Origin of the sequence: Nocardia iowensis (assembly GCF_019222765.1) — a bacterium.
Taxonomy (GTDB): domain Bacteria; phylum Actinomycetota; class Actinomycetes; order Mycobacteriales; family Mycobacteriaceae; genus Nocardia; species Nocardia iowensis.
Genome location: NZ_CP078145.1, coordinates 2,462,115 through 2,519,206, shown reverse-complemented (window position 1 = coordinate 2,519,206; position 57,092 = coordinate 2,462,115). Strand labels below are relative to the sequence as shown.

Annotated in this window: 54 protein-coding genes (2 of these 54 cut by a window edge); 32 read left to right on the top strand and 22 right to left on the bottom strand. The window is 67.8% G+C overall.

Annotated elements, in window-relative coordinates:
* Nucleotides 1-753: the 5' portion of a methylenetetrahydrofolate reductase gene (locus KV110_RS11585; RefSeq protein WP_218475816.1), read on the bottom strand. Its footprint begins 249 nt before the window's first position; the window shows 753 of its 1,002 coding nt (coding positions 1-753); it begins with the start codon at nucleotides 751-753; the stop codon falls past the left edge of the window.
* Nucleotides 754-882: 129 nt separating this feature from the next.
* On the opposite strand from KV110_RS11585, the gene KV110_RS11580 reads away from it, so the two are divergent.
* The 4 genes from KV110_RS11580 to KV110_RS11565 all read left to right on the top strand — a co-directional run bounded on the left by KV110_RS11580 (nucleotide 883) and on the right by KV110_RS11565 (nucleotide 6,543).
* Complete coding sequence (locus tag KV110_RS11580; protein WP_218478370.1) at nucleotides 883-2,034, top strand: polyprenyl synthetase family protein; 1,152 nt, start codon at nucleotides 883-885, stop codon at nucleotides 2,032-2,034.
* A 142-nt stretch (nucleotides 2,035-2,176) separates the two neighbouring features.
* Nucleotides 2,177-3,790: a phytoene desaturase family protein gene (crtI, locus tag KV110_RS11575; RefSeq protein ID WP_218478369.1), complete on the top strand. Its 1,614-nt coding sequence runs from the start codon at nucleotides 2,177-2,179 to the stop codon at nucleotides 3,788-3,790.
* A 63-nt stretch (nucleotides 3,791-3,853) separates the two neighbouring features.
* The gene (locus KV110_RS11570; protein ID WP_218475814.1) at nucleotides 3,854-5,557 is read left to right on the top strand and encodes an alpha-(1->6)-mannopyranosyltransferase A; all 1,704 of its coding nucleotides are present in this window, start codon (nucleotides 3,854-3,856) and stop codon (nucleotides 5,555-5,557) included.
* Nucleotides 5,554-6,543, top strand: coding sequence for a phytoene/squalene synthase family protein (locus tag KV110_RS11565; protein WP_218475812.1), 990 nt, complete (start codon nucleotides 5,554-5,556; stop codon nucleotides 6,541-6,543). Before KV110_RS11570 ends, KV110_RS11565 begins: the two co-directional genes overlap by 4 nt.
* 202 nt (nucleotides 6,544-6,745) lie before the next feature.
* Here KV110_RS11565 and KV110_RS11560 read toward each other — a convergent pair whose 3' ends face one another.
* On the bottom strand, nucleotides 6,746-7,114 hold the full coding sequence (locus tag KV110_RS11560; protein WP_218475811.1) for an Rv2175c family DNA-binding protein: 369 nt from the start codon (nucleotides 7,112-7,114) through the stop codon (nucleotides 6,746-6,748).
* A 149-nt stretch (nucleotides 7,115-7,263) separates the two neighbouring features.
* On the opposite strand from KV110_RS11560, the gene pknB reads away from it, so the two are divergent.
* The gene (gene pknB, locus KV110_RS11555) at nucleotides 7,264-9,222 is read left to right on the top strand and encodes a Stk1 family PASTA domain-containing Ser/Thr kinase (RefSeq protein ID WP_393538905.1); all 1,959 of its coding nucleotides are present in this window, start codon (nucleotides 7,264-7,266) and stop codon (nucleotides 9,220-9,222) included.
* A gap of 158 nt (nucleotides 9,223-9,380) precedes the next feature.
* Here pknB and KV110_RS11550 read toward each other — a convergent pair whose 3' ends face one another.
* Nucleotides 9,381-10,766 (bottom strand): class II 3-deoxy-7-phosphoheptulonate synthase, encoded by a 1,386-nt coding sequence (locus KV110_RS11550; protein ID WP_218475808.1) that lies wholly within the window; start codon nucleotides 10,764-10,766, stop codon nucleotides 9,381-9,383.
* 143 nt (nucleotides 10,767-10,909) lie between these two features.
* Between KV110_RS11550 and KV110_RS11545 the strand changes: the two genes are divergently transcribed.
* Nucleotides 10,910-11,458 carry a polyadenylate-specific 3'-exoribonuclease AS gene (locus KV110_RS11545; protein WP_218475806.1) on the top strand — a complete coding sequence of 183 codons (549 nt, stop codon included), beginning with the start codon at nucleotides 10,910-10,912 and terminating at the stop codon, nucleotides 11,456-11,458.
* 58 nt (nucleotides 11,459-11,516) lie between these two features.
* Here the strand turns inward: KV110_RS11545 and qcrB are convergent, their stop codons facing one another.
* The 4 genes from qcrB to ctaE are packed head-to-tail and all read right to left on the bottom strand — an operon-like array spanning nucleotide 11,517 to nucleotide 15,944.
* Complete coding sequence (gene qcrB / locus KV110_RS11540; protein WP_218475805.1) at nucleotides 11,517-13,136, bottom strand: cytochrome bc1 complex cytochrome b subunit; 1,620 nt, start codon at nucleotides 13,134-13,136, stop codon at nucleotides 11,517-11,519.
* Entirely contained in the window at nucleotides 13,133-14,389 is a 1,257-nt protein-coding gene (gene qcrA / locus KV110_RS11535; protein WP_393539144.1) for a cytochrome bc1 complex Rieske iron-sulfur subunit, read from the bottom strand. Before qcrA ends, qcrB begins: the two co-directional genes overlap by 4 nt.
* Nucleotides 14,390-14,409: 20 nt before the next feature.
* Entirely contained in the window at nucleotides 14,410-15,273 is an 864-nt protein-coding gene (gene qcrC / locus KV110_RS11530; RefSeq protein WP_218475803.1) for a cytochrome bc1 complex diheme cytochrome c subunit, read from the bottom strand.
* 59 nt (nucleotides 15,274-15,332) lie between these two features.
* Nucleotides 15,333-15,944, bottom strand: coding sequence for an aa3-type cytochrome oxidase subunit III (gene ctaE / locus KV110_RS11525; protein ID WP_218475801.1), 612 nt, complete (start codon nucleotides 15,942-15,944; stop codon nucleotides 15,333-15,335).
* 314 nt (nucleotides 15,945-16,258) lie between these two features.
* Between ctaE and KV110_RS11520 the strand changes: the two genes are divergently transcribed.
* The 3 genes from KV110_RS11520 (at nucleotide 16,259) to KV110_RS11510 (ending at nucleotide 18,236) form a co-directional block, all read left to right on the top strand.
* Entirely contained in the window at nucleotides 16,259-16,630 is a 372-nt protein-coding gene (locus KV110_RS11520) for a hypothetical protein (protein ID WP_246634714.1), read from the top strand.
* A gap of 128 nt (nucleotides 16,631-16,758) precedes the next feature.
* The gene (trpD, locus tag KV110_RS11515; protein WP_218475799.1) at nucleotides 16,759-17,820 is read left to right on the top strand and encodes an anthranilate phosphoribosyltransferase; all 1,062 of its coding nucleotides are present in this window, start codon (nucleotides 16,759-16,761) and stop codon (nucleotides 17,818-17,820) included.
* Nucleotides 17,821-17,948: 128 nt separating this feature from the next.
* Nucleotides 17,949-18,236 carry a hypothetical protein gene (locus KV110_RS11510; protein WP_218475797.1) on the top strand — a complete coding sequence of 96 codons (288 nt, stop codon included), beginning with the start codon at nucleotides 17,949-17,951 and terminating at the stop codon, nucleotides 18,234-18,236.
* A gap of 9 nt (nucleotides 18,237-18,245) precedes the next feature.
* Here KV110_RS11510 and KV110_RS11505 read toward each other — a convergent pair whose 3' ends face one another.
* A complete protein-coding gene (locus KV110_RS11505; protein WP_218475795.1) occupies nucleotides 18,246-18,521 on the bottom strand; it encodes an Lrp/AsnC family transcriptional regulator in 276 nt (91 codons plus the stop codon).
* A 135-nt stretch (nucleotides 18,522-18,656) separates the two neighbouring features.
* Nucleotides 18,657-20,471 (bottom strand): DEDD exonuclease domain-containing protein, encoded by a 1,815-nt coding sequence (locus KV110_RS11500; RefSeq protein ID WP_218475794.1) that lies wholly within the window; start codon nucleotides 20,469-20,471, stop codon nucleotides 18,657-18,659.
* A gap of 618 nt (nucleotides 20,472-21,089) precedes the next feature.
* Between KV110_RS11500 and KV110_RS11495 the strand changes: the two genes are divergently transcribed.
* From KV110_RS11495 to KV110_RS11450, 10 genes are all read left to right on the top strand, one after another.
* Complete coding sequence (locus KV110_RS11495; protein WP_218475792.1) at nucleotides 21,090-21,662, top strand: C40 family peptidase; 573 nt, start codon at nucleotides 21,090-21,092, stop codon at nucleotides 21,660-21,662.
* A gap of 264 nt (nucleotides 21,663-21,926) precedes the next feature.
* Nucleotides 21,927-22,955: an NlpC/P60 family protein gene (locus tag KV110_RS11490; RefSeq protein WP_246634476.1), complete on the top strand. Its 1,029-nt coding sequence runs from the start codon at nucleotides 21,927-21,929 to the stop codon at nucleotides 22,953-22,955.
* Between the two features lie 92 nt (nucleotides 22,956-23,047).
* A complete protein-coding gene (locus tag KV110_RS11485; protein WP_218475789.1) occupies nucleotides 23,048-24,043 on the top strand; it encodes a hypothetical protein in 996 nt (331 codons plus the stop codon).
* Between the two features lie 400 nt (nucleotides 24,044-24,443).
* The gene (locus KV110_RS11480; protein ID WP_218475787.1) at nucleotides 24,444-25,571 is read left to right on the top strand and encodes a glycosyltransferase family 4 protein; all 1,128 of its coding nucleotides are present in this window, start codon (nucleotides 24,444-24,446) and stop codon (nucleotides 25,569-25,571) included.
* A gap of 263 nt (nucleotides 25,572-25,834) precedes the next feature.
* Entirely contained in the window at nucleotides 25,835-26,218 is a 384-nt protein-coding gene (locus tag KV110_RS11475; protein ID WP_218475785.1) for a polyketide cyclase / dehydrase and lipid transport, read from the top strand.
* 41 nt (nucleotides 26,219-26,259) lie between these two features.
* Nucleotides 26,260-26,697, top strand: coding sequence for an SRPBCC family protein (locus KV110_RS11470; RefSeq protein WP_218475783.1), 438 nt, complete (start codon nucleotides 26,260-26,262; stop codon nucleotides 26,695-26,697).
* The gene (locus KV110_RS11465; RefSeq protein ID WP_281427820.1) at nucleotides 26,694-27,989 is read left to right on the top strand and encodes an ArsA family ATPase; all 1,296 of its coding nucleotides are present in this window, start codon (nucleotides 26,694-26,696) and stop codon (nucleotides 27,987-27,989) included. The genes KV110_RS11470 and KV110_RS11465 overlap by 4 nt, the downstream gene beginning before the upstream one ends.
* The gene (locus tag KV110_RS11460) at nucleotides 27,979-28,479 is read left to right on the top strand and encodes a hypothetical protein (protein WP_246634475.1); all 501 of its coding nucleotides are present in this window, start codon (nucleotides 27,979-27,981) and stop codon (nucleotides 28,477-28,479) included. Before KV110_RS11465 ends, KV110_RS11460 begins: the two co-directional genes overlap by 11 nt.
* The gene (locus tag KV110_RS11455; protein ID WP_218475781.1) at nucleotides 28,476-29,483 is read left to right on the top strand and encodes an ROK family protein; all 1,008 of its coding nucleotides are present in this window, start codon (nucleotides 28,476-28,478) and stop codon (nucleotides 29,481-29,483) included. Before KV110_RS11460 ends, KV110_RS11455 begins: the two co-directional genes overlap by 4 nt.
* Before the next feature lie 260 nt (nucleotides 29,484-29,743).
* Nucleotides 29,744-30,475 (top strand): lysophospholipid acyltransferase family protein, encoded by a 732-nt coding sequence (locus KV110_RS11450; protein ID WP_218475779.1) that lies wholly within the window; start codon nucleotides 29,744-29,746, stop codon nucleotides 30,473-30,475.
* A gap of 415 nt (nucleotides 30,476-30,890) precedes the next feature.
* On the opposite strand, the gene KV110_RS11445 is transcribed toward KV110_RS11450, so the two are convergent.
* The 4 genes from KV110_RS11445 to KV110_RS11430 all read right to left on the bottom strand — a co-directional run bounded on the left by KV110_RS11445 (nucleotide 30,891) and on the right by KV110_RS11430 (nucleotide 34,607).
* Nucleotides 30,891-31,511, bottom strand: a complete 621-nt coding sequence (locus KV110_RS11445) for a TetR/AcrR family transcriptional regulator (RefSeq protein WP_218475778.1) — start codon at nucleotides 31,509-31,511, stop codon at nucleotides 30,891-30,893.
* Between the two features lie 13 nt (nucleotides 31,512-31,524).
* A complete protein-coding gene (locus KV110_RS11440; RefSeq protein ID WP_218475777.1) occupies nucleotides 31,525-32,409 on the bottom strand; it encodes an SDR family oxidoreductase in 885 nt (294 codons plus the stop codon).
* The gene (locus KV110_RS11435) at nucleotides 32,406-33,917 is read right to left on the bottom strand and encodes a flavin-containing monooxygenase (protein ID WP_218475775.1); all 1,512 of its coding nucleotides are present in this window, start codon (nucleotides 33,915-33,917) and stop codon (nucleotides 32,406-32,408) included. Before KV110_RS11435 ends, KV110_RS11440 begins: the two co-directional genes overlap by 4 nt.
* A 234-nt stretch (nucleotides 33,918-34,151) precedes the next feature.
* Nucleotides 34,152-34,607, bottom strand: coding sequence for a MarR family winged helix-turn-helix transcriptional regulator (locus tag KV110_RS11430; RefSeq protein ID WP_218475773.1), 456 nt, complete (start codon nucleotides 34,605-34,607; stop codon nucleotides 34,152-34,154).
* A 98-nt stretch (nucleotides 34,608-34,705) separates the two neighbouring features.
* On the opposite strand from KV110_RS11430, the gene KV110_RS11425 reads away from it, so the two are divergent.
* From KV110_RS11425 to KV110_RS11415, 3 genes are all read left to right on the top strand, one after another.
* A complete protein-coding gene (locus KV110_RS11425) occupies nucleotides 34,706-35,101 on the top strand; it encodes a hypothetical protein (protein WP_218475771.1) in 396 nt (131 codons plus the stop codon).
* Between the two features lie 106 nt (nucleotides 35,102-35,207).
* A complete protein-coding gene (locus tag KV110_RS11420) occupies nucleotides 35,208-36,773 on the top strand; it encodes an alkaline phosphatase D family protein (RefSeq protein ID WP_218475769.1) in 1,566 nt (521 codons plus the stop codon).
* Nucleotides 36,774-36,824: 51 nt separating this feature from the next.
* Nucleotides 36,825-38,102: an FAD-binding oxidoreductase gene (locus KV110_RS11415; RefSeq protein WP_218475767.1), complete on the top strand. Its 1,278-nt coding sequence runs from the start codon at nucleotides 36,825-36,827 to the stop codon at nucleotides 38,100-38,102.
* Nucleotides 38,103-38,505: 403 nt separating this feature from the next.
* Here the strand turns inward: KV110_RS11415 and KV110_RS11410 are convergent, their stop codons facing one another.
* Nucleotides 38,506-38,697: a hypothetical protein gene (locus tag KV110_RS11410; RefSeq protein ID WP_218475765.1), complete on the bottom strand. Its 192-nt coding sequence runs from the start codon at nucleotides 38,695-38,697 to the stop codon at nucleotides 38,506-38,508.
* A gap of 115 nt (nucleotides 38,698-38,812) precedes the next feature.
* Between KV110_RS11410 and KV110_RS11405 the strand changes: the two genes are divergently transcribed.
* The 3 genes from KV110_RS11405 to KV110_RS11395 all read left to right on the top strand — a co-directional run bounded on the left by KV110_RS11405 (nucleotide 38,813) and on the right by KV110_RS11395 (nucleotide 41,588).
* Nucleotides 38,813-39,778 carry an ATP-binding cassette domain-containing protein gene (locus KV110_RS11405; protein WP_218475763.1) on the top strand — a complete coding sequence of 322 codons (966 nt, stop codon included), beginning with the start codon at nucleotides 38,813-38,815 and terminating at the stop codon, nucleotides 39,776-39,778.
* Nucleotides 39,775-40,611 (top strand): ABC transporter permease, encoded by an 837-nt coding sequence (locus KV110_RS11400; protein WP_246634474.1) that lies wholly within the window; start codon nucleotides 39,775-39,777, stop codon nucleotides 40,609-40,611. Before KV110_RS11405 ends, KV110_RS11400 begins: the two co-directional genes overlap by 4 nt.
* 170 nt (nucleotides 40,612-40,781) lie before the next feature.
* Complete coding sequence (locus KV110_RS11395; RefSeq protein WP_218475761.1) at nucleotides 40,782-41,588, top strand: SDR family NAD(P)-dependent oxidoreductase; 807 nt, start codon at nucleotides 40,782-40,784, stop codon at nucleotides 41,586-41,588.
* Nucleotides 41,589-41,673: 85 nt separating this feature from the next.
* Here KV110_RS11395 and KV110_RS11390 read toward each other — a convergent pair whose 3' ends face one another.
* Both KV110_RS11390 and ctaC read right to left on the bottom strand, forming a co-directional pair.
* A complete protein-coding gene (locus KV110_RS11390; RefSeq protein ID WP_218475759.1) occupies nucleotides 41,674-42,090 on the bottom strand; it encodes a cytochrome c oxidase subunit 4 in 417 nt (138 codons plus the stop codon).
* A gap of 14 nt (nucleotides 42,091-42,104) precedes the next feature.
* The gene (gene ctaC, locus KV110_RS11385; protein WP_218475757.1) at nucleotides 42,105-43,193 is read right to left on the bottom strand and encodes an aa3-type cytochrome oxidase subunit II; all 1,089 of its coding nucleotides are present in this window, start codon (nucleotides 43,191-43,193) and stop codon (nucleotides 42,105-42,107) included.
* Nucleotides 43,194-43,665: 472 nt separating this feature from the next.
* Here ctaC and asnB point away from each other — a divergent pair, with 472 nt between their 5' ends.
* A complete protein-coding gene (gene asnB / locus KV110_RS11380) occupies nucleotides 43,666-45,609 on the top strand; it encodes an asparagine synthase (glutamine-hydrolyzing) (protein WP_218475755.1) in 1,944 nt (647 codons plus the stop codon).
* Between the two features lie 68 nt (nucleotides 45,610-45,677).
* Here the strand turns inward: asnB and KV110_RS11375 are convergent, their stop codons facing one another.
* On the bottom strand, nucleotides 45,678-46,646 hold the full coding sequence (locus tag KV110_RS11375) for a carbohydrate kinase family protein (RefSeq protein WP_218475753.1): 969 nt from the start codon (nucleotides 46,644-46,646) through the stop codon (nucleotides 45,678-45,680).
* Nucleotides 46,647-46,869: 223 nt separating this feature from the next.
* A complete protein-coding gene (locus KV110_RS11370; protein WP_218475751.1) occupies nucleotides 46,870-47,226 on the bottom strand; it encodes a HesB/IscA family protein in 357 nt (118 codons plus the stop codon).
* A gap of 273 nt (nucleotides 47,227-47,499) precedes the next feature.
* On the opposite strand from KV110_RS11370, the gene KV110_RS11365 reads away from it, so the two are divergent.
* Entirely contained in the window at nucleotides 47,500-48,171 is a 672-nt protein-coding gene (locus tag KV110_RS11365) for a DUF3043 domain-containing protein (RefSeq protein ID WP_218475749.1), read from the top strand.
* A gap of 71 nt (nucleotides 48,172-48,242) precedes the next feature.
* Here KV110_RS11365 and KV110_RS11360 read toward each other — a convergent pair whose 3' ends face one another.
* Entirely contained in the window at nucleotides 48,243-48,401 is a 159-nt protein-coding gene (locus tag KV110_RS11360) for a hypothetical protein (RefSeq protein ID WP_218475747.1), read from the bottom strand.
* 84 nt (nucleotides 48,402-48,485) lie between these two features.
* On the opposite strand from KV110_RS11360, the gene KV110_RS11355 reads away from it, so the two are divergent.
* From KV110_RS11355 to KV110_RS11335, 5 genes are all read left to right on the top strand, one after another.
* The gene (locus tag KV110_RS11355) at nucleotides 48,486-49,463 is read left to right on the top strand and encodes a helix-turn-helix domain-containing protein (RefSeq protein WP_218475745.1); all 978 of its coding nucleotides are present in this window, start codon (nucleotides 48,486-48,488) and stop codon (nucleotides 49,461-49,463) included.
* 197 nt (nucleotides 49,464-49,660) lie between these two features.
* Complete coding sequence (gene cobU, locus KV110_RS11350) at nucleotides 49,661-50,206, top strand: bifunctional adenosylcobinamide kinase/adenosylcobinamide-phosphate guanylyltransferase (protein ID WP_218475743.1); 546 nt, start codon at nucleotides 49,661-49,663, stop codon at nucleotides 50,204-50,206.
* A gap of 355 nt (nucleotides 50,207-50,561) precedes the next feature.
* Complete coding sequence (cobT, locus tag KV110_RS11345; RefSeq protein WP_218475741.1) at nucleotides 50,562-51,707, top strand: nicotinate-nucleotide--dimethylbenzimidazole phosphoribosyltransferase; 1,146 nt, start codon at nucleotides 50,562-50,564, stop codon at nucleotides 51,705-51,707.
* Nucleotides 51,708-51,744: 37 nt separating this feature from the next.
* Nucleotides 51,745-52,494 (top strand): adenosylcobinamide-GDP ribazoletransferase, encoded by a 750-nt coding sequence (locus KV110_RS11340; protein ID WP_218475739.1) that lies wholly within the window; start codon nucleotides 51,745-51,747, stop codon nucleotides 52,492-52,494.
* Nucleotides 52,495-52,675: 181 nt separating this feature from the next.
* A complete protein-coding gene (locus tag KV110_RS11335; protein WP_218475738.1) occupies nucleotides 52,676-53,389 on the top strand; it encodes an MBL fold metallo-hydrolase in 714 nt (237 codons plus the stop codon).
* Nucleotides 53,390-53,435: 46 nt separating this feature from the next.
* Here the strand turns inward: KV110_RS11335 and KV110_RS11330 are convergent, their stop codons facing one another.
* The 3 genes from KV110_RS11330 to KV110_RS11320 form a co-directional block, all read right to left on the bottom strand.
* On the bottom strand, nucleotides 53,436-54,533 hold the full coding sequence (locus KV110_RS11330; RefSeq protein WP_218475736.1) for a branched-chain amino acid aminotransferase: 1,098 nt from the start codon (nucleotides 54,531-54,533) through the stop codon (nucleotides 53,436-53,438).
* 912 nt (nucleotides 54,534-55,445) lie between these two features.
* Complete coding sequence (gene gcvT / locus KV110_RS11325; protein WP_218475734.1) at nucleotides 55,446-56,546, bottom strand: glycine cleavage system aminomethyltransferase GcvT; 1,101 nt, start codon at nucleotides 56,544-56,546, stop codon at nucleotides 55,446-55,448.
* A gap of 84 nt (nucleotides 56,547-56,630) precedes the next feature.
* A protein-coding gene (locus KV110_RS11320; protein WP_218475732.1) for a GNAT family N-acetyltransferase crosses the window boundary here: on the bottom strand, nucleotides 56,631-57,092 show its 3' portion. Its footprint extends 144 nt past the window's final position; the window shows 462 of its 606 coding nt (coding positions 145-606); the start codon falls outside the window, past its right edge — the gene reads right to left on this strand; it ends in the stop codon at nucleotides 56,631-56,633.

The following is a 57,092-nucleotide window of genomic DNA, read 5'->3' as shown; positions in this document are numbered from 1 at the left end:
CTCGGCCCTGGCCACGGTGCGCAGCGAGGTGATCGGCATCAGCTCGGGGATGATCGGCTTGGCGCCCTCGATCGGGTCGAACTTCGCGATCCGATCACGCAGCCGCAGGTAGTGCTCGACGTCGAAGAACATCTGGGTGATCGAATACTCCGCGCCCGCACGCAGTTTCGCGGCCAGGAAGGCGGTGTCGGAGTCCAGGTCGGGTGAGCGGTGGTGACCCTGCGGGAACGAGGCGACGCCGACGTGGAAGTCGCCGAGGTCGCGCACGATGCGCACCAGTTCCTCGGCGTAGGCGACGCCCTCGGGATGCTGGTGCCACTCGCCGAGCGGATCACCGGGCGGATCACCGCGCAGCACCAGGATGTTGCGGATGCCCGAATCGGCGTAGGCGCCGACCAGCGAGCGCAACTCGGCCAGGCTGTGCTCGACGGCGGTCAGATGCGCCACCGGCAGCAGCGTGGTCTCCTGCGCCAGCGCGCCGGTGACCCGCACGGTGCGGTCGCGGGTCGAGCCGCCCGCGCCGTAGGTCATCGAGACGAACGCGGGATGCATCCGCTCGAATTGGCGGACGGCACGCCAGAGGCGCGCCTCGGCGGCGGCGTCACGCGGCGGATTGAACTCCACGGAGAACGGCACGGCGGCACCCGAATGGGCCCGCAGACTCTGCACAACCGAGGGTGTTCCAGAGACGTCCGGGTGCGTCCGGGGCGGACGGCCTGGGGTCGATCGTCCCCGCGCATTGTCGAAAGTCACCGATTCAGTGTAGTGGTGACCGGCGGCAGCCCTGACGGGTCGTTCCCACCGCCCGCGTATTCTTCGGACCAGACCACACCGGGCCACATCCGATAGACCGTGCCCGGGCACCACGCGTCCACCACGATTTTGGAGGCTCCCCTGTCCGCCGGACCCGGTACCCAGACGCCTCACCGCACCTCGGCGGCCGAGCTGATCGCACCGCAGCCGGGCACCCCGGCCTTTGTCGCCGCCGTTGAAGGCGCGCTGACCAGCTTCTTCGCTTCCCGCCGCCGGACCGTCGAGGAGCTGGGACCGGTCTTCGTCGAGGCCGCCGACGCATTGCAGCTGTTCGTGCTGCGCGGCGGCAAGCGCACCAGGCCCGCGTTCGCCTGGACCGGCTGGCTCGGTGCGGGCGGCGATGCCGACAGCGCGGAAGCCGACGCGGTGCTCACCGCGTGCTCGGCGCTGGAGCTCGTCCAAGCGTGCGCACTGATCCACGACGACATCATCGATTCCTCGCGCACCCGCCGCCGCTTCCCCACCGTGCACGTCGACTTCGAACAGCGCCACCGCGACCGCGGCTGGGCGGGTGACGCCGCGCACTTCGGCGCCAGCGTCGCGATCCTGGTCGGCGACCTGGCGCTGGCCTGGGCCGACGACATGGTGCACGCCTCCGGGCTCGACCCGGCGGCCATCGCGCGGTTCGCGCCGGTGTGGGCGGGCATGCGCACCGAGGTGCTCGGCGGCCAGCTGCTCGACATCAACGGCGAGGCGGGCGGCGACGAATCGGTCGAGGCCGCGCTGCGGATCAACCGGTACAAGACCGCCGCCTACACCGTCGAACGCCCGCTGCACCTCGGCGCGGCCATCGCCGACGCCGACGCGGACCTGGTCGACGCCTACCGCACGTTCGGCACCGATATCGGCATCGCCTTCCAACTGCGCGACGACCTGCTCGGCGTGTTCGGCGATCCCGCCGTCACCGGCAAACCGTCCGGCGACGACCTGCGCGAAGGCAAGCGCACCGTGCTGCTCGCCGAGGCGCTGCGGCGCGCCGACCAGACCGATCCGGCCGCGGCGAAGCTGCTGCGCACCAGCATCGGCACCGACCTCGGTCCGGACGAGGTGGCGCGGTTGCGCGCGGTGCTCACCGAACTGGGCGCGGTGGACGAGGTGGAGCGCCGGATCACCGAGCTCACCGACGCGGGACTGGCCGCCATCGAAACCAGCGCCGCGACCCCGGGCGCGAAGGAGCAGTTACGCGCCATGGCCTTGGCGGCGACCAAACGCGCCGCGTGAAAGTGGTTGCGGCACCGGCCGGTCGGGTACCCCTGGTCGACGTCGGCGCCGGTCCGATGCGTGCCGCGAAGAGGAGAACCGTATGAAAGACGCTGCCGGACCGAACGATCGCTACCTGCTCGTCCGGGGAATACCGGTCGCGATGCCCGGTCAAGCCAGGCGCGGCGCCGCCCGTCCGGTGAAAACCGTTGCCGGACCGACGGATCGCATCGTCGTGGTCGGTGCCGGACTGGCGGGGCTGTCCGCCGCGCTGTATCTCACCGGTGCGGGGCGCAAGGTCACGCTGCTCGAGCGGGCCGATCATCCGGGTGGGCGGGTCGGTCGCTACCAGGGCCCGGATTACGAGATCGATTCCGGCGCAACCGTGTTGACGCTGCCCGAACTGATCACCGACGCCTTGGCCGCGGTCGGCCGGACGCCGGAGACGTGCAAGCCCGCCCTTCGCATCCATCAGCTGGCCCCCAGCTATCACGCGAAATTCGCCGACGGCGCCACCATCCGCGTGTTCGCCGACCCCGAAGCCATGGCCGAGGAGATCGCGCTGGCCTGCGGACCGGACCAGGCACGCGGCTACCGGCGGCTGCGGGACTGGCTGGCGCGGATCTACGCGGCGGAATTCACCGATTTCATGGACACCAACTTCGATTCGCCGCTGGACATGATCCGGGTGCCCGAAAAGCGAAGGGCGCTGGCGGCTTTGCTGCGGCTCGGCGGATTCGGCAAGCTCGGCCCCCGGGTCGGGCGGTTCCTCGACGATCCGCGGCTGGCCCGGCTGTTCACCTTCCAGGCGCTCTACGCGGGCCTGCCGCCCGCCGAGGCGCTCGCGGTGTACGGTGCGATCCCGCACATGGACACCTCGCTCGGCGTCTACTTCCCCGAGGGCGGCATGCGGGCCATCGCGGAGGCCATGGCCGAGGCGTTCACGGCGGCGGGCGGCACGCTGGAGCTGGGCACCGAGGTGACCGGGGTGCACTACGCGAGGCGGCGCGCCGAACGAGTACGCACCGCGGACGGGCGCCGGTTCGACTGCGACGCACTGGTACTGACCGTCGACCTCGGGTCCATCGATCGGTTCGGCGTGCGTCGGCGCCGTGGCCTGCGGGCCGCACCCTCGGCGGTCGTCGCGCATGGCACGGTGCCTGCCGAGATCGCGCGGACCTGGCCCGTCCAGGCGCACCACACCATCGAATTCGGCGAGGCGTGGGACCAGACGTTCGCCGAGATCGCGGGCCGGCGGGGCCGGTTGATGAGCGACCCGTCGCTGTTGCTGACCCGCCCCGCGCTCACCGACCCCGGCCTCTACATCACCCGCGCCGACGGACAGCACGAACCGTTTTCCTTGCTCGCCCCCTGCCCCAATCTCGACGCCGCCCCCTTGGATTGGCCCCGCATCGGCCCCGCCTATCTGCGCGAACTCTTGGGTGTGCTGGAAGTTCGCGGCTATCGCGGCATCGCCGCGCATTTCACCGTCGACCATCTCGATACCCCGCAAACCTGGCGGGATCAGGGCATGCTTGCCGGTACTCCGTTCTCCGCGGCCCACCTCTTCCGGCAGACCGGACCATTCCGCACGCGCAATTTTCCGCGCACCAGCGACAACGTAGTTATCGCCGGTTGTGGCACCACCCCGGGGGTCGGCGTGCCGACGACGCTGCTGTCCGGAAAACTGGCGGCAACCCGCATTACCGGTGATATGCGTCCCGCTCGAGATGAAACCCCGCGTACCAGCGGGATAGTGTTCCCTGCGACGCCGTAAACTAGGCGCCGACCTATTCGCTCGCGGTTGCGACCGCTGACCATTCGGGGGGACCGACACCAGATGGCATCCCCCGAAACGCGTGCCGCAGAGGCCACATTGACAGATATCACCGGCCACGCACCGAACACCGCGGCGAAGCGCGAATCGGCCACCACCGAGCCCCATGGTGCGCGGTCGTGGATGCGCACCGCCGCCGTGTTCCTGCGCAGCCCGGAAGGGCATGCCGCGCTGCTCGGTTTCTACGGCGCGATCCTGATCACTTTCGGTGGTTTCGGCGCGGGCAGCACCCGGAAGCGGGATCCGATCCTCGAGGCGTTGCACCTGTCCTGGCTACGGTTCGGCCACGGGTACGCGCTGTCGACCATCGTCATCTGGATCGGCGTACTCCTGATGATCACCGCGTGGGTGCGGCTGGGCCGCACCACGATCGGCACGGGCGATCGGCTGGATGCCGGTGTGACGCTGAACGAGCTGCGCGTGATCGTCGGCATCTGGATCACCCCGCTGCTGTTCGCGGTGCCGATGTTCAGCCAGGACGTCTATTCGTATCTGGCGCAGGGCGCGCTGCTGCGGGACGGTTACGACCCCTACGTCGACGGACCCATCAGGAACCCGGGTGTACTGCTCGACAATGTGAGCCCGGTGTGGAAGACCACCACCGCGCCGTACGGCCCGATCTTCCTGCTGCTCGGTCATGGCATCACCAGCATCACCGGCGACAATGTGGTCGCGGGCACCATCGCGATGCGGTTGGTGATGCTGCCCGGCCTGGCGCTGATGATGTGGGCGGTGCCCTATCTGACCAAGCACCTCGGCGGCAAGCCGACGGTCGCGCTGTGGTTGGCCGTGCTCAACCCGTTGGTGCTGATCCACCTGTTCGGCGGCGTGCACAACGAGATGCTGATGGTCGGGCTGATGTGCGCGGGCATCGCGCTGGTACTGGAACGCCACCACGTCGCGGGCATCGTGGTGGTCGCCATCGGCGTCGCGATCAAGGCGACGGCAGGCATCGCGCTGCCGTTCCTGGTGTGGATCTGGATGCTGCACGAACGCGAGAAGCGCGCCGCCCAACGAGCCGGGCGCGACCCGGCGAACCTGCCGGAAAGCGAACGTCCGCACGATGCCGCCGAGTCGACCGAGGACATGCCGCACCCCGCGCTGATGTTCGCCAAGATCGCCGGGCTCGGGCTCAGCGTGTTCGCACTGGTCTTCGTGGCCGCCTCGGCCATCGCAGGCGTCGGCATCGGCTGGTTGACCGCGCTGTCCGGGTCGAAGAAGATTATCAACTGGCTCTCACTGCCGACGATCATGATGCATGCGATCGGCTGGGTGACTCCGTTCGATTCGGGCAAGGTACTCAACGTGACCAGGGCGCTGTGCGCGGTAGCGCTGGTGGCTGTGCTGGTATGGGCTTGGTGGCGGTTCCGGCACAGTGAGCGCGAGGCGGTCTTCGGGATCCTGATCGCGTTCGTCGCGATCGTCATCCTCTCCCCTGCCGCGCTGCCCTGGTACTACTCGTGGCCGCTGGCGCTGGCCGCCGGGTTCGCGCTCTCCACCACGACATTGATGGTGTTAGTGGGCTTGTGTACCTGGCTGATGCTGGTGTTCCAGCCGGACGGCTCGATCGGCCTGTACAACTTCTGGCACGTGGCCGCCGCGACCTTCGCCGCCGTGGTGGCGGCGATGTCGCTGCGCAAGGTGGACCCGCTGCGGTTGCGGAGCACCCCGCCGAGCATCGACCCGGCCACACACGCTCGACCATGAGCGGCGCGGCGCAGCGCAGCACCGAGCTCGCCGTCGCGTATCGCGAATGCAGGCAGATCGCGGCGGCGCACGGCCGGACGTACTTTCTGGCGACCCGGTTGCTCTCGGCCGAGCGCAGGCCCGCGGTGCACGCGCTGTACGCGTTCGCCAGGATGGTGGACGACATCGTCGACCACGCGGAAAGCGCTGCCGCACAATGCTTCCCGCAAGGTGATCGTCCCGAGCGCGGTCCCGCCGACGAACTCGACCTGATCGAGAAGCAGCTGCGCATCGCCCTCGAGCGACGCCAGCACAGTCCGGCGACCACCGCCGGTCAGCACTCGCGCACCATGGTCCTACTCGCGGTCGCCGACACCATCCACCGCCACGGCATTGCCGCCCACCACTTCTGGACGTTCCTGGACTCCATGCGAATGGACGTCCCCGGCACCCCGCGGTTCCGCGATCGCTACGCCACCATGGCCGAGCTACGCGACTACACGCGCGGCTCAGCCGCCGCCATCGGACTCCAACTACTGCCGGTCCTCGGCACCGTCGTGCCGATCGCCGAGGCCGAACCAGCCGCCGCCGCGCTCGGCGAGGCCTTCCAGCTCACCAACTTCCTGCGCGACGTAGCCGAAGACCTCGACCGCGGCCGGGTCTACCTCCCCGCCGACGAGCTGGCCGCCTTCGGCGTCGACGACGCCCTGCTCGCCCACTGCCGCCACACAGCCCACACCGACCCCCGCGTACGCCGAGTCCTCGCCCACCTCATCGCGATCAACCGAGACATCTACCGCCGCGCCCAGCCCGGCATAGACCTACTCGACCCCCGCGTACGCCCCGCCATCCGCACCGCGGCCGTCCTCTACGCCAGCATCCTCGACCGCATCGAAGCCTCGGACTACGCCGTCTTCACCGATCGCGCCATAGTCCCCCGCCACCAGCGCCTCCGCGTGGCCGCAACCGAATTCACCCGCGCCGCACTACACCGCCGAGGAAGCTAGCGAAGGGCTGACTACTCTCGCAGTTCCCCGTTGGTCTTGCCGCTCGCTACCCCACGCACCCACCACGCGCGAGTCCTGCGAGCGCCGTTCGTGGCCCGTCTCGCGTCCGAGCGGTCGAAGCGCACGCGACGAAGTCGCAAGTCTCGACCGCTCGGACGCGAGACTTCCAGGGGCCACGAACACGCCGCGGCCACGCGGCCAATCAAAACGGGTCTGCGGCGGCGCGCCGGATGACCTCGCGGGCGAGCGGCCCGTGCAGGGCGTCGACCGGCTTACCGGGGAGGCTGTCGTCGTCGGTGAAGATCCATTGCAGGATTTCTTCGTCGGTGTATTTGGCGTCCTTCATCACGGTGATCAGACCGGGAAGGAATCTGACTATCGCGCCCTCGTCGTCGAAGAATCGTTCGGGGACGCCGGCCACGCCGTCGCGGCGGACGGCGAGCAGCTGGTGGTCGCGCAGCATCTGATGGACGCGGGTCACCACGAGCCCGAGTCTTTCGGCCACCTCGGGCAGCGGCAGCAGCGCCACGGACTCCGGAAGGACATCATCACTGCAGGGAAATGCACTCACCCGGATAACGGTAGACGGTCCGCTGCCGCACGTCGTGAGACACCCGGACACGTTCGGTCGATACCATCGTGAGGGCCGCACGGGGCGGTCGATCACTTGTGGCACGTACCGCGAGGGGTGAGAACTTTGTGAAAGCCGGAGGACATCAATTGATCGGCCAGATGCTGGAAGGGCGCTATCGCATCGATGCGCCGATTGCCCGCGGCGGCATGTCGATGGTCTTCCGTGGTGTCGACACCCGTCTGGATCGTCCCGTCGCCATCAAGGTGATGGACCCCAAGTTCGCCGGTGATCCGCAGTTTTTGTCCCGGTTCGAGTTCGAGGCGCGCGCTGTCGCCAAGCTCAAGCATCCGTCCCTGGTCGCGGTGTACGACCAGGGCGTCGACGGCGAGTACCCGTTCTTGATCATGGAGTTGGTCGAGGGCGGCACGCTGCGCGAGTTGCTGCGCGAACGCGGACCGATGCCGCCACACGCGGTACGGGCGGTGGCCGAGCCGGTGCTCGCGGCGATCGGCGTCGCGCATTCGGCGGGCCTGGTGCATCGGGACGTGAAGCCGGAGAACGTGCTGATCTCCGACGGAGGCGAGGTCAAGATCGCCGATTTCGGTCTGGTTCGCGCGGTTGCCGCGGCCAATACCACCTCGGCAAGCGTGATTCTCGGCACTGCCGCCTATCTGTCCCCCGAGCAGGTGACCAGCGGCACGGCCGACGCGCGCAGTGATGTCTATTCGTTCGGTGTGCTGATTTTCGAGCTGCTGACCGGGCGGGTGCCGTTCACCGGCGACACCTCGCTGTCGGTGGCGTATCAGCGGATCGAGAACGATGTGCCGAGCCCGAGCCGGTTCATCGCGGGGGTGCCGCCGGAGTTCGACGAGTTGGTCGCCAAGGCCACGGCGCGGGAGCCCGCGCACCGTTTCGCGGACGCGAACGAGATGGCGGCCGCGCTGCGGCACATCGGCGCGAAGTTGAACCTGCCGCCGTACCGGGTGCCCGCGCCGCAGGAGTCGGCCGAGCATCTGAGTGCCAGCTTCAAGGCTGTCGCGGCGAACGGGCGGCCGCCGGCGGCGGTACCCGCGCCGGAGCCGTACACGCCGCAGCCGGTGCAGCACACCAAGGTGGTCACGGCGGCGCGGCCTCGGGTCGATTACCGTCCGCCGGACGACTACGACCAGCCGCCCGCGCGTCAGCAGCAGGCGTCGTCGCCGTATCAGGCCTATGCGCCCGATCGCACCAAGTCGCGACGCACCGCGTTGGTGTGGGTGGCGATCGTGGCGATTCTCACCTTGGTCGTCGGTTTCGGCGGCTGGTGGCTCGGTTTCGGCCGCTATTCGCCGGTTCCGGCGATCGCCGGAATGGACGCCGACCGCGCGGTCGCGGCGCTGCGGGACGCGGGCTTCGAGACCGAGGTACGGCAGAAGGCGTCGGACATCATCCCGGTCGGCGGGGTGGTCGGCAGCGATCCGTCGGCGGGCTCGCGGGTCACCAAGGGATCGACGGTCGCGGTGCTGGTGTCCAGCGGCAAGCCGAAGGTGCCCGACGTCAACCCTGGCGATCAGATCACGAGGGTCAACCAGCTGGTCCGGGACGCGGGGCTGCAACCGGTGGATTCCGGCGAAGTCGGCAGTTCCGCACCGAAGGGCACGCTCGCCAAGATCGATCCCCGCCCCGGCACCGTACTTCCCGCCGGGGCGCAGGTGAAGGTCTACCGCAGCAAGGGTTCTCAGCCGGTGAAGGTGCCGGACGTGCGCGGGAAGACGACCGACGAGGCCACCAAGATCCTCACCGACGCGGGGATCGAGGTGCGCGAGACCAAGACTCAGTTCGATCGCGGCGTCGAGGCGGACAAGGCGATCGGCACCGATCCCGTCGCGGGGACGACCATTCAATCCGACGACGGCGTCACCCTGCTCGTCTCCAATGCGCTGAAGATGCCCGACGTGCGCGGCTGGACCGTCGCCAACGCCCGCGCCAAGCTGCAATCCCTCGGTTTCGACGTCGAGGTGAAACAGCTTGTGGCCAGCGACAGCTCACTCATCGTCTCGCAAACCCCGGCCGTCGGCGCCAATATCGAGTCGGGTGACACCGTCTCGCTCGTCGCGCTGCCGTAGGCGGTGCCGTCAGCGTCCGGCTCGGGCCACGTCGATTCAGGACCCAGCAGGTCTCACGAGCGCTACCCACAGACCTGTCATGCGGTTCACAGGGTTTCTATCCCCTGTGAACCATATGAACCCTCTGTGGAATGGAGCCGTGCTCGGAAAGCCGTTGCTCAGCGCAGCATTTCGGCGACGAGGAAGGCGAGCTCCAGCGACTGCTGAGTGTTGAGGCGGGGGTCGCAGGCGGTTTCGTAGCGGCCGGACAGGTCCAGGTCGGAGATGTCCTGGGCGCCGCCGAGGCATTCCGTGACGTCCTCGCCGGTCAGCTCGATGTGCAGGCCGCCGGGGTGGGTGCCGAGGGCGTGGTGCACCTCGAAGAAGCCCTGCACCTCGTCGACGATGCGGTCGAAGTGGCGGGTCTTGAAACCGGTGGAGGCCTCGTGGGTGTTGCCGTGCATCGGGTCGCACTGCCAGATGACCTGGTGGCCGGTCGCCTGCACCTTCTCGATGATGGGCGGCAGCACGTCGCGGACCTTGCCGTTGCCCATCCGGGAGACGATGGTCAGTCGACCGGGCTCGTTGTTCGGGTCCAGCCGTTCGACGTACTCCACGGCCAGCTCGGGCGTGGTCGACGGGCCGATCTTCAGGCCGATCGGGTTGGCGAGCAGTTCGGCGAGCGCGATGTGCGCGCCGTCGAGCTGCCTGGTCCGTTCGCCGATCCACAGGAAGTGCGCGGACAGGTCGTAGAGCACCGGCTCGCCCGCGGCGTTCTCGCTGAGGCGCAGCATGGCGCGCTCGTAATCGAGGACCAGCGCCTCGTGGCTGGCGTAGATGCGGGCGGACTTCAGGCTCGGGTCGTTCACCCGACACGCGTTCATGAACGCGAGGCCGCGGTCGATCTCCTCGGCCAGCGCCTCGTAGCGGGCGCCTGCGGGCGACTTGGCGACGAAGTCGCGGTTCCAGTCGTGCACCTTGTGCAGGTCGGCCATGCCAGCGCCGGTCAGCGCGCGCACCAGGTTCATCGCCGCGCTGGCGTTGGCGTAGGCGCGCACCAGCCGCGACGGGTCGTGCTCGCGCATATCGGGATCGGCGACCAGTGCGTTGACCATGTCGCCGCGGTAAGACTTGAGGCCGAGCGCGTCGGTATCGGAGGACCGCGGTTTCGCGTACTGGCCTGCGATCCGGGCCACCTTAACGACCGGCAGGCTCGCGCCGTAGGTGAGCACGACGGCCATCTGCAGCAGGGTGCGGATGTTGCCGCGGATGTGCGGTTCGGTGTTGTCGGCGAACGTCTCGGCGCAGTCACCGCCCTGCATGAGGAAAGCCTCGCCGCGGGCCACCTCGGCCAGCTGCTCGCGCAGGTCCTCCACTTCGGCGGGCACGCAGATCGGCGGCACGCTCTCCAGTACGGTGCGCATCACCGCCGCCTGCTCCGGGTCCCACGACGGCTGCTGCAGCGCGGGGCGGGCGAGGGCGTCGTCCAACCGCCTGCGCAGCTCGGTAGGCAGCGGCGGCAATTCCGGCAGGCGATCGATCGGTACGTCGACGGTCCAGTTCACCCGTTCAGAATACGGACCACTCGGGCGGCTGTGGTACCCACCGTAGGGGTGGTCACTCCACCACCCCGCCGAGCCGAGCCCGAATACGAAACAGAGCCACACCCGACATAGGGTGATTGTTCGGGTAATCCGTCGCTGTACTGATGAAACCCGGGCGCCGGACCGAACTGCTGAGGAGAAGACCGATCTCGCTTCGATATTTTTACGACTGCGAATTCATCGAGGACGGGGTGACCATCGACCTGGTCTCCATCGGTGTCGTCTGCGAGGACGGACGCGAATATTACGCGGTGTCCACCGAATTCGATCCCGACCGGGCGGGCCCGTGGGTGCGTCGGCACGTGCTTCCGCAGCTGCCTTCACCGTCCGCGCGGGTGTGGCGGAGCCGAGCGCAGATCCGCGACGACCTGTACAAGTTCCTGGTGCCGCGCTCGTCGGTGGTGCCGGAGCTGTGGGCCTGGGTCGGCGCGTACGACCATGTGGCGCTGTGCCAGCTGTGGGGTTCCATGGTGGACCTGCCCACCTCCTTCCCCCGCTACACCAATGAGCTGCGCCAGCACTGGGAGGCGCACGGGCGCCCGGAGCTGCCGCCGGTGCCCGCGGACGCGCACGACGCGCTGGCCGACGCCAGGCACAATCTGGCGAAGTTCGAGGCCATCGAGGCGTCCCGGCGCAGCACACCACGGCTGTAGTCGTATCAAAGTGAAGGCCCCGAGTCGGATTCGACTCGGGGCCTTCACTTTTCAGCCGTCAGTGACTGTGTTTGCCACCGTGTTCCTTTTCCTGGCGCTGCTGCAGCACCGCGAGCTGCCGGTGTTCTTCGGCATGCTCGATCTCGAAGTGCTGTTCGCTCTCCTGCCACGGATCGGGCCGCAGGAAGCTACCGGTGCCCGGCTTGCCCGCCGAGCCCAGCTTGTTCATCTTCTTCGGGACCTGCGCGCCCTGGTACTCCAGCGGGATCGGGTGACCGTGGTCGTCGACCGGGCCGAGCGGCTGGTGGATCTCGATGTACTCACCGTGCGGCAGTCGCTTGATCACACCGGTCTCGATGCCGTGCTCGAGCACCGCCCGGTCGCTGCGCTGCAGGCCGATGCAGAACCGGTAGGCGACGAAGTACGCGACCGGCGGCACGACCAGGATGCCGATGCGGCCCATCCAGGTGGTCGCGTTCAGCGAGATGTCGAACTTCAGCGCGACAATGTCGTTCACACACGACAGGGTCAGCACCACGTAGAAGCCGATCGCCATGGCGCCGATCGCGGTACGGACCGGCACATCGCGCGGCCGCTGCAGCAGGTTGTGCGGCGCGGTGTCGCCGGTGAGCCGTTTCTCGATCCACGGGTACATGATCAGCACCGTGAACACCAGGCCCATGATCAGCGCCACCCAGAACACGGCGGGCACCGTGTAGCGACCCAGGTACAGCTCCCACGGCGGCATCAGCCGGGCCAGGCCATCGGTCCACATCATGTAGAAGTCCGGCTGCGAACCCGCGGACACCTGGGAGGGGTTGTACGGCCCCAGGTTCCAGATCGGGTTGATCTGGAAGACGCCGCCCATGATGCCGACGATGCCGAGGGTGAAGGCGAAGAACGCGCCCTGGTCGGCGGCGAACACCGGAATGATGCGGGCACCGACCACGTTGTTCTCGGTCCGGCCCGGTCCGGGGAACTGGGTGTGCTTCTGGTACCAGACCAGCGCGACGTGCGCGGCGATCAGCGCGAGGATGATGCCGGGGAACAGCAGCACGTGCGCGATGTAGAGGCGCGGGATGATGATCGTGCCGGGGAAGTCCCCACCGAAGATCAGCCAGTGCATCCAGGTACCGGCGATCGGGATGCTCATCGTGATACCGCCGAACGCGGCCCGCAGGCCGGTGCCGGACAGCAGGTCGTCGGGCAGCGAGTAACCGAAGAAGCCCTCGAACATCGCCAGGATGAGCAGCAGGCAGCCGATCACCCAGTTCGCCTCACGCGGCTTGCGGAACGCGCCGGTGAAGAAGATGCGGAACAGGTGCACGATGATCGACGCCGCGAACAGCAGTGCCGCCCAGTGATGGACCTGGCGGACGAACAGACCGCCGCGCACCTCGAAGGTGATGTTCAGCGAGGTCTCATAGGCCCGCGACATGGTCACGCCGCGCAACGGCTGGTACGCGCCGTTGTAGACGACCTCGCTCATCGACGGGTCGAAGAACAGGGTCAGGTAGACGCCCGACAGCAACAGGATGATGAAGCTGTACAGCGCGATCTCACCGAGCAGAAACGACCAGTGGGTCGGAAAGACCTTGTTGATCGACCGCTTCACGAACGCAGCGGCGATATACCGCTCGTCCATCTCATTAGCTTGGGCTGCGACGGAAGGGCTCATGAACGACGCTCCCAGTAGGCCGGTCCGAGCGGTTCGATGAAGTCACCAGCGGCGACCAGGAAACCCTCGGAGTTGACGGTGATCGGCAGCTGCGGCAGTGCGCGAGCGGCGGGACCGAAGATCGGCTTACCCCATTCGGTCGCCAGGAACTGCGACTGGTGGCAGGGGCAGAGGATCTTGTTGGTCTGCTGCTCGAACAGCGACGTCGGGCAGCCGAGGTGGGTGCAGATCTTCGAGTAGGCGAAGTAGTCGCCGTAGTTGAAGCTCTCCTGGCCCTTACGCTTGATCGCCTTCTGCGCGTCCTCGGTGCGCAGCCGAATCAGCATGACCGAGTTGCGGATACCGCGCAGCGACTGCAGGGTGGCGTGCTCGTCGCCGCGCCACTTCTCCTTCCACGGGAACACCGTCTCCATGGCGCCCGCGTCCAGATCCTCGGGGCGGACGAGCACGATGTCCTCCGGGCGACCGGTGTCGCGGCGGATGTAGATGGTCTCGCCCTCGTAGTCCGGGGTCCAACCGGACACCCACAGCGGCGACTTGTCGCGCTTGGCCCACGGGTTCTTCACCATGCCGCCGACGAACACCAGCAGCGCGCCGATGCCGAGCACGCCGACGCCCGCGCCCGCGGTGCGGGTGATCAGCTTGCGGCGGCCAAGCGTGGAGGTGTCCAGCGCGTCCTGCAGCTCGGCGACCAGGGTGCGGCGCTCGACCTCGGGCGACGGACCGTCGTGGCGGTCCTGGATGGACAGCTCGGCGGGGATGAACAGCTTGCGGATCAGCACCACGGCGATGCCGATGACCAGCACCGAGACACCGAAGGTGACGCCGACCAGCGGAGTGAACAGCGAGTAGGCGGTGTGGCCTTCGTCGTCGCTCGGCTTGAACTCCCACGGCCAGAACAGGAACACCCCGACCAGCACCGCCGCGGCGATGCCGGAGACCGCGAACCAGAACGCGACCGCGCGCTCGGCCCGCTTCTCGGCGCGGGTGCCCGGGACCGGGAACCGCTCGCGCCGGTAGGCGACGTCGACGCCGTCCCGCTCAGTGCCGAGCTTGACCAGCTCGTCGCGGGTCATCGCGTCGAGTTCCGCCTCGGTCGGCTCGGTCAGCGCGTGGCTGCCGGACCCGGCCACCGCGGGGGTGTCCGATGCCGCCACGGCGTTGCTGTCCGAACCCGAAACCACGTGGGCGCCGTGGCCTGTGGATTCGTTCGACGGCGTGCCGCCGTCGTGGCCCTCATCCGGCCGACCCATGTCGTGTGGCTCCTTCTCAGTCATGACCTAGATCCGATCCAAATCGCTGCACCGACGACCGTCGTGATGCCGACCACCCAGATGACCAGACCCTCGGTCGCGGGACCGAACCCACCGAGGTCCCACCCGCCGGGGGCGCTCTCCTCTTTCGCGTTCATGACGTAGGCGATGATGTCGCGCTTTTCTTCCGGCGTCAGCTGCCGATCGGAGAACTTCGGCATGTTCTGCGGGCCGGAGATCATCGCGTTGTAGATCTGCTGCTCGTTGGCGGGCTCCAGCGGCGGTGCGAACTTGCCGGAGGACAGCGCGCCGCCGCGTCCGGTGAAGTTGTGGCAGGACGCGCAGTTCATCCGGAACAGCTCCGAACCACGGGCGATGTCCTCGCCGCGCAGCGACTCCTGCGCGATCTCACCGTTGGCGTCGCGGACCACGCTCGGGCCGCCGCCGTTGGCCGCGACGTACGCACCGAGCGCGTCGGTCTGGCGAGCGTCGAACTTCGGTGGCTTGCGCTGCGCCTGGGCCTCGTTGCGGGCCATCGGCATGCGACCGGAGGACACCTGGAAGTAGACGGCGGCTTCACCGACGCCGATGAGGCTGGGGCCGCGGTCCTGCACACCCTGCAGGTTCGCGCCGTGGCAGGTGATGCAGGAGGTGTCGTAGAGCTGCTGGCCCTCGCGGATCAGCGCGGACTGGTCCTCGTGCGCGGTCGCGCGCTGCGGGTCCGGCGTCAGGGCCGCTGCCAGGAAGCCTGCTCCGACGAGGCCCACCAACAGCGCGAGCCCACCCGCGATGCGACGGCGAACGCGGCGCTGCCTGCGTGTCTTGCTGGCCTCGCCGTTCCCGTTGCTTGCGGGCTCTGGCGCTGACGGGGGAGATGAACTCATCTGTGTCCCTTTGGAGTAGACGGAACCGACTTGTGCAAAAGACTGGGGCGTCGCCCGGCTCAGCGGACGAAGTAGATCGTGGCGAACAACCCGATCCAGACGATGTCGACGAAGTGCCAGTAGTACGAGACGACGATCGCGGCAGTGGCCTGCGCGGGAGTGAACTTACTGACCTTGGTGCGGATCAGCAGGAACACGAACGCGATCAGACCGCCGATGACGTGCAAACCGTGGAAACCGGTGGTGATGTAGAACACCGAGCCGTAGGCGCTGCTCGAGATCGAGGTGCCCTCGTGCACCAGGTTCATGTACTCGTAGCCCTGGCCGAGCACGAAGAAGGTGCCCATGACCAGGGTGATGACGTACCAGCGACGCAGGCCGAACACGTCACCACGCTCCGCGGCGAACACACCCATCTGGCAGGTGAACGACGATGCGACCAGCACGGCCGTGACCGGCACGGCGAGCTTCAGGTTCAGCTCGGTCGGTTCCGGCGGCCAGTTGCCGTGAGCCTGCGCGCGCGCGACGAAATACATCGCGAAGAGGCCGGCGAAGAACATCAACTCGCTGGACAGCCAGATGATGGTACCGACGCTGACCATGTTGGGCCGATTCAGCGAGTGCACACGCTGGGTAATGGCCGATCCGGGGGTCCCTACTGCGGTCGTCACGGGGGTAAGTATGACTCGTCGTAGTACGACACAAGTACCCGGGTGCGAAACTTGTGGCTCCGTGTCGGAAAACCCACGGCCAGACAGCCTCTCGACCTGGGCTCGGCGTGTTGAGGGCGCGGCGCCCGCGGCGTGGCGGCGTCGGTCGGGACGCGTTTACGTGCCGGGTCCGCGCGCCCTCGGGTCGCTGGGGCACAGCATGACAGGTGTGCGTAAGTAAAAGCTGAGATGGAGGCAATGTGGCACCGCGTATATGGCGTCGATTGTTCGGCCGGGGCGGTCCGGCGCCGCTGGATCCGAGCCGGGCCGATCTGATGGTGGTCGCGGCGAGTTTCGATGACGCCGAGGCCTGTTCGGCGGCATTGGCCCGGGCCGACGAGCTGGTGCCGGACGCGCCCGCGGTGCTGCGACACCATCTGCGGATACCACAGGAGCAGGTCGACGCGGTGTGCGCGATCGCGGCGCAGGACGGGTACGCGCCCGCCCCGCGGGTCGGCGGGCCGGGAACCGATGCGCTGGAGACGGTGATCTTGCAGCGCGTGCAGGTGCTCGACGCGTTGCACTGTTCGCAGGAACGGTCGCGGATGGCGGGGCTGGCTCAGCGGCACGACGGGACCGCGGATGGTTGGGACGCTCTGCAACCTCGAACCGAACAAGCCGGGCCCGCAACCGAACGGCCGCGATAAGCCTTCGGTTACCTGGCGTAGCTCCTACCGTGCGCGGTTTAAGGACGGGCTTCGACGCGGCGGCGCGAAGTATGCTGCTTCGCGACAAACTGGTTCGAATACCAGTGTGACGAAGGAAGTGGACAGTCATGAACGTGCGCAGCTGGGCCCAGGTGCTCGGAACCCTCGCCGACGGTGGCGACCTGGCCGCGGACGACACGGCTTGGGCGATGGACGAGATCATGTCGGACAACGCCACCTCCGCCCAGATCGCGGCGTTCGGGGTCGCCATGAAGATCAAGGGCCCGACGCCCGCCGAGCTGACCGGCCTCGCGGCGGGCATGCTCGAGCACGCCCGGCTGGTGCAGATCGACGGTGACGCGGTCGACATCGTCGGCACCGGCGGTGACCGGTCCGGCTCGGTGAACATCTCCACCATGTCCTCGATCGTGGTTGCCGCGGCGGGGGTGCCGGTGGTCAAGCACGGCAACCGCGCGGCCTCGTCCAAGAGCGGCGGCGCCGACGTGCTCGAGGCCCTCGGCGTGCGGCTCGCGCTGGGGCCGGAGGCGGTGGCGCGCTGCGTGCGGGAGGCCGGGATCGGTTTCTGTTTCGCGCCGGTGTTCCATCCCGCACTGCGTTTCGCCGGTGCGGCACGCAAGGAAATCGGCATCCCCACCGTCTTCAATGTGCTCGGGCCGCTGACCAATCCGGCGCAGCCGCGCGCGGGACTGGTCGGGTGCGCGTTCGCCGATCTGCTGCCGGTGATCGCGGGCGTGTTCGCCGGGCGCGGCGCCAGTGCGCTGGTGGTGCGCGGCAACGACGGACTCGACGAGATCACCACCTCCGACACCACCACCGCCTGGGTGGTGTCCGGCGGCCGGATGCGCGAGACCACTATCGACCCGACCCGCCTCGGTATCCCCCGCGTCGGCCTGGAAGCACTGCGCGGCGGCGACGCGGAGGTCAACGCGGGCGTTGCGCGCAGCGTCTTCGCCGGAACCAGCGGCGCGGTGCGCGACGCGGTGCTGCTGAACTCCGCCGCCGCCATCGTCGCCTACGACTTGTCCCAGGGCACAGTCGATTACGCGGCCGACGTGCACGACGCGCTGGCAGGCGGTATCGAACGCGCCGCCGAGGCGATCGATACGGGAAACGCGGCCGCGCTGCTCGAGCGCTGGACGAAACTGACCATGACGCTGGGCGACCGCTGAGCCGAATCCGAGCAATAGCTAATAGGCATAAGATGTGTTCAGAGCGATAGTTTTGTTGGCAACCCGGTGACAAAGCCGACGCGGCGCAGACCATGCGCCGGGTGGCTTCGACTGACGAGGAGCACAGCATGCGATGCAGCGTTCGTGCACTACTCGGGGGTCTTTCGGTGGTGGCCATGTGTGCCGCCGCTCCGGTGGCCGCGGCCGGCCAGGGTGAGCTGAAAGTCGGCGATACCGTCTATAACAACCCGTCCGGATGCGTCATGCTCGGTCAGGACACCGTTCGGGAAATCCAGAACAACACCGACAGCGTGGTGACCATCTACAAAGACGCCCAATGCGACGGCATCGCTACCGCGGTCCTCGCACCGGGCAACAACGGCACCTACAGCGGCAAGTCGGCGTTGGTCGCCTGAGCCGAGCCCTCACTCCCCCAGTGAGAACCCGGCCTCGACATCCGCGCTGGAGTAGGACTTGAACGCGATGTGCGTGGTGGTCCTGGCGACACCCTCGACCTTGTCGATCCGGCCGGTCACCACCTCGGCGATCTGTTCGTGATCACGCACCCGCACGATCGCGATCAGATCCACATCGCCCGCACAGGAGTAGACCTCGGCGACGCCCTCGGTGTCCGCCACGGCCTGCGCGGTTTCCGGAATGCGGCCGTTGTCGGCGTCAATCATCACGATCGCGGTAATCATGCGCTCAGCCTAATGGGCGGGGGCGGAGACTAGTCCGCCTTCACCGCGCATGGTCGAATGACGGCGAAAGTGCGCGGGACGGACGTAATCCGTCCACCGACAGCGCATGGCCGGAGCGAAGGGCGGGGGTGCGCCTCAGCGGTCTATGTATGCGTCCGCGGCAGGTTGGGCGCGCGCCGCCGTATCCGCTACCTCTGCCCATCCCATCCAGCGTCCGGCGCCGTACATGGGCTCGCGATAGCCCTCGGTGGTGCGCACGATTCGCACCCCCGCTCGCGCCAGCCAGCGGGCGACGAGCGCCGCTTCCTCCGGTGACGCGCCACGCAGCGGCGGCACGTTCACCGGTACCCAATCCTGCGCGGGCTCGTTCTCCGGCCCAGTCGCGCCCGCAACGTCGCTTCGCGCGTTGTCACCCTCCGGGATCACCGTTTCGGCCGCGGCGACGATCTGTTCGACCACCGGCATCGGCGGCACTCCTCGCACCGCATTCCCCGCTCCCGCGAGTCGGCCGTAGCGGATCACCGCGAACTCCCATCCGCCCGCACCGTCCGGGTGGGCGGCGATCAATTCCGCGATGCGCGCGACGGCGGCGAGTCGTTGGGTGCGGCGCAGCGCGCGGATCACGGCGACGGTGCGGTCGCGCAGCCGCGCGGCGGCCTCGAAATGCTCGGCGCGGGAGTGAGTTTCGATGCGGTCGAGCATGGCCCGCACCGGCGCATCGGAATAGCCTGCGAACAGTGCGCGGACGAGCGCTGGAGCGGGCGCGTATTCCTCTGTACTAATAGGCACTCCATTAGCCGCCGGACAACCGCCGACGACCGCGGGCGGGCACGCGTGCCTGCCGCGGCGCGGCAGGCGCGTGCCGCAGGTGCGCAGACCGGTGTATTCGGCGATCACCACCGCCAGCTCGGCCGCGTCGGCACGGGAGTTGAACGGCCCAAGCGCATCCCGGTTGGGAGTGCGCACGACGGAGAATCGGGGGAACGGTTCGTCGGTGAGCGTGATCCACCAGGCGCGCTTGGGAAACTTCGAGCGGCGGTTATACGGCGGAGTATGCGCGACGAGCAGTCGCAGCTCGCGCACCCCGGCCTCCAGCGCGTGCGCGCAGACAACATGGTCCACCCGGGTGGCCAGGGAAACCATCTCCTTCATCCGGCCACGGGTCTCCGAACCGGTGAAGTAATTGCGTACTCGGCGACGCAGATTCACCGCGGTGCCGATATAGAGGACCTCGTCGGCTGGGCCGCGGAACAGGTACACGCCGGGGGCGGTGGGCAGGTCGGCGGCGAGGAAGCGCTTGGCGCGCTGGCGCGGTGTGATGTCGGGCAGGTAGTCGACCAGTTCGGTGAGGCTGTGCACCCCTTGGTTGCCGACTCGGGCGATCAGCGCGTGCAGCACGTCGACGGTCGCCCGAGCGTCGTCCAGGGCGCGGTGTGTCGGCTGAGTGCTGGCGCCGAGCAGTTGGGCCAGCGCGCTCAACCGGACCGACGGCGCCTCGTCCCGGCCGAGCACGCGGCGGGCCAGCTTCACGGTGCACAGCACGGTCGCGGTGGGCCAGGTGGTGTCGCTGCGGGCCGCGGCGGCGCGCAGGAACGCCATGTCGAAGCGCGCGTTGTGCGCGACGAGCACCGCACCGGAGGCGAATTCGAGGAAGCCGGGCAGCACCGACTCGATCGGCGGCGCGGCGTACACCATGGCGGTGGTGATCCCGGTGACCTGCACGATCGCGGGTGGTACCGCCCGGCCCGGATTGACCAGCGTGGCGAACTCGCCGAGCACCTCACCGCCGCGCACCTTGACCGCACCGATCTCGGTGATCATGTCGGCGCCCGGGCTGGTCCCGGTGGTTTCCAGGTCGACGACCACGAAGGTGGTGTCATAGAGGGGCGTGTCGAGGTCGTCGAAGACCAACTGCTGAGCGGCGGCCTTGCGCGGGGCGGGGTCGGACACGCGCTGGAGCGTAGGGGGTGGGTACGACACGGACCGGGCGCGCGAGGTCGAGTTCGACGCACAAGAAAAGCCCAGGAAATGTCTGAATTACGCGTTGCGGATTCGTGCCCGATTACCCAGGAAACGATCTAGAACGCCGAAAAGTGACGCAGCTCACATTGCTGCATAAAACGTATCAATGGCTCGGGCGTGTCGGGTGACGCCGAAGCCTCGCTTCCGGCGTGCTGTGGCCGATTACAGCGGTTTGGCCAACTGACCAGTCAACGACCTGGACATGTCGCCGAGATGAACGCAGCGACCTGGGGAAATGTCTAATCGCTCCACTCTTGGCCGCCCTCGGACCATGGCATCGCTGACCGGGATAGCGAACTGGACGCTCGTCGATAACAACGCTTCGTTATCTTTTCGTGATTGTTGCGATATATCTCACACCGATTAGTCATGAATTCACATGCGCGTGCACATTTCGCCGGGGAGCGACTTTACAAACCCCCGTGATGTGTTCGTAACCTTTTCGAGACCTCACGGAGTCCGACGCACCAACTCGGTGCGAACGACACGAAGTCCGCGGCACCAGTCAGGGTGCGGCGTCGTGGGGCAGATTGGGAGTACCGCATCATGACGACCAAAGCCGTCAAGCGACAGGCGCAGCGTGCCGTCGCCGCCGGGGCCGTCGGCGCTGCCACCATCGGCGCGTTCCTGCTTCCGGCCGCCCCCGCATCGGCCCAGCCGGTGACCATCCCCGGCGTGGGGACGTTCGAAGTGCCGAACGAGATCCAGATCCCGCAGGGCATCCCCGGCATCGAGCTGCCCGGCCAGGCACCGCTGCCGTTCGTCGCCCCGAAGCGCACCGTCGGCGAGGAAGCCCTCGACGCCGCCATGAGCAAGATCGGCGCACCGTACGTCTACGGCGCCGCGGGCCCGAACGCGTTCGACTGCTCCGGCCTGGTCAAGTGGTCCTACGAGCAGGCGGGCCTGGAGCTGCCGCGCACCAGCGGCGCCCAGCTCGCCGCGGGCAGCCCGGTGTCGGTCGACGACCTGCAGCCCGGCGACCTGGTGTCGTTCTACGGCGGCGGCCACTCCGGCCTGTACGCCGGTGACGGCAATGTCGTGCACGCGGCCACCTCCGGAACGCCAGTGCAGGTCGCACCGATCTCCTCGATGCCGATCGCCGGAGCCCGTCGCTTCTGAGAACCCGCTGGTCGGGCCGCACTTTGCGGCCCGACCGTCGGCGCACGACTGTGATCATTTCGTTCTCTACTGGACACAGACGTAGGCCGTTCCGTAACCTAATCGAGACCTTCTCGAATTACCCGAGGCTTGCGGTTCGTAAACCTCATGTTCCGCGGAAGGCGCTCGTCGGTTCGGATCGTCGGTTCCAGAGAGATCGCTTCACGAGAGAACGGGGCACGGCAGCCTGTGGCAGCACACCGGAGACATGGCACGAAACGTCTGGTGGGAGGGGCGCTAGCGGTCGGAATCCTGGCCACCGCCGCCCTCTACGGTGGCAGTACGGCCGGAGCTGATCCGCTCGCACTCCCGGCCACCGCCACCGAGGCCGTGCAACGGATGATCGACCTCTCGCGACAGTCCGAACAACTCAACGAGCAGGCCCTCGTCGCACAGTCCGACCTCGACGCCAAGCTCGTGGTGCAACGCGACGCCGACGCCAAGCTGGCCGCGAGCACCGACCTGGTGAACCAGGCTCGCGAAGAAGTACGCAAGTACCAGCCGATCATTGATCGCACCGCGATCGCCGCCTATCAGGGCGCCCGCACCAACCGGCTGTTCGCCGTGCTGGTCAGCGATTCCCCGCAGCAACTGCTCGACCAGATGTCGACGCTGGACGTGCTGGCCGCACAGACCTCCGCTCAGCTGGACCAATTCAAGGTCGCCACCGACGCCGCGGCGTCCGCCGAGACGGCCGCCCACCGGGCCGCCGACGAAGCCCGCGCCGCCGCCGACAAGGCCGACTCGGTGCGCGCCGATCTGGAACGCAAGCGCGGCGACCTGGGCGGCGCCATCGCCCAGGTGGTGCAGGCTTGGAGCTCGCTGTCCACCAAGGACAAGTCCGCGCTCGCCGGTTCGCCGTTCCCGCCCGGTTTCGACCGCGACACGCTCCTGCAAGGACTGGTGCCCGGCAGCGGCACCAGCGCCCTCGCGGCGGGCCTCACCCGGGTCGGCGACCCCTATGTGTGGGGCGCGACCGGGCCGAACCAGTTCGACTGCTCCGGGCTCGTGCAGTGGGCGTTCAAACAGGTCGGCAAGAACGTGCCGCGGACCAGTTCCGCGCAGGCGTCCTTCGGCACGCCCGTCGCCAAGGACGACCTACAGCCCGGCGACGTGGTGTTCTTCTACCCCGAAATCTCCCACGTCGGCATCTACGCGGGCAACGGACTCATGTTGCACGCCTCTACCTTTGGTGTCCCGGTCGCCGTGGCGCCCCTCGGCTCCACGCCATACCACTCCGCTCGGCGATACTGATCAACTATGAGTGGGCATAACCTGTCCAACTCCTGCCTGACTCGGGTCGACGGATCGGCCCCGGCGGCGGAGTTACGTCTAGAGGCGAAGCGATGAGCGGGGTGCGGCGCCTGCGAGCGTGGTGGTCGGCGCGACGGCGATTCGAGTTCTGTCTCACCGTCGCGATGATGGTCGCGCTGACCGGTTTCTGCGGTGCGCTGGTCATGCTGCCGAACTCCGCACTACCGAAACCGCATGCGGCGCAGGCGACCGAGGCCGTCGGCCAGGCCGCCGCCACCGACCCGCGGCTGGCCGAGGTGCGCCGCAGCATCGAACCGTTCGGCCCGATCCTGGCCCACCAGGTCGCGACCGGCGACGGACAGCAATCCCTGGTCGTCGGCCACCCCGCGCAGCGCATCGAAATCGACATCCTGGAACGCGAACTCGCCGCCGCGACCACCGCCGTCACCGAGGTGTGGGGCCCGGACTGGGCGCAGTCCACCCTCGTCGTCGTCGCCTCGTCCCCGTCTGAGTTCGCCGGGCTCGTCCACGCGGGCGCCACCATGTCCGCCGAGGTAGCCGCCGCCTCCGTCGCCGACCCGTTCGCACCCGGCACCCGCCCGACCGGCCAGCGCATCGTGTTCAGCCCCGATGCGGGCCGCCGCCTCGACCCCGACGGCCTGCGCACCCTGCTCCGCCACGAACTCACCCACATCGCCACCCGCGCCGAAACCCGCGACGGCGCCCCCCTGTGGATGCTCGAAGGTTTCGCCGACTACACCGCCCACCGCGGCCAGGGCCACTCCTTCACCGACATCGCCCCCACCCTCACCGCGCAAACCCGCCTGCACGACCTCCCCGACAACCTCCCCACCGACACCGACTTCACCGGCCCCAACGCCGCAGCCACCTACGAACAAGCCTGGTCCATCTGCGCCTACATCGCCGACAAATACGACCAACCCCGCCTGGTCGACCTCTACCGCCGAATCGCCGCAGCCGAACAAACCCCGGCCAGCGAAGACCAAATCCTGCAAACCGTTCTAGGTATCAATCGCGCGGACTTCATCGCCGACTGGCGCAATTGGCTCTCCACCCAAACGGTCTGACGCACCAACAGATCACAGCCGCCAACCCACAGCCCAGCACCGCAGAGCTCAGTCACGACGCGAGCCGTACTCCATCGGATGCCGTGGCGGCCCGTCTCACACACGGCCGCCCGCCCGATCGATGTTCCACCGCGCGGCCGAGCGGTATTCCAACGCGCGGCCGTACCGGATCGTTCACACTGGCCCGCGAGATACCCCCGATTGCAACAACACCAGCCCAACCCCAGGTTTCGAGCGAAGCGAGACCGAGCATCGCCCGTTCGCGGCCCGTCTCGCGTCCGAGTGGCCGAAGCGCACGCGCCGCAGGCGCAAGTCTCGGCCGCTCGGACGCGAGACACCCGGGGGCCGCGAACACGCGGCGCCGCAGGCGCCGCCAAATAGACACAGTAGGTTGTGATTCATGGCCCGAACTCTGCTGGTGACCAATGATTTCCCGCCGCGGCCGGGTGGTATTCAGTCTTATCTGCAGGCCCTTGCCGGTGAGCTGCCGCCCGACGATCTGGTGGTGTACGCCCCACGCTGGCGCGGCGACAGTCATTTGAAGTTCGATGCCAAGCAGAAGTTCCAGGTGGTCCGCCATCCCACCACGCTGATGTTGCCGACCCCACTGGTTATGCGCCGAGCGGCGCGCCTGTTGCGCAGCGAGAAGTGCGACACGGTGTGGTTCGGCGCCGCCGCACCGCTCGCGCTGATGTCGCCGATGTTGCGCCGCGCGGGCGCCGAACGCATCCTGGCCAGCACGCACGGACACGAGGTCGGCTGGTCCATGCTGCCCGGCGCCCGGCAGGCGTTGCGCCAGATCGGTGAGCACACCGACGTCATCACCTATGTCAGCAAGTACACCCGGCAGCGTTTCGCGTCGGCGTTCGGGCGCAACGCGGCGCTCGAGTACCTGCCGCCGGGTGTGGACACCGAGACGTTCCGCCCGGACCCGGCCGCGCGCGCGGAGCTGCGTGCCCGCTACGGGCTCGGCGACCGCCCGACCATCCTGTGCCTGTCTCGCCTGGTCCCCCGCAAGGGTCAGGACGTACTGATCGTCGCCATGCTGGAGATCCGCAATCGCGTTCCCGGCGCGGTTCTGGTGATCGCGGGCGGCGGACCCTACGAGGAGAAACTGCGCCAACTCGCCATCGCGTTGGGCGTCACCGACGACGTCGTCTTCACCGGCCGGGTCCCCTCCGACGAACTGGCCGCCCATCACACCCTCGCCGACGTCTTCGCCATGCCATGCCGCACCCGCGGCGCCGGCCTCGACGTGGAAGGTCTCGGCATCGTCTACCTCGAAGCATCCGCGTCCGGCGTCCCGGTGGTAGCGGGCCGTTCCGGCGGCGCCCCGGAAACGGTCATCGAGGGCGAAACCGGCCGGGTGGTGGACGGCCGCTCGACCCAGCAGATCACCGACGCCCTGGTCGATATCCTGTCCGACCGCGACGAAGCCGCCCGCATGGGCGCCGCGGGCCGCGCCTTCGTCGAGGAACGCTGGCGCTGGGACACGCACGGCGCCCGGCTGCGCCAACTGCTGCGGTGAGCTCGGCGGCCTCGATCCGATACGCTCACCTCGTGAGGGAGCGCATCGAGCGAACCATAGACACAGCGTCCGTGCTGGCGACGGAACCTAGCGACAGCGAGGCAGCGTCGTGAGGGTGCGCGAGCGAATCATGGACACAGCGTCCGTGCTCTCGAGAGAGCCGAGCGCTAGCGAGGCGGAGTCATGAGCGAGCGTCAGCGAGCGAACCAGAGATACCGCGCGCCTGGGCGCACGACGGAGCCGAGCGCTAGCGAGGCGGAGTCGTGAGCACTATCCAGGTCGCCGACCAGACCTTTGTCGCCGCACCGGGCACTGCCGTCGCCGAGATTCTGTCCGCGCAGAACAATTGGCGCCGCTGGTGGCCGGACCTGACCTTGGTCGTCCGGGAAGACCGGGGCGACAAGGGAATCCGCTGGACCGTGTCCGGCGCGCTGGACGGGACCATGGAAGTCTGGTTGCAGCCCGCGCTGGACGGGGTGATCGTGCACTACTTCCTGCACGCCGAGCCGCGACCCGCACTGGCGCCGAACAAGATGGCCGCCGCCAATCGGGCGCGCCGGGTGGCGGGCAAGAACATGTCGTTCGAGTTGAAGTCCCGGCTCGAGGCCGGCCGCCCGGCCGGTGTCGCGCCCGCCCACGCCTCCTGACGCTCATCGAGCACCTTCGCTGAAAGGAACCGCTGTCCGCCATGGCCGACAGGACCCAGAGGTCGATCATCATCGAGGCCCCGTCGCAGCAGGTGATGTCCGTCATCGCCGACCTGGAGTCCTACCCGGAGTGGGTCTCGGCGGCGAAATCCGTAGAAGTGCAGGAGAAGGGGCCGGACGGACGGGCGCGCACCGCCCGATTCGTGCTGGACGCTGGCGTGGTGAAGGACAGCTACGTCCTCTCCTATACCTGGCGCCCTGACAATAAAGCGGTCAGCTGGACGCTGGTCAGCGGTGAACTGCAGAAGGCGCAGAACGGCACCTACGAACTCATCGATCAGCCCGACGGTGGCACCGAGGTCGTCTACACGCTGACCGTGGATCTGAATATCCCGATGATCGGCATGTTCAAACGCAAGGCCGAGAAGGTGATCACCGATACCGCGCTGAAAGAACTGAAGAAACGGGTCGAAGGCTGACGACGCACACGACCCGTGTCGAACTGTTCATCGGCAAAGGCGGGGTAGGCAAGACGACGCTGGCGTGTGCCACCGCCATGTCCTATGCCAGGGCAGGACGCCGGGTGCTGGTGGCCTCGCTGGATCAGGCGCATTCGCTGGGTGACGCGCTCGGCTTTCGTTTCCCGCACGATCCGGGCACCGTCACCGGGGTCGCCACCGTGCTGCCCGGCCTCGACGTGATCGAGGTGGATTCCCTTGCGCTGCTGGAGGATCGGTTCCGCGAGGTGGTCCGCGTGCTGTCGCCGGGGACCGGCCACGACCACGGTATCGATATCGCCGCACTCGACCCGGCCGAACTGACCGGGCTGCCCGGCGTGCAGGAACTGCTGATGCTGGTGGAGATCACCCAGTTCGCGAACGAGGACGACTGGGATGTGATCGTCGTCGACTGCCCGCCGTCGGCCGACATGCTGCGCATCATCACCGCACCGGACACCCTGCTCGGTTACCTCGAACGGATCTGGCCGCCGCACGCGCGAGCGATGAGCACGGTGGGCACCGATCTGCGGCGCGCGGTGCTCGCCGCGACGGTGGAGCGGATCGTCAAGGCGGTCACCGAGGTCCGTGATCTGCTGGCCGACCATCAGCGCACCGGCGCCCGGCTGATCACCGTCGCCGAGCGGGTGACGCTCGCCGAATCCGAGCGGGTCCGCTCGGCCGCCGTGCTGCTCGGGCTGCGGTTGGACGCGGTGGTGGTCAATAAGGTGCTGCCGCCCACTGCGCCACCCGATTCCACGGCCCCGATCGACGCAGCGCATCCGGCGGTGCACTGGTATCTCAACCGCCGCGCCGAACAGCTCGCCGCGATCGCCGAATTAGAACGCTCGATGCCGGGTATTCCCGTGCTGATCGCGCAGCACACCGGACCGGAACCGATCGGACTGACCTCGCTCGCGGCGCTGTCGTACGCGGTGGACACGGACAGGAACAGTGACGACACAGCCCTTATGCTGAGCGACAGTCCGGTGGAGGTTGACGCGAGTTCCGGCGAACCGGTGGTTCGATGTGAATCGGGCACCGGTCTGCGCGCGATCTACACACTGCGGATGCATCTGCCCGTTGTCGATGCGGCGACGCTGCGACTTGGCCGAGTGGAGGACGATTTGATCGTGGGAGCGGACGGTGTCCGGCGGCGAGTACGTCTCGCGCCGGTGTTGCGGCGATGCACGGTCGACGGCGCCGAACTCGACGGAGGACACCTCGTGGTGCGGTTCCGCCCCGACCCGGAGGTATGGCCCGATGAGCGGTGACCGGACGACCGGTGCCGGTCCGCGCGACCACCACGGCCCGGACGATGACGCGCCGGAAGCGAGCGAGCAACCGAAAGGCTCGACCGGCGACGACAACCCGGTGGATGGCCTCGCCGAATTCGCCGCGGAACTGAAGTTGCTCGCCGAATCCGTGCTCGAGCGGGTCGAGCCGGTGTTGCGGCGGGCCGCCGACGGACAGGTGGAGTGGGCGAGTTGCGGCTGGTGTCCGGTGTGTGCGGCGGCCGCGCTGGTGCGCGGTGAGCACCACGAGGTACTCCAGACGGTGGCCGATCACGGTACGGCGATCGTGACGGTGCTGCGCGAAGCGTTGGCCGGGGTGCCGGTCGAACCGGTCATGCCGGAGGACGGGCCGGATCATCAGCACAAACATGGTGTGTCACAGGATGATTCAGCCGATACGGACTCCGGTGCCGGACAACGCAGCTCACGTTCCCGTTATGTCAGCATCCCTGTGACGATCAAGGCATGACGCACCGCATAGCAGGTGCGCGGCCGCTGACTGTCGGAATCGACGTCGGCGGCACCAACATTCGCGCATCCGTGATCGACACCAGCGGCGAGGTACTCGATACCGTCCAGGCGCCGACCCCGCATTCCGCCAAGGCGCTCGAGGACGCCCTCGACCGCTCCGTTCGCGAATTGTGCCGCAGGCACCCGATCGGCGCGGTGGGCTTGGCCGTTGCCGGTTTCATCAACGGCGACCGCTCCACCGTCCGGTTCGCGCCCCATCTGCCCTGGCAGGACACCCCCGTCGCGCAGCGGCTCACCGAACGACTCGAGCTGCCGGTCATCCTCGAGCACGACGCCAACGCCGCGATGTGGGCCGAATACCGGTTCGGCGCGGCCGCGGGTGGGCACAACGTGGTGCTGGTCGCGATCGGCACCGGCATCGGTGCCGCGCTGCTCATCGACGGCCAGCTGTACCGCGGAACCCACGGTGTCGCACCGGAACTCGGCCACCTGCAGGTCGTTCCTGGGGGCCGCGCCTGCCCGTGCGGCAAGCGCGGTTGCTGGGAAAGGTACTGCAGCGGAACAGCACTCGCCGACACCGCGATCGAAATGCTGGCCACCGACCCGGTCCGCTCGGTACTCGCCAGAGACGTCTTCCGCGATCCCGGCTCGCTCACCGGCCGCCGCGTCGCGGGCGCGGCGCAGGACGGCGACCCACTCGCCGTCCGCGTCATGGCCGACTTCGCCCGCTGGCTCGGCCTCGGCCTCGCCTTCGTCAGCGATATCTTCGACCCCGACCTGGTCGTCATCGCGGGCGGCGTCAGCAGCTCCGCTCCCCTGTTCCTGGACGAGGCCCGCGAAGAATACGCCCGCTCGGTAACCGGCGCGGGTCACCGCCCGCTGGCTCGCATCCGCACCACCCAACTGGGCGAAGCCGCAGGCATGATCGGCGCCGCCGACCTGGCCAGGGCCGCCCTCATCGAATCCGAACGCAAGTCCTCCCGAATAGCCCGCACCCGCTGACCCCGCCCGCTCGGCAACCTGGACGTTTCATTGCGTGCGGCAGTGGTATTCGGTTGTCGAATGCTTGCTTCGGTCGCCGATGACCCGCGATTCCGGTCGCCGAGGAATCTGCTGCCGGACTCCGATTACGGCGCTCTTGCCTACCCATGGCAGAGTGTGGTGAGATTCGCCGCTGCGGTTGGATGTGATCTCGCACCAGCGGTAAAGTCGGCAACCGACGCAGGTGCCCGCTTCGATCCCGGTCCCGGGGGAAGGACGTCATGTTCTACTGGCTGCTGAAGTACGTGCTGCTGGGACCGTTCATGCATCTCTACAACAGGCCGACGGTCGAGGGTGTAGAGAACATTCCGGCGGACGGTCCGGCGATCATGGCGGGTAACCACCTCTCCTTCGCGGACTGGCTGTTCGCGCCGTTGATGAGCCCGCGGCGGATCAACTATCTGGCCAAGGCCGAATACTTCAATACCCCCGGCATCAAGGGCGCGTTCCAGAAGTGGTTCTTCACCACCTCCGGCCAGTTCCCGATCGACCGCACCGGGGCCGACGCCGCCGAGGACGCCCTCAACGCCGCCCGCAAGCTGCTCGACCAGGGTCGCCTCGTCGGCCTGTACCCCGAGGGCACCCGCTCCCCCGACGGTCGCCTGTACAAGGGCAAGACCGGCCTCGCCCGCCTCGCCCTGGAAACCGGTGTCCCGGTCATCCCGGTCGCCGTCATCGGCACCGACGCCGTCAGCCCGCCCGGCCCCTTCCGCTGGCGCCGCCGCAAGGTCACCGTCAAGTTCGGCACCCCCATCGACTTCTCCCGCTACGAAGGCATGGGCGGCAACCGCTTCGTCGAACGCGCCGTCACCGACGAGGTCATGTACGAACTCATGCAACTCAGCGGCCAGGAATATGTAGACGTCTACGCCGCCACCCTCAAAAAGAACACCCCCACCGGCACCCCCCGCGAACCCGAAGCCACCCGCATCCCCCACACCGCCGCCAGCTGACCGGGATCGGCGGGACCCTCCACGCCCCGCCCCGCCCCCGTCTTCCCGTGCCGGGAATCAGCAAGCCGCGTCTGCGAGCCGGGAATCAGGAAGTGCCGGTTGGCAATTCGGTCGACCCCATAGCCGCCCCGCCGAACGGGACACCACCAAGCCACGTGCCGAACGGGACACCACCGAGCCGCGTCTCGCACTTCGCCGCAACCATGTCCCGCTCGGCGCACACGGCGAGCCTTCCTAGTCAGCCGAGCACCGGGGACTAACGCGCGCCAGCGGTCACACCGGCCAGGTTCCTCCGCCGACCGGGACATCACCGAGTGTGCTCTCGCACTTTGCCGCAACCATGTCCCGCTCGGGGCGCACGGCGGGCGAGGTGTCGCCGAGTGGGGCTCAGGGTTGGTGGGTGGTCCGTTTGGGGTTATGGGGTGGTGAGGATGGTGGTGGTGAGGTGGGTGGCGTAGGTGACGAGTTCGGGGCGGGTGGCGGGGATTCGGCCGGCGAGCCAGTCGAGGAAGAGGGAGACGAGGGCGCCGGAGAGGGCGCTGATCGGCATGGTGAGGTGGTCGGGGGTGCGGTCGGCGGCTCGGTGGGGGGAGAGTTGGGCGGCGACGAGTTGGACGAAGTCGGGGAGGGCGGCGGAGCCGTGGGTGCGCAGGGTGTCATCGGCGAGGGTTTCGCGGAACATGATTCGGCTGCGGCGTGGGTCGTCTTCGAAATACTGGGCGGCGGCGTCGAAAGCCACATGGATGCGGGCGGTTTCGTCGTCGGGTGCGGTGGCCAAACGCGTGCTGACCGCCGCCAGCAGACCGTGCGCGACCTGGTCGTAGACCTCGACGAGCAGCGCTTCGCGATCGGGGAAGCTCTCGTAGAAGTAGCGCAGGCTCAGACCCGCCCCACGGCAGACGGCGCGCATGGTGGTGGCCGCCGCGCCGTCCGCACCGAGCAGTTCGAATCCGGCGCGCACCAATTGGTCCCGCCGCTCGGCGGAACGTGCGGCCATGGTGCTGCCGCGCCAGGTGTTGGTGGCTGACGAACTCACGGTCCTGATGATGTCACGGCACTGTCGAGGAGTTCGGCACCGCGCGTCGTTCCAGTCGACGGATCAGTTCGTGCGTGTGCGCGTCGAGGCTGAGGTACCGGTCGAGCAGCACATTGACGGCGCCACGCAGTAGCGCGTACGGCTCCCACACACCCGGGGCGATGGTGCGTGGGGCACGATGGGCGATGCCGTCGGCAATGGTGGTGGCGGCCTCGACGGCGCTGATCCGGCGGTTCAACGGCCACGGCAGCAGTCGCCCGACCTCGCGACCGAGCTCGTCCTCGTCGAGGGTGTGCTGGGTCATCGCGGTGTCCACGATGCCGAAGTAGGCGACCCCCGCGCTGGCCCCGGCCGCGGCGAGTTCGACACGCAACGCGCGACCGAACTGTTCCACACCCGCTTTACTGACCATGTACGGCGAGCCACCCATGCCGGGTGCGAATGCCGCGCACGAGGATACGACAACGACATGCCCGCGGCTGGCAACGATGTCGTCCAATGCCGGGTGCACCGTATTGAACGCCCCGGTCAGATTGATCGCGAGGACACGATCGAAATCGGCCGGGTCCATCGTGCGAATCGTCGCCGGTGCAGGCGTAACTCCGGCATTCGCGACCACGACGTCCACCCTGCCGAATCGCTCGCGAACCACTTCGAGGGCGGCGACCATCCCGGCACGATCGGCGACATCGGCACGGACCCCCATTGCCCGCTCCCCCAATTCGCCTGCGGCGACCCGGGTTCGCTCCTCATCGAGATCGAGCATCGCCACCCGAGCACCGCGGCGATACACAATCCGCGCCAACTCCAACCCGATCCCCTGCCCCGCACCACTGATCACCACCACCCGACCCCGCACATCGAAATCTGCCGTCGGCCAACCCAAGCCCAGTATCACTGGATCACCTCGCTGTCGAGAACGGCATTCCGATACCCCCGCACCGCGCTGGTCAGGTAAGCATCCTCGTCGAATCGGCTTGTGCGACGCGCGTATTCGAAACTCCAGTTCGGGTACAGACCGGCGTTGCCGGTGCCGTCGGCGGTTTGGTAGTAGCTGCGGCAGTTGCCGGTTACCCAGACGGTGTCCCGGCTGCGGACTGCCATTTCTCGGAGGAATGCGCGCTGTGCTTCCGGGCGCACCTCGATTCGCCGGAGTCCATTGTCCCGCATGGTTTTCAGTGCGTCCACGATGTAGCGGACCTGGGCTTCGATCATGTAGATAGCGGACTGGTTCCCGGCGGCGCCGAAGGGGCCGAGTGTGGTGAAGAAGTTCGGGAAACCGGCGACCGTGGTACCCAGATAGCTTTGCGGCCGGTCGCGATACAGCTCGCCCATGCTGCGGCCGGCACTGCCGCGGACGCGATCGAACACCTGTGGCGGCACACCGAAGCCGGTACCCCAGATGATCGTGTCCACCTCATGTTCCACACCGTCGTCGGTGCGAATGGACCGTGGCCCGACAGCTGCGATCCGTGCGGTGACCACCTCGACGTTCGGCTGGGTGAGCGCCGGATAGTAGGCGTCGGAGAAGATGGCGCGCTTACATCCGATCATGTAATCGGGCGTCAGTCGTTCGCGCAGCCGAGGATCCCGCACTTGCCTGCGCAGTTGAAGCCGCCCCAGCGCCTCGTAGGGGTGACGGAATCGCTTGTCCACGAAGCCGACCAGCCCGAAGCCCTCGATGGCGGCGAAGTAGGCGCCCCGAACGGCCTTACCCAGCAAGGGCATCCGGCGGAGCAGGGACCGCTCGAGATCGGTGGTGGCCCAGTCCATCCTCGGCACGATCCACGGCGCGGACCGCTGGAATACCGTCAACTGCCGCACCACCGGCTGGATCTCGGGGATGAACTGCACCGCGGACGCCCCGGTGCCGATGACGGCCACCCGTTCGCCGGTCAGGTCGTGATCGTGATCCCAATGCAGCGAATGGAATTGGTTGCCGGTGAAGCTCTCGACCCCCGGCAGCTCCGGAATCTGCGCCTCACTGAACGGCCCGATCGCCGATACCAGGACATCAGCCGTCATCGACCCCTGCGACGTACTGACCCACCAATACCCTCGCGCGTCATCCCAACTCGCCTCGCGCAGCTCGGTGTCGTAGCGAATATGCTGCGGCACATCGAATTTCGCCGCCACACCACGCAGATAGTCGAGAATTTCCGGCTGTGTGCTATATCTGCGCGACCATTCCGGATTCGGCGCGAACGAATACGAATACAACATCGACGGCACATCACAGGCACAGCCCGGATAGGTATTCGCCCGCCAGGTCCCACCGAGTTCGGCAGCCCGCTCGAGGATCACGAAATCCTCGAACCCGGCCTGCCGCAACCGAACCCCCAGCCCGATCCCCGCGAACCCGGCACCGACAACCACGACAGACACGTGCTCTTCACTACTAGCCACGGGCTACTTCCTGTTCCGCTTGTCTGCCGCGGCGATCGCCTGCGGATAGGCACCAGTTCCCCGATGCCACCTATGCCGCCACGCAAAGGAATCACCTGATTCCATTGGCATCAGATGATTCCTCTACACGCCACAACTTGTCAAGAGTCCTCGATCAACTAACCCTGCCGCGACAGCATCGCCGGGACTCGGCGCACCCGGCCACGGGTTCGCTGACCGTCTGGCACGCCCGAATCAGCTGGACGAGACGGCTTCCTCATAGGCGCGAAGTGTGGCAATCACGAGGGCGCGCTGCTCGGCCGTCAACGGGCCAAGGGCGGCGCGCCAGCCACGGTCCGCACCGCCGAGCCAGGCCGTTACCGCCGCTCGATGTGCGTCGGCGATGGTGACAAGGGTTCGCCGCCGGTCGTTTTCGTCGGTCCTGCGGCTCACTACGCCGTGGCGACTGAGGTCGCCGACCATCAAGCTCACGGTCGTTGGCGCTACCTCCAGTCGCTTCGCCAGCTCGTTCACTGTCAGTGGCCCGTCGAACAGCACGTAGGTCAACAGCGACAGGTGGCGAGGCGCCAACTCGAGCGATCGCAAAGCTTCGGGAACCGGCAGCCGCTTCGCGCGGGCGACCAACCGTGGCATGAGCAGCACCATGGCTCGGACGCTCTCGTCCAGGGATGGGCCGGTCTCCGTTGACATATCCCTCTCTCCAAAATACCTTTGCTTACAAAGCAATTGCACGAACCGGGACCATCGTCCCACGCGGACAGACGGACCCGGCTCCATGAAGGAGAGCGATGACCCAGCCAGTCGTACGACCCCGGGCGCTGACCATCGGACTGCATCCACAAGCGTTGGACTACAGCCGTTTCCCCGGCCTGGACGAGGCACAACTCACGGCCAGGGTCGGTGCTGCCAACGCCGCCCTCCAGGACACCGAGTTCGAAGTCACGCCCTGCCTGGTCGGTGCGTCGCCCGAGGAAGCCGAAACCGCGATTCGGACGATGCTGGCGAACCATTCGTTCGACCTCGTCATGGTCGGCGGTGCGATACGCGCATTTGCTGAGCACACCCTGCTGTTCGAGCGCATCGTCAACGTCGTGGTCGAGGCAGCGCCGGGAATCCGGTTCTGCTTCAACACCTCCCCCGAGACCGCCCTCGACGCCCTTCGTCGAGTGTCCGCATCCGTCTGAGCACGGTGCCGATGTCGATGTGCGGGTGCCCGCCCGGGCCATCCCGTTACCCAATCGGACCGAACCCGTTCATATTGCGTTGGGATATCTGGTCCAGGGTGACCCCATGACTGGTTCGACCTTCGGCCTCTCCCGGCGCACCTTGCTGCGCACCTCCGCGCTCGGGCTGGTGGCCGCCCCCGCGCTGGCCGCGTGCTCGTCGAACGATGGGCCCGGTCTCATCCGCCAGCGCCCACTGCTGACGCACGGCGTCGCGGTGGGCGATCCGCGCAGTGACGGCGCGCTGATCTGGGCGCGCGCCGACCGGCCTGCGAAGCTGATCGTGGAGACCGCACCCACCGAATCCTTCGCCAACGCCAAGCGATTCACCGGACCGTTGCTGACCCCGGCAACCGACGGCACCGGCCGGGTGCGCGTCAACGGCCTGCCCGCGGGCGAGCAAGTGCACTACCGGGTGACGCTGGAGGGTGAGGACGGCGCCATCTCCGAACCGATCACCGGCGTGTTCCGCACCGTGCCCACCGGCGCGTCCGACATCAAGCTGCACTGGTCCGGCGATGTCGTCGGCCAAGGTTACGGCATCAATCCCGACCTGGGCGGCATGCGGATCTTCGCCACCATGGCCGCCCGCGACCCGCACCTGTTCATCCACTCAGGTGACGCCATCTACGCCGACAACCCGGTCAAGGAATCGGTGACGCTGCCCGACGGGCGAATCTGGCGCAACTCGGTGACCGAGGCGAAAAGCGCGCCAGCGCAGACTCTCCAGCAGTTCCGCGGCAACTACGCCTACAACCTGACCGACCAGAACTACCTCCGCTTCAACTCCTCGGTCGCCCAACTGGTGCAGTGGGACGACCACGAGACGGTCAACAACTGGTACCCCGGCGGCCTGGTCCCCGAGTCCAAGGGCTACACCGAGCGCAGCATGGACACCCTGGCCACCCGCGCCTGGCAGGCGTTCCACGAGTGGATGCCGGTGGAGCCAAAGGAAGCGGTGGACGGCCGCCTCTATCGCAAGATCTCCTACGGCCCGCTGCTGGACATCTTCGTGCTGGACATGCGGACCTACAAGGACGCCAACGACAGCAACAACGGCCCCACCGGCAGCATCTTCGGTCCGGCACAGACCAACTGGCTGATCGAGGGCCTGCGCGATTCGACGGCCACCTGGAAGATCGTCGCCAACGACTTGCCGCTCGGTGTGGTCGTCAAGGACGGTGAACAGCAGAACACCGTCGCGTTCGAGGGCCCGGCCAATGGCAACCCCGGCGCCCCCTCCGGCCGGGAAACCGAGATCGCCCAGGTACTCTCGGCGATCAAGGCGAACAAGGTCACCGACGTGGTGTGGCTCACCGCCGACGTGCACTACACGGCGGCGCACCACTACTCGCCCGAGCGTGCGGCGTTCACCGACTTCGACGAGTTCTGGGAGTTCGTCTCCGGACCGCTCAACGCGGGCGCGTTCGGCCCCAACCCGCTGGACGCGACGTTCGGGCCGGAGGCGATGTTCGTGCACGCGCCACCCGTGCAGAACAGTTCGCCGCTGGACGCCTTCCAGCATTTCGGCGAGGTGCTGATCGACGGCAAGTCAAGGGAACTGACGGTCAACTTGTGCGATGCGAGCGGATCCGTGCTGTTCAGCAAGCAGCTCGCACCGGCAGCCGGATAGCACCCGAGATCGGGCGAGCGGCGCGGGCCGCGCTGTAGTAGCTTTCGTGCCATGAGCACGCCGCAGTTTGTCTCCGCCGAGGAATACCTACCCCGTGACACGGCGGATGTCGTTCGCACGGTTCGGGATTCACGTGGCCGCGCGGAACGGCTGACGGTACGCGGCGGCGAGCAACTGGACGATGGTCTGACACTGCCCGCGCAGCCGACCGTGGTGTCGCTGCGGCGGATGAATCAGGTGCTCGACATCAATCTGGGGCGGCGGACGGTGCGGGTGCAGGCCGGCGCCAAGCTGTCCGACATCGACCGGCGGCTCGGCGCGCACGGACTCGGCCTGCCGATCGTCGGCGACCATCGCGACATCACCGCGGGCGGATTCGCGTCCGTCGGCGGGGTGAGCGCCGCCTCGCACAAGTATGGCATGTTCATCGACCAGGTCGTCGATCTGGAGTACGTCGACAACGATGGGCGCATCGGCACCTGCGGGCGCACCCATCATACCGAGCGCTTCCACCGCATTCTCGGCGCGGGCGGGCGCGCGGGCATCATCACCGCGCTCACCCTCGACGTGATCGACATCGACAAGGACCGCACCTGGCTGACCACCAACGCCGACCGGTTCCTCGACTTCGACTCCTTCGTCGAACACGCCTACGCGGAGATCACCCGCCCCGGCAACGCCGCACTGCAGGTGGGTCGCTGGGTCGACACCGCGCCGCTGAAGGTCGCGCGGCCGGGCGGCGTGGGACATGTGCAACTCGGCACGGTGCGGTTCGGCCAGTGGTCCACCTTGACCCCCACCGCGCCGACCCGCTCGCTGCGCGCGCGGCGCGAGGTGGGTTCGCGGGCGAGGAAGTCGCTGGGCGTCATCGCTTCCGCCGCGGGCGGCCCCGCCGGTATGCCGCTGCGCAACGCCGCGGCGGGCGCGGTGCTCTTCGCGCCGAAGGTGCAAACCTTGCGCGACGCGGAATACCTCGCCGACACCGCCCTCAGCTCATCCGAGCGCGGCCCCGCCTACCGGGTCGGCATTTTCGCGCCGCTGTCGAGCTACACCTCGGTCTTCTACCGCCTGCACGACCTGTTCGCCGGACACCGCGAACGCACCGGCTGCTTCACCGTCATCTCCGCAATGACCTACGGCGTGCGCTCCCGCTACCTGCGCTCGGAATCCGCCGCCCGCGGCCTCTCCCCCGAAGACCACGGCCTGATCACCTTCACCAGCCGCCTCCGCCCCGCCGCCCTACCGTCAGAGTTGTTGCGCGACATCGTTTCTGGTATCGACGAGATCTGCCGCTCGGAGAATGCGCTGCGCTACGAGTCGGAGGAGTAGAAGTCTTCGCAGGATCCGCTCGCAAACCGCGCCGTGGGTCCCAGTGTGACGAGTGAGCCGCAGCGCGACTTCGGCAGCGACGTTGTCGAGGACCAGCTGGCTGCGGTTTCCAGGTGCCACGCGTCGGGCATACGGTGGGGCCGCCGGACTTTCGGGTGGCCGGTAGTGGCTGCAGTGATCGTGTACGACCGTGACGGTGGGTACACCGCAGTGACGTAACCACGACAAGTACAGCGTTCTGTAGCCGAACGGGACATCACTGCGCCGAATCGCGGGACGAGGCTCGGTGATGTCCCGTTCGACGGGGATCCCGTGGGGCGGGTGGGTGGCGTGCGTGTGTTCGACCCGTTCGCATGTGACGGTTACTGCGCCGATGCCGAATTTCGTTCCGTTCCTGTCGAATTCATTGACCACAAGCGGCACCGGGCGCCTGCATCACTCGCAGGCCAGCGCGTCCCGGCACCAGAGCCTCGGCTCCGCCGCGCACCACCACCTCCGGACTACCGGCGCGCCCGGCCTCGGGAGTCGCAGCACCAGGCACACCGGCCTGCCGCGCACCGCCATATCGGGCCGCGGCGCTGAGCACCTCCGCCATGACGGAAGCGCTACTCCGACACGGTTGTTTCGGCACACGACTACCCACCCTTGAAACTCTGTACAAAGTACCCTATTCTCCAATAGTCTACTTTGTACAGTATTGAGGAGTCGGGATGGACAACGTGATCGTCTGCGATCAGGTCGTGAAGCAGTACGGCACCACCGCGGCCCTGAACGGATTCGACCTGGTTGTGCCCGCGGGCATGGTGTACGGGCTGCTCGGCCCGAACGGCGCTGGTAAGACGACTGCGGTCCGGATCTTGACCACACTGGCGCGGCCGGATGCCGGTCGTGTCGAGGTGGCCGGGATCGACGTGGTGACGCACGCGGCGCAGGTGCGGCATCGGATCGGGCTGGTCGGTCAGCATGTCGCGGTGGACGACGTGCTGTCGGGGCGGCAAAACCTCGAAATGTTCGGGCGGCTCTACCATCTCGGTGCGGTGCGGGCCCGGCGGCGGGCCGATGAACTACTGGAATGGTTCGGGTTATCCGACACTGGCGACAAGCCGATCAAGAATTACTCCGGCGGAATGCGGCGGCGGCTGGATCTGGCCGCCAGCTTTCTGGTCGCCCCGCCGGTGCTGTTTCTGGACGAGCCGACCACCGGCCTGGATCCACACAACCGCAACCAAGTCTGGCAAGCGGTTCGCAATCTGGTCGACGCGGGCACGACCGTGCTGCTCACCACCCAGTACCTCGAAGAAGCCGACCAACTCGCGGCCAGGATCTCGGTGATGAACCACGGCCGCGTAATCGCCACCGGCAGCCCCGAACAGTTGAAATCCCGAATGGGCGGGGACCGCATCGACATAGTCACGCACGACGTTGCGGACCTGCCCGCCACCGCGGACGTCGTACGCCCTCACTTGCGGACAGAACCGGTCATCGACGTCGACACGCGCCGAATCAGCGCCCCGGTCGACGACCCGGTCGTCGCACTCGCCGACATCGCAGGCGCGCTACGCCGATCCGAGATCCCGATCGAGGACATCGCCCTGCGTCGCCCCACCCTCGACGAGGTGTTCTTGCGACTGACCAGCGGCCCGGCCGAGCACATCACCGAAAAGGATTACGCATGACCAGCATTGCCCCCACCACGCTCGCTACGCCGGACCGGCACCGGATGGCCTGGGCCGTGTCCGACGCGATCACCCTCGCCCGCCGCGACCTCGCCCACTGGCAGCGGCAACCCGGCGTCGTCATCGCCAACACCCTGCTGTTCCCGATCATGATCGTGCTGATGTTCGGATATCTGCTCGGTGGCGCGATGACCGTTCCCGGCGGCGGCGACTACCGAGAGTTCCTGCTGCCCGGCATGTTCGCGATGACCATGGTGTTCGGCATCGGCACCACCATGGTCGCGGTCAGTTCCGATGCCGCGCGCGGCATCACCGACCGCTTCCGTTCGATGCCCATGTCATCCTCGGCTGTCCTGGTCGGCCGCGCCCTCGCCGACATGCTCAATTCGACAATCGCGCTGGCGGTGCTCATCGGCTGCGGACTAGCGATCGGCTGGTATCCGCACAACGGTCTCGGGAACGCACTCGCCGCCGCGGGACTGTTGTTGTTGCTGCGCTTCGCTTTCCTGTGGATCGGCGCCTACCTCGGACTGCTGTTCCATGCCGATCCGGAAGCCGTCACCGCGGTGCGCACGCTGGAATTTCCCATCGGCTTCCTTGCCAACCCGTTCGTTGCCACCGCCACCATGCCCGCCTGGCTCGGTGCCATCGCCGCCTGGAACCCGCTGTCGTCCACCGCCACCGCGGCGCGCGAACTCTTCGGCAATCCCACCGGCAACGATCACTCCTGGATCGCCGAGCATTCGGTGCTCATGGCGATAGTGTGGCCGATGCTGCTGATCGCGATATTCCTGCCGCTGTCCATCCACCGCTACCGGCATTTGAGCAGTTGACATCGGGCAGATCGACCGAGTCGAACGGCCCCATCAATCGGTCGGCAAACTCTATACTGTGACGGGCCGCACATAGTCGCCAGAAGATAGCGGCGGCAAGCGGCTTCGGCACTGTCGGCGGGGTGCCGTGCGTGTGTTCAGCCCGTTCGCATGTGAAGGTTGCTGTGCCGATGCCCGAATTTCGTTCTGCTCCGGTCAAATTCACCGATCGCAAGCGTCACCGTTCGCCGGTATCACTCGACGGTCAGCGCGTCCTGGTCACCGACGCGTGCTCCGATATCGGCCGCGCCACCGCGAATGTGCTTGCCGCCCAAGGCGCCCGATTACTCCTGGTCGCCCGGCGCGGCGATCAGCTCATCGCCGCCTGCGAGGAGATCCGCGCGAGCGATGGCGACGCGCATTGGTATCGCTGTGACACCTCAGCGCTCGGCGACGTCGACCAGCTCGTGACGTGGGTGCTCGGCGAGTTCGGTGCGGTTGATGTGCTGATCAACCAGGCCGGGCGGCCGGTGCGCAGACCGGTGGCCCAGTCGCTGCACCGATTCCGGGACTATCAGCAGATGATGGCGGCCAACTACTTCGGCCCGCTGCGGCTCACCCTCGGCCTCCTACCCGCCATGCTGCGGTCCGGTTCGGGTCACGTGATCAACGTCGGTCCATGGAACGTGAACACCGGCGCCGCACCGAATTTCGCCTCCTACGCCAGCGCCCAGGCCGCTTGGACCACCTTCGGCCAGTGCGCCGACGCCGAACTGTCCCCACACGGGATCAAGGTCACCGCCGTGCACTACCCGGCCGCCCAGTCGGACGCCGAAACCCATTACACAGAGCGTCCGCTCCGAGCGGCCCACCGGATCGAGGCCGTCATCCACAGCAACAACCCCCGCGTCGAGCCCCGCTTCACCCGCACCCTCTACGCCCTCGCCGGGGTCGCCCCGCGCTCCACCGCCCGCCTCATGCACGCCTTCGGCATCTGACGCCGCCTGATCCCCCGGCACTCTCTGGTGCACAAAACGGCGAAAGCCCCCTCAGCGGCTGCGGAGGGGGCTTTCGTGCGGTAGCTCAGTGCCGTTCGGGACCCAGGTAGTACTCGAAGACGAGACCCGCGGCGGCGATCAGCACACACACCACACCGAGGCCGATCAACCAGAACTGGAAGAAGGCCAGGCCGAGGGCGGTGATGGAGCCCGCCGCGGCCAGCGTGATGGGCCAGAAGCTGCCGGGCGAGAAGAAGCCAAGATCGCCTGCGCCATCGACGATCTCGGCGTCCTCGTAGTCTTCCGGACGCAGGTCGAGGCGACGCGCGACGAAGCGGAAGTAGGTGCCGATGATCAACGACAGACCGGCGGTCAGCACGGTCGCGGTGGTGCCCGCCCATTCCACGCCGGTGCGGGACTGGCCGGTGAAGAAGCCGTAGACAACCGCAACGATGATGAAGAACACCGTCAGCAGTTCGAAAATCCGCGCTTCGATCTTCATATCAGATCAGTCCCTTACTTTGCCTCGGCCGCGGTCTTGGTCGTGCGCTCGGTGTTGAACGGCCGGGTCGACGTGGCGACCGGCGACTCACCGATGGATTCGAGCGCTTCGGCATTGGTCCTGCCAGCCTTGCGCGCGTCCAGGTACCTGGTGAACTTGTCCGGCGAAACCGCGCGTACCTCGAAGTTCATCATCGAGTGGAAGGTGCCGCACATTTCCGCGCAGCGGCCGACGAACGCGCCTTCCTTCTCGATCTTCGTGATCTGGAAGACGTTGTCCGAGTGGTTTTCCTTCGGGTTCGGCATCACGTCGCGCTTGAACAGGAACTCCGGCACCCAGAAGGCGTGCACCACGTCGGCGGCGGCGAGCTGGAACTCGATCACCTTGTTGGTCGGCAGCACCAGGATCGGCACCTCCGAGCTGGACCCGATGGTCTCGACCGTGTCGTAGTGCAGGTAGGAGAGGATGTCGTTGGCGGGCTTGCCGTGCAGCGGACCCGGCTGGGGGTGACCGTCCTTGGTCGCCTCCTTGTACTCCTCCAGCTGCTCCTGGTTCGACGCCTCACGCGTGGTGTCGATGCCGTCGAACCGGTAGCCGTCCTTGAAGTCCACGTTGCGGTAGCCGAACTTCCAGTTCCACTGGAAGGCGGTCACGTCGACGGTGACGTCCGGGTTGTCGACCTTCTCGTGCACGTAGTTCTGCACGACGACGGTGAAGTAGAACAGCACCGCGATGATGACGAACGGCACCGCCGTGTAGGTCAGCTCCAGCGGCACGTTGTACCCGGTCTGCCGGGGGAACTCCGGGGAGTCCGGCTTCTTGCGGTGGAAGGCGACGGTCCAGAAGGTCAGACCCCAGACCAGCACGCCCATCAGCAGGGCGGCGACGATCGACCAGGTCCACAGCTCCCGCATCCGGGTCGCCTGCGGCGTGACACCCGAGGGCCAGCCGAACCGCAGCCAAACATTGTCGATCGAGCAGCCCGAGACGAGCACCGCGGTGATCCCGAGGGACACCGCCAGCCCGGCCCGCCGAAGGATGCGGCCACCCTGCCGACCCCGGGCCGGTCGTGCCCCGATCTCTTCGCTCGCCTTGTGCGCCACGCTCACGCCTTCCTGGTCGCCACACATTCCGACATTTGCACCGCCTGGGCTGCGACCGCCCCGGCGATACGTTCTAAGCACATGTCAGACCCGTCCCCGGTCGAGCGCGTGCGCCGCCTGAGAATGGCCTGAGTACTACGCAGCGTAGACCAAACGGGCGCCCTGTTCGTCGTCGGGTCGCATTCGACACTCCGCCGATAGCGTGCGGGCCCGGGTGCCGATAGCGTGCGGGATACCGGTCACCTGCGCCGCCATCCGCAAAAGCCCTGGACAGGGTGCGCGCGACGCGCGAAGGGGGCGGGTGCGGCATACTCGGACAGAACATTTCGGCCGCTGTGCTCTCCGCGAGGGCAGGCCCCGGCACGTCCCGGATCGACCGCTCGCGACAGACACCGCGCACCGCCCCCGCAAGACATTCGGACGCCCCGGTATTCGGCGGCGTCCCGACCGGAGAAACGAGGTTGCCGACGCCGTGTGTGGACTGCTCGGGTTTCTGACATCTGACGAGGCAGCACCTGGCGTGGTGGAGCAGGTGTACGACGCGCTGCACTGCGTCCGGCACCGCGGCCCCGACGAACGCGGCACCTGGCACGACGATCACCTGATCTTCGGCTTCAACCGCCTGTCGATCATCGACATCGAACACTCGCACCAACCGCTGCGCTGGGGCCCGCCGGAGAACCGGGAGCGCTACGCGCTGGCCTTCAACGGCGAGATCTACAACTACATCGAACTCCGCGAGGAACTGGCCGAGGCGCACAGCGCGGAGTTCGGCGACGACCCGATCTTCCGGACCGAGGGCGACGGCGAGGCCGTCGTCGCGGCGTTCCACTACTGGGGACCGGACGCGGTGCGGCGGTTGCGCGGCATGTTCGCGTTCGCGATCTGGGACACCGAGACCAAGAAGCTTTTCCTGGCGCGGGACCCGTTCGGCATCAAGCCGCTGTTCCTGGCCACCGGGCCGGGCGGTACCGCGTTCGGCAGCGAGAAGAAGAGTTTGCTGGAACTGCTGTCCCCGCTCGGGCTGACCGACGCGCTGGATCCGCGCGCGCTGGAGCACTACACCGTGCTGCAGTACGTGCCGGAGGCCGAGACGCTGCACAAGGACATTCGGCGGCTCGAATCCGGTAGCTACGCGACCGTCGGCCTCGGCGAAACGCCCGAGATCACCCGGTATTTCCACCCGCAGTTCAAGGTGCGCCCGTTCGCACCGGATTCGGCTGCCGCGCGTTACCGCGAAATCGCCGAGGCGCTGGAAGATTCCGTCGCCAAGCACATGCGCGCCGACGTGACCGTCGGGTCGTTCCTGTCCGGCGGCATCGACTCCACCGCGGTCGCGGCGCTGGCCATGCGGCACAACCCGAAGCTGATCACGTTCACCACCGGATTCGAGCGCGAGGGCTACTCCGAGGTCGACGTGGCCGCCGAGAGCGCGGCGGCGATCGGTGCGCGGCACATCGTGAAGGTGGTCTCGCCCGCCGAGTTCGCTTCGGCGATTCCCGAAATCGTCTGGTACCTCGACGATCCCGTCGCCGATCCGGCGCTGGTGCCGCTGTACTTCGTGGCGAAGGAAGCGCGCAAGCACGTCAAGGTCGTGCTGTCCGGCGAGGGCGCCGACGAGCTGTTCGGTGGGTACACCATCTACCGGGAGCCGTTGTCGCTCAAGCCCTTCGAGTATCTGCCCGGTGGGCTGCGCAAGCTGGCGGGCAAGCTCTCCGAGCGCATTCCGGACGGCACCCGCGGCAAGAGCTTGCTGCACCGCGGCTCGCTCAGTCTGGAGGAGCGCTACTACGGCAACGCACGCAGCTTCAGCGATGCCCAATTGCGTTCCGTGCTGCGCGAATTCCGCCCCGAGTGGACCCACCAGGACGTGACCGCGCCGATCTACGCGCAGTCGCGCGGCTGGGATCCGGTGGCCCGCATGCAACATCTCGACCTGTTCACCTGGTTGCGCGGCGACATCCTGGTCAAGGCCGACAAGATGACCATGGCCAACTCGCTCGAATTGCGGGTGCCGTTCCTGGATTCCGAGGTGCTGAAGGTGGCCGAGGGGCTGCCGTTCGAGCAGAAGATCACCAAGGAAACCACGAAATACGCGCTGCGCCAGGCACTCGAGGGCATCGTCCCGCCGCACGTGCTGCATCGCGCCAAGCTCGGTTTCCCGGTCCCGCTGCGACACTGGTTGCGCGGCACCGAACTCTACGACTGGGCCCACCAGCAGATCCTCGAATCGCAGACCGACCACCTGCTGAACAAGGCCGCGATCACCGACATGCTCCTCGCTCACCGCGCGGGCACCGCCGACCACAGCCGCCGCCTGTGGACCCTGCTGGTCTTCATGGTCTGGCACGGCATCTTCGTGGAAGACCGCATCAAGCCCGAAATCCAGGAGCCGGTCTACCCGGTCTCGCTGTAGTCGACGTATAAGCGCCCCTCAGCTTTTCGGCTGAGGGGCACTTGCGCGTCCAAGGGGCGGTTACCGGCTCAGAGCAGAGGCTTGATGTCGGCGGCGGCTTCGGGGCCGTAGGCGCCGGCCAGGCGTTCGAGGGCGGTTTCCTTGTTGAGGGTCCATTCCTGGGTGCCCATGGTTTCCAGGACCAGGACGGCGATGAGGGAACCCAGCTGGGCCGAGCGCTCCAGGCTGAGGCCCGCGGTGTGGCCGGTGAGGAAGCCCGCGCGGAACGCGTCACCGACGCCGGTCGGCTCGACCTTCTTGGTCTCCGGGACCACGCCGACGGTGATCTCGGTGCCGTCGCGATCGACGATGTGCACGCCGTTCTCGCTGAGCGTGGTCACTCGGATACCGACGCGCTGCGCGATTTCGTCCTCGGTGAGGCCGGTCTTCTGCAGCAGCAGCGCCCATTCGTACTTGTTGGTGAAAAGGTATGCGGCGCCGTCGATCAGCTGGATGGCCTGTTCGCCGTCGAGGCGGGCCAGCTGCTGGGACGGGTCGGCGGCGAACGGGATGCCGAGCTCGCGGCATTGCGCGGTGTGCCGCAGCATCGCGTCGGGGTCGTTGGCGCCGACCAGCACGAGCTCCAGCGAATGTGCCTGGGCGAGTTCGGCAATGGAGATGTCGCGGGCCTCGCTCATCGCGCCGGGGTAGAACGACGCGATCTGGGCCATGTCGTCGTCGGTGGTGCAGACGAAGCGCGCGGTGTGCGCGCGGCTGGAGACCAGCACGCCGGAGCAGTCGACGCCGTGCGCTTCCAGCCACTGGCGGTACTCGGCGAAGTCGGCGCCGACGGCACCGACCAGCAGGGGCGTGCGGTTCAAAAGCCCCATGGCGTAAGCGATGTTGCCCGCCACACCGCCGCGGCGGATCTGCAGGTCGTCGACGAGGAAGCTCAGCGACACGTGGTCGAGCTGATCGGCCAGCAGTGCGTCGGCGAACCGTCCGGAGAAACGCATGAGGTGGTCGGTGGCAATGGACGCGGAAACGGCGATGGACACGAGGCTGAGCCCTTCAACGGTAGGTGGCAGGCAGTGAAGACCGGGACAAGTCCCAGCATTACCGTACCAATCTCGAGCCGGGCCGCCGAGCGCTCAGCACCGCGGCGCGGGCCGCGAGATCGACGGCGGGGACCCGAAAACGCGCAACCCCACGTGATCGGATGTCACGTGGGGAGGGCTGTTTACGCGGTTCGTCCCGCTTCCGGAGCGGCGGACGGTTCGATCAGTTGAAGGAATCGCCGCAGGCGCAGGAGCCGGTGGCGTTCGGGTTGTCGATGGTGAAGCCCTGCTTCTCGATGGTGTCGACGAAGTCGATGGACGCGCCCTGCACGTACGGGGCACTCATCCGGTCGACGGCCAGCTTGACGCCGCCGAAGTCGACAGTGAGGTCGCCGTCGAGCGAGCGGTCGTCGAAGAAGAGCTGGTACCGCAGGCCGGCACAACCACCCGGCTGCACGGCGATCCGCAGCGCCAGGTCGTCGCGACCCTCCTGGTCCAGCAGCGCCTTCGCCTTGCTGGCGGCAGCGTCGGTCAGCACCACACCATGGGTGTCGGTGGCGGTCTCGTTCTGCACAGTCATGAACTCTCCTCGAGGAACCTGTCGTCGACCCGTGAACAGCGCACGGGTCGTGTCGGTCAACACCACTCGGCGGGCTGCTATTCCCCATCTTGCCACCACCGCGGCTCGAGGAACACGCACCCTCCGTCCAATCCGGCGCTAGCCGGACTCCGCGCACGTGACCCGTCTTTTCTGGGCGGGGGTGACTCGCCTCACACCTGCCGGGCAGCCACCAGACCTGCGCGAATCGGACCGCGTTTCCCGCCGGGTAATCCATCGAATAGCCTGGTCCATGTGAAATTGTTCCGTCGCGGCGAGTCCAGCACCACCGACGCGACCGCCGATCAGACGGCGGTCGCGGACGGTGACTCGGCCGCGGGCTCCACTCGCACGGCGGTCACCGCCACCGCGGGCAAGGGCCGTCCCACTCCGAAACGCCGTGACGCACAAGGCAAGCGCCGTGGCCCGGTAGCTCCGGCACCACTCACCGCGAAGGAGGCCCGCGCCCGGCGCAAGGCCACCCGCGGCACTCGGCAGGAGCGCAAACAAGCCTCCGCCGAGCGGAAGGCGGCGGTTGCGGATCGCCGTAACCGCATGCTCGCCGGCGAGGAGAAGTACCTGCTGCCGCGCGATCAGGGTCCGGTGCGGGCGTTCGTCCGGGACATCGTCGACGGCAGGCGCAACCTGGTCGGCTTGTTCATGCCGATGGCGCTCGTGCTGATCATGTCGATGTTCGTCGCACCCGCGCTGCAGACGATCGTCACGCTGGCGATGCTGGTGATGATGGCCTTCATGATCGCCGAGGGCTTCCTGCTCGGGCGGATCGTGAACAACCGGGTCAGGGAGCGTTTCCCGGACACCACCGACACCGGTTACAAGCTCGGTTGGTACGCGTTCGTGCGGGCCTCGCAGATCCGCAAGATGCGGGCGCCCAAGCCGCGGGTCAAGCCCGGCGAGGCGGTCTAGTCCCCCGCACATGATTGCGGCCCGGCTCGTGGATACGAGCCGGGCCGCTTTCGGTGGCGGGGGCATGGGGATCAGATGTTGGAGGTTCGGCCGAGCAGCGCCGACAGGTCGGCCTGCGTGCGCTGCGCGTCACGGTCGATGACGTTGGACGAACCGGCGGCCGGGGAGTAGTAGCTCACCAGGACGGCGAAACCGACGATGACTGCCATGACGATCAGAAAAGTAATCATGGCAGTAATTTTGCGCCCGGTGAGTTACCGCCGAAAGTGGCAGTACTGTCATAGTTCGCAAAGATCCAGCCATATACTGGGCGCATGCTGTCGAAGGTCGCCGTCGTACTGTCCGAGCGCATGGCCATGTTCGAATTCGGGGTCGTCTGCGAGGTTTTCGGCCTCGACCGAAGTGCCGACGGGCTGCCGAGCTTCGATTTCCGGGTCTGCAGTGCCGAACCGGGCAAGCCGCTGCACTCCAACACGCCGGGCATCAGCCTGACCCCGCAATACGGCCTCGAAGAGCTCGCGACGGCGGACCTGGTCGCCATCCCGGCCGCCTCGGCGAAAACCGGATTCGATCCGCGCATCGTCGACGCCGTCCGGGACGCCGCGGCGGCGGGGGCGACGGTGCTCACCGTGTGCTCAGGTGCCTTCCTTGCGGGCGCGGCCGGGCTGCTGAACGGGCGCAAATGCACCACACACTGGAGCTATGTGGACGAGCTCGCCGAGCTGTACCCCGAAGCGACCGTCGACCCCGATGTGCTGTTCGTCGACGAAGGGGACCTGATCACCAGCGCGGGCACCGCCGCGGGCATCGACGCCTGCCTGCACCTGGTCCGTCGCGAACTCGGCAGCGCCGTGGCCAATGCGATCGCGCGGCGGATGGTCGTGCCACCGCAGCGCGACGGTGGGCAGCGTCAATTCATCGAGCGCCCCGTCGCCACCTGCACCTCCGACAGCCTCATTTCCACCCTGCAGTGGATGAACGAGAACCTCGACCTCCCGCACACCATCGAAGACCTCGCCGCGCGGTCCAACATGTCCACCCGCACCTTCGCCCGCCGCTTCGCCGCCGAAACCGGCACCACCCCGGTGAAGTGGTTGACCAACCAGCGCGTCCTGCTCACCAAACACCTCCTCGAAGAAACCGACCTCGGCCTCGAACAAATCGCCGCCCGCGCCGGATTCGGCTCCGGAGCCCTGCTCCGCCACCACTTCCAGCGTCTCGTCGGCATCGCGCCCACGGAATACCGACGGCGTTTCGGGGCTTCCCCGGAGGTGGTGGAGACGCCCGCCTAGCGCGGCCGCGTCACTGGTCCGGCCCGTCGGAGCAATGGGTGCCCGCTCGGCAAGTCGGCAGGCAGTGGGCCCTGGCCCGGCGGAGCGAGCCGCGGCTATGCCCACGTGAGCTGCTGCGCGACGCAGAGCTCGGCGGCCAACCCTCCGCACAGGCGTACACCCGGGTCGGCTGGAGCGGGTATTGATACCGTGCTGACGTGTCGCACAGTGACTCGTCGCGCCGGACCCTCGTGCTCGGTGGTGCCCGGTCGGGGAAATCGGCTTATGCCGAGGAGTTGGCCGGTGCGGCGACCGGTCCGGTTCGGTATCTCGCGACCTCGATTCCTGATCCCGCCGACCTCGACTTCGCCGCACGCATCGCGACGCACCGCGACCGCAGACCCGCCGACTGGGCGGTGGTCGAAAGTGCCGACCCGGCAGCCGTGCTCAGCGCCCCGGCGCCGGAGGGCACGACGCTGATCGATGACATTGGCACCTGGCTCACCGCTTGCATCGACGCCCGCGATGCCTGGGAATCCCCGCGCGGCACCGTCTCCCCCGAGGCTGACGCCCTGGTTGCCGCCGTGGCCGCCTACCCACACCGGCTGATCATCGTGAGCCCCGAGGTCGGCATGGGCATCATCCCCGCCACCCGCTCCGGCCGCCTCTTCCGCGACGAAATCGGCACTCTCAACCAACGTCTCGCGCAGGTTTGCGATGAAGCGTTCCTCGTCGTAGCCGGACTCCCCTTGCGCCTCAAGTGAATCGGCACGGATACGCATCCGCCCAACCTCACCATCCAGAGTCAGCACTTGCACCCTGCGTGGCACGTTGCATAGGTGGCAGCCTGCTGCACAGCCCGACAGGCCGCAGGCGTGTGCGAGGGGCCACACGTCTGCACTGGCCGCCACACGCCACCTGCCAGCCTGCTCGCCCGGCCGCGGCACACTCCGCAAAGGCAGCGGACACCTGTGCCGCCGCAAACTGTGCTAACTCAGCCGCGGCGCACTCTTGGACAGCTGTGCGACGTGCGACGAACCACGCGCCCACCGGCGGGTCGGGACGGCTGATGTGCGCAGCGATGTCCGCGGCGGGCAAGATTGGGCGGCGTATGAGTGTATGGACCGTCCTGACCGGAAAGGCTCGATAGTGACACACGGATTTGGACCGGTTGCGCCTCCGGACGCGCAGGTTCGGGTGGCGGCCGAGCGGCGGCAGGCGCAGTTGACCAAACCGGGTGGGGCGCTCGGGCGGTTGGAGGAGCTCGGCAACTGGGTGGCAGCGTGTCAGGGTGTGTGCCCGCCGAAGCAGTTCGAGCGAGCCAGGGTGGTGGTGTTCGCCGGGGATCACGGCATTGCGCGACATGGAGTTTCGGCTTATCCGAGCGAGGTCACCGCGCAGATGGTCGCGAACTTCCTCGGCGGCGGTGCGGCGGTGAACGCGCTCGCCGCCGTCGCGGGGGCGACCGTCCGGGTCGCGGATATTTCCGTCGATGCCGACACCGATCCGCTGGTCGCCGAGCACAAGGTGCGCCGCTCCAGCGGATCCATCGACCGCGAGGACGCGCTCACCACCGAGGAGATCCAGGCCGCGCTCGCGGCAGGCAAGGCGATCGCCGACGAGGAGATCGACGCGGGCGCCGACCTGCTCATCGCGGGTGACATGGGCATCGGCAACACCACCCCCGCGACGGCGCTCATCGCAACGCTCACCGACACCGAACCCGTTGCCGCCGTCGGCCGCGGCACCGGCGTGGACGACGCGGGCTGGGCGCGCAAGGTCGCCGCGATCCGCGATGCCATGCGCCGAGCCCGCCCGGTCGTCAAGGACCCGGTCGAACTGTTGCGCGTCGCGGCGGGCGCCGACTTCGCCGCCCTCACCGCGTTCCTCGCCCAGGCCGCCACCCGGCGCACCCCGGTCATCCTGGACGGCGTGGTCGTCACCGCCGCCGCCATGGTGGCCGAAGACCTTGCCGCGGGCGCCTCCGCGTGGTGGCTGGCCGGTCACCGCTCCACCGAGCCCGCCCACAACCTGGCCCTGCAACGTCTCCGCCTGGACCCGCTGCTGGACCTCGATATGCGCCTCGGCGAAGGGTCCGGTGCACTCACCGCCCTGCCCATCCTCCGCGCCGCGGTAGCCACCCTCGCCGAAATGTCCACCTTCGCCGACGCGGGCGTCAGCACCGCCGATACCGACACCGCCGACAACGTCGACCTGACCGTCCCCGCGGACGCTCCCCCGGCAGCGCCGGATTTGCGGAAATGAGCGACCGGCCGTCAGCTCCGGAGCCAGGTCCGCAGAGATGAATGGCTTGCGGCTCGCGATGTCCTGGCTCACCGTCTTGCCGGTGCGTGGGCCGGTGAGTGTGGACCGTGCGGTAGCCGGACGGGCGATTGCGTTGGCGCCGTTGGTCGGTGTGCTGTTGGGGGCGGGGGCGGCCGGACTGCTGTGGGTGCTGGTCTGGGTCGGGGCCAGTTCGCTGCTTGCCGGGCTGCTTGTGGTCGGGGCGCTGGCGTTGATCACGCGTGGCATGCATCTCGACGGGCTCGCCGACACGATGGACGGGCTCGGCAGTTACGGTCCGCCCGAGCGGGCCAGGCAGATCATGAAGAGCGGCGGCGCGGGCCCCTTCGGTGTCGCCGCCATCGTGTTCTCCATTGGCATCCAAGCGTTCTCGTTCGCCGCACTGGCCGAGACGGACCGCTGGTTCGCCGTCGCCCTCGCGGTCACGGTCGGCCGCATCGCAGTAGTGCTCGCCTGTCGCAAGGGCATCGAAGCCGCCCCCGAAACCACCTTCGGCGCCCTCGTCGCAGGCACCCAGCACCCCCTCATCGCCGCAGCATGGTCCACCGCAGCCCTAGCCGCCGCCTTTCTCGCCACCCCCGACCACCGCTGGCTGGGCCCCCTCACCATCCTTCTCGCCCTGGCCGCATCCACCGTCCTCACCCACCACACCACCCGCCGATTCGGCGGCCTCACCGGCGACACCCTAGGCGCCACCATCGAACTAACCACCGCCCTAACCGCAGCCACCCTCTCCCTCACCCCCTAACCCCCACCCGCTTGATCAACGGGACACCACCGAGCCCCACTCGCACTTCGCCTCAGCCGTGTCCCGTTGATCTTGGTTGGGGGCTTGCTTGTGGTGGCTTCCGGATTTGGGGTGGGGGGTTGGCGAGGGATTTGCGGTTGCGGCGCGCGGATCGTCTGGGTCGGGCAATAAGGTGTGCGGTATGTCTTCTGAGCGCCTGTATTTTCGCCAGCTGTTGTCGGGAAGGGACTACGCCGTCGGCGATCCGATTGCGACGCAGATGCGAAATTTCGCGTATCTGATCGGCGATCAGGAAACCGGTGAGTGTCTGGTGGTCGATCCGGCGTACGCGGCGGGTGATCTGGTGGATATCGCCGAGGGGGACGGGCTGCGGCTGACCGGGGTGCTCGCCACCCATCATCATCCGGACCATGTGGGTGGAACAATGCTCGGGTTCACCCTGCGCGGCGTGCGCGAATTGCTCGAAAAGACAAGCGTCCCAGTGCATATCAACGCTCAGGAGCTTTCCTGGGTCGCCAACGTCACCGGCATCGCGCCGAGCGAGCTCACCGGCCACGAACACGGCGACAAGGTCAGCGTCGGCGCCTTCGACATCGAATTGCTGCACACCCCCGGCCACACGCCGGGCAGCCAATGCTTCCTCTTCGACAACCGGCTCATCGCAGGCGACACCCTGTTCGTCGACGGCTGCGGCCGCACCGACTTCCCCGGCGGCGACTCCGACGAGATGTTCCGCAGCCTGCGCTACTTGGCCGACTTACCCGGCGACCCGGTCGTCTACCCCGGCCACTGGTATTCCCAGGACCCGCACGCCCCACTCTCCACTGTCCGGGACAACAACTACGTCCTGCGTCCCAAAACCCTCGACGAATGGCACATGTTCATGCCCAGCTGAGTCGAGTGGCACACCATGCGAGGCGCGATGGTGTGCCACTCGCCGGCTACATGGTGCGCATCCACCCGTGGATATCGGCGAAGGTGCCGCGCTGGATGCCGGTGAGAGTGTCGCGCAGGGCCATGGTGACCTCGCCGGGCTCGCCGCCGCCGATGGTGAATTCGCCGTCGGCGGAGCGGACCCAGCCGACGGGGGTGATCACGGCGGCGGTGCCGCACGCGAAAACCTCGGTGATTTCCCCGGATTCGGCGCCCTTGCGCCATTCCTCGACCGAGACCTTGCGCTCTTCGACGACGAAACCGGAGTCGGCGGCCAGGGTGAGCAGCGAGTCACGGGTGATGCCGGGCAGCAGCGCACCGGACAGCTCGGGGGTGACCAGGCGCGCCTCGGAGCCGGAGCCGAAGACGAAGAACAGGTTGTTGGTGCCCATCTCCTCGACGTAGCGGCGCTCGCACGCGTCCAGCCAGACCACCTGGTCGCAGCCCTTCTCCGTCGCCTCCGCCTGCGCGAGCAGAGAGGCGGCGTAGTTGCCCGCGACTTTGGCCTCGCCGGTGCCGCCGGGTGCGGCGCGCACGTATTCGGTCGACAACCACACCCGCACCGGCTTCACGCCGCGGGGGAAGTAGGCGCCGGCCGGGGAGGCCATGAGGAGGTACTTGTATCCGGAGGCGGGCTTCACGCCGAGCCCGGCCTCGGTGGCGAACATGAAGGGCCGCAGGTACAGCGATTCCTCCCCGCCCGCCGCGGGCACCCAATCGCGGTCCACCTCGAGCAGCTGACGCACGGACTCGATGAACAGTTCTTCGGGCAACTCGGCCATCGCCATCCGGCGGGCGGACCGGCGGAACCGCGCGGCGTTCGCGTCGATGCGGAAGCAGGCGACGCTGCCGTCGTTGTGCCGGTACGCCTTCAGTCCCTCGAAGATGGCTTGGCCGTAGTGGAAGACCATCGTCGCGGGGTCGAGGGGAAGCGGGCCGTACGGCTCGACGCGTGCGTTGGTCCACTCGCCGTCGGTGTAGTCGATCGAAACCATGTGGTCGGTGAAGAACCGCCCGAACCCGGGCGCCGCCAGTACCTCTTGTCGCCGCTGCGCCGGGGCGGGCGCGGGATGCGGGACACGGGCAAACTGTGCAGCAACGGTCATGTGCCTGATCCTATCCGGGCCGGTTTCCAGCTTTGCGCCCGATCGGCCACCCCACCGCAGAACTTCCCGTCCCCACCACCCCTCGGGCATCAATTTGCATCGTGCGCCCCAATTCGCCGCAGGAAACCACACCGCACAGTTCGCACCCTGCCCACCCGATCACCCGCCACGCCTTAACCTCCCGCGCGACACGCCGCGTTCCGCGACACCAGACCGCAAGCCCCGCTGGAACAGCCTCCGCAGTCCCCGGCACCCCCGTCAGTCCCGCACCCTCCCGCAGTTCCGCGCACCCTCCGCAGTCCCGCGCACCCCCGCAGTCCCGCGCACCCCCGCGTGCCGAGCATCAGCGATCCCGCACATCGACCTGCCGCGCAGCACGCGCGTTCGCGACAGTCCACCGCGCCGCGAGCCCGCTGGAACAGCCACCCTGCAGTCCCGCGCACCTTCAGCGATCCCGCGCATCCTCAGCGGGCGCACCCTCAGCGGTCCCGCGCACGGACCTGCCGCGCAACACGCCGCGCCCCCTCGAGAAGGTGCGCAGGTTCTGCGATGCCGGACGAAGCCGCCAGAAGCTCTGCGACGCCGCACATGCCGCATGAAGGTATGCGGGACCTCCACGAGGCTGCGCGATGCCGCCAGAAACAGGTGCGGCACCTGGACGCCGCACACTGCCGCTAGAAGGTACGAGCCCTCCACGAGGCCGCGCGCGATGCCCAAAGAACATGCGGGCCTACTACGACACCGCACGATGCCGCAAGAAGGCGCGGGCTCCCTGCGACCCACACGATGCCGCAAGAAGATGCGGGCTCCCTGCGACCCACACGATGCCGCAAGAAGATGCGGGCACGCCGCTCGGTGTGGATCCCGCAGAGGTTCCGGCAAGCCGCGCACCCTCCACGGCGTGGTGCGCGCCTACTTCGTATTGGTCTCCACGAACGGCGGGCGGATGACCTCGCAACGGAGGCGGCGGCCTCGGACGTCTACCTCGACCTCGGTGCCGGGCTCGATGCCTGCTTCGGTGTCGAGCAGGGCGAGGGCGATGCCGATTTTGAGGGTGGGTGAGAAGGTGCCGGAGGTGGTTTCGCCGACGGGTTCGCCGTCGCGCAGGATGGTCTGGCCTTGGCGGAGGACGCCGCGGTCGAGGGCCTTGAGGCCGAGCAGGGTGCGGCGGGGGCCTGCCGACTTCTCCTGTTCCAAAGCGGCTTTGCCCCAGAATTCCGGCTTCTTCCAGCCGACGGCCCAGCCGGTGCGGGCCTGCACCGGGGAGATCTCCAGGGACAGTTCGTGGCCGTGCAGCGGGTAGCCCATTTCGGTGCGCAATGTGTCGCGGGCGCCGAGGCCCGCGGCCTGGCCGTCGGCGGCGCGCACCTGCTCGATGAGCGCACGGAACAGCGGCTCGGCGTCGGCCCAGCGGGGCAGCAGCTCGTAGCCGTGTTCGCCGGTGTAGCCGGTGCGGCAGACGCGCACCGGACGCCCGTCCCATTCGGCGTCGGTGTAGGCCATGTATTCCATTTCGGTCGGCAGCCCGAGCGCCGCGAGCACCTCGGTCGAGCGCGGACCCTGCACCGCGAACACGCCGTACTCGCGGTGCTCATCGGTCACCGTGATGCCCTCGGGCGCCACCTTCTGTAGCTCCGCGACCACCGCCGCGGTGTTGGCGGCATTGGGCACCAAGAAGATCTCGTCGTCGCTCACGTAGTAGGCGATCAGGTCATCGATCACGCCGCCGTCGGGCGCGCAGCACAGCGTGTACTGCGCCTTGCCCGGCCGGATCCGGCCGAGGTCGTTGGTGAGCGCCGAGTTCACGAATGCCGCGGCGCCCGCACCCCGCACCGTCGCCTTGCCGAGATGGCTGACGTCGAACAGTCCGACCGTGCTGCGGACCGACTGATGTTCGGCCACCGTCCCCGCATACGAGACGGGCATTTCCCACCCGCCGAACGGCGCGAAAGTCGCCCCCAGTTCGACGTGTACACCATGAATAGGGCCTTGCAGCAGGTTCGAATCGGTCACCCGGCGAGCTTATCCGCCGAGCCCGCACTCCGGGCCCGCTCCCTGAGCGGTGCCGTCTGGGTGCTCAGACGGCACCGCTGCGAATCAGCCGCGGAACCACATCGGGATCAGCGTGGGCCCACCCTCGGGCAACGTGTGCGTGACAGTGGTGCGAGCGAATCCGCACCGGGTGTACAGCCGGGCCGAACGTTCCGTACTCGCCTCGAGGAATGCCGGTACCCCGGCCTCCGACGCCGCCTTCACCCGGTCGGTGACAATCGCGCCGCCCGCACCTTTCCCGCGATGCTCCGGCACGGTGACGATCACCTGAAGGTAGCGGTGCGGGAATTCCCGAGGATGCTCCCGCGCCAGCAGGTCGGTAACCGTGGCCACGCGTTGCAGCGGACGAACGTCCGGAGCACCGTCGGCCGTCGCCCGCGCCTCCACCGCTTCGGCCTCGAAGCGTTCCACCGAACTCACCTGCTGCCAGACCGACACCGCCCAGATCTCCGAACCCGTGCCCGCGAGCCAGATCTCGTCGTCGCGCAACGCGCGGTCGATGAGGGC

Coding starts and splice junctions, on each gene's coding strand:
- crtI (WP_218478369.1), top strand. CDS start 2,177: ATGCCCGGTCAAGCCAGGCGCGGCGCCGCCCGTCCGGTGAAAACCGTT.
- KV110_RS11570 (WP_218475814.1), top strand. CDS start 3,854: ATGGCATCCCCCGAAACGCGTGCCGCAGAGGCCACATTGACAGATATC.
- KV110_RS11565 (WP_218475812.1), top strand. CDS start 5,554: ATGAGCGGCGCGGCGCAGCGCAGCACCGAGCTCGCCGTCGCGTATCGC.
- KV110_RS11545 (WP_218475806.1), top strand. CDS start 10,910: ATGAAACCCGGGCGCCGGACCGAACTGCTGAGGAGAAGACCGATCTCG.
- qcrB (WP_218475805.1), bottom strand. CDS start 13,136: ATGAGCCCTTCCGTCGCAGCCCAAGCTAATGAGATGGACGAGCGGTAT.
- qcrA (WP_393539144.1), bottom strand. CDS start 14,389: ATGGGTCGGCCGGATGAGGGCCACGACGGCGGCACGCCGTCGAACGAA.
- qcrC (WP_218475803.1), bottom strand. CDS start 15,273: ATGAGTTCATCTCCCCCGTCAGCGCCAGAGCCCGCAAGCAACGGGAAC.
- KV110_RS11520 (WP_246634714.1), top strand. CDS start 16,259: ATGGTGGTCGCGGCGAGTTTCGATGACGCCGAGGCCTGTTCGGCGGCA.
- trpD (WP_218475799.1), top strand. CDS start 16,759: ATGAACGTGCGCAGCTGGGCCCAGGTGCTCGGAACCCTCGCCGACGGT.
- KV110_RS11510 (WP_218475797.1), top strand. CDS start 17,949: ATGCGATGCAGCGTTCGTGCACTACTCGGGGGTCTTTCGGTGGTGGCC.
- KV110_RS11505 (WP_218475795.1), bottom strand. CDS start 18,521: ATGATTACCGCGATCGTGATGATTGACGCCGACAACGGCCGCATTCCG.
- KV110_RS11495 (WP_218475792.1), top strand. CDS start 21,090: ATGACGACCAAAGCCGTCAAGCGACAGGCGCAGCGTGCCGTCGCCGCC.
- KV110_RS11485 (WP_218475789.1), top strand. CDS start 23,048: ATGAGCGGGGTGCGGCGCCTGCGAGCGTGGTGGTCGGCGCGACGGCGA.
- KV110_RS11480 (WP_218475787.1), top strand. CDS start 24,444: ATGGCCCGAACTCTGCTGGTGACCAATGATTTCCCGCCGCGGCCGGGT.
- KV110_RS11470 (WP_218475783.1), top strand. CDS start 26,260: ATGGCCGACAGGACCCAGAGGTCGATCATCATCGAGGCCCCGTCGCAG.
- KV110_RS11460 (WP_246634475.1), top strand. CDS start 27,979: ATGAGCGGTGACCGGACGACCGGTGCCGGTCCGCGCGACCACCACGGC.
- KV110_RS11455 (WP_218475781.1), top strand. CDS start 28,476: ATGACGCACCGCATAGCAGGTGCGCGGCCGCTGACTGTCGGAATCGAC.
- KV110_RS11450 (WP_218475779.1), top strand. CDS start 29,744: ATGTTCTACTGGCTGCTGAAGTACGTGCTGCTGGGACCGTTCATGCAT.
- KV110_RS11430 (WP_218475773.1), bottom strand. CDS start 34,607: ATGTCAACGGAGACCGGCCCATCCCTGGACGAGAGCGTCCGAGCCATG.
- KV110_RS11425 (WP_218475771.1), top strand. CDS start 34,706: ATGACCCAGCCAGTCGTACGACCCCGGGCGCTGACCATCGGACTGCAT.
- KV110_RS11420 (WP_218475769.1), top strand. CDS start 35,208: ATGACTGGTTCGACCTTCGGCCTCTCCCGGCGCACCTTGCTGCGCACC.
- KV110_RS11415 (WP_218475767.1), top strand. CDS start 36,825: ATGAGCACGCCGCAGTTTGTCTCCGCCGAGGAATACCTACCCCGTGAC.
- KV110_RS11410 (WP_218475765.1), bottom strand. CDS start 38,697: ATGGCGGAGGTGCTCAGCGCCGCGGCCCGATATGGCGGTGCGCGGCAG.
- KV110_RS11405 (WP_218475763.1), top strand. CDS start 38,813: ATGGACAACGTGATCGTCTGCGATCAGGTCGTGAAGCAGTACGGCACC.
- KV110_RS11400 (WP_246634474.1), top strand. CDS start 39,775: ATGACCAGCATTGCCCCCACCACGCTCGCTACGCCGGACCGGCACCGG.
- KV110_RS11395 (WP_218475761.1), top strand. CDS start 40,782: ATGCCCGAATTTCGTTCTGCTCCGGTCAAATTCACCGATCGCAAGCGT.
- KV110_RS11390 (WP_218475759.1), bottom strand. CDS start 42,090: ATGAAGATCGAAGCGCGGATTTTCGAACTGCTGACGGTGTTCTTCATC.
- KV110_RS11370 (WP_218475751.1), bottom strand. CDS start 47,226: ATGACTGTGCAGAACGAGACCGCCACCGACACCCATGGTGTGGTGCTG.
- KV110_RS11360 (WP_218475747.1), bottom strand. CDS start 48,401: ATGATTACTTTTCTGATCGTCATGGCAGTCATCGTCGGTTTCGCCGTC.
- KV110_RS11355 (WP_218475745.1), top strand. CDS start 48,486: ATGCTGTCGAAGGTCGCCGTCGTACTGTCCGAGCGCATGGCCATGTTC.
- cobT (WP_218475741.1), top strand. CDS start 50,562: ATGGACCGTCCTGACCGGAAAGGCTCGATAGTGACACACGGATTTGGA.
- KV110_RS11340 (WP_218475739.1), top strand. CDS start 51,745: ATGAATGGCTTGCGGCTCGCGATGTCCTGGCTCACCGTCTTGCCGGTG.
- KV110_RS11335 (WP_218475738.1), top strand. CDS start 52,676: ATGTCTTCTGAGCGCCTGTATTTTCGCCAGCTGTTGTCGGGAAGGGAC.
- KV110_RS11330 (WP_218475736.1), bottom strand. CDS start 54,533: ATGACCGTTGCTGCACAGTTTGCCCGTGTCCCGCATCCCGCGCCCGCC.